Source organism: Xenorhabdus budapestensis (assembly GCF_017743015.1).
Classification (GTDB): domain Bacteria; phylum Pseudomonadota; class Gammaproteobacteria; order Enterobacterales; family Enterobacteriaceae; genus Xenorhabdus; species Xenorhabdus budapestensis.
In genome coordinates, this window is sequence record NZ_CP072455.1 from 1,817,317 (window position 1) to 1,874,987 (window position 57,671).

Annotated in this window: 53 protein-coding genes and 1 riboswitch (1 of these 54 running past the window's edge); of the genes, 34 read left to right on the plus strand and 19 right to left on the minus strand. The window is 40.8% G+C overall.

The window, feature by feature from the left end; all coding sequences use genetic code 11:
• Positions 1-1,084, minus strand: the 5' portion of a protein-coding gene (gene sbcB, locus HGO23_RS08275; protein ID WP_209028531.1) for an exodeoxyribonuclease I. Its footprint begins 344 nt before the window's first position; the window shows 1,084 of its 1,428 coding nt (coding positions 1-1,084); its start codon is at positions 1,082-1,084; its stop codon lies off the left edge, out of view.
• A 259-nt stretch (positions 1,085-1,343) separates the two neighbouring features.
• Between sbcB and tmaR the strand changes: the two genes are divergently transcribed.
• On the plus strand, positions 1,344-1,664 hold the full coding sequence (gene tmaR, locus HGO23_RS08280) for a PTS system regulator TmaR (RefSeq protein ID WP_038260346.1): 321 nt from the start codon (positions 1,344-1,346) through the stop codon (positions 1,662-1,664).
• Between the two features lie 34 nt (positions 1,665-1,698).
• On the opposite strand, the gene HGO23_RS08285 is transcribed toward tmaR, so the two are convergent.
• Both HGO23_RS08285 and HGO23_RS08290 read right to left on the minus strand, forming a co-directional pair.
• Positions 1,699-2,343, minus strand: coding sequence for an SDR family oxidoreductase (locus HGO23_RS08285; RefSeq protein WP_209028532.1), 645 nt, complete (start codon positions 2,341-2,343; stop codon positions 1,699-1,701).
• A 218-nt stretch (positions 2,344-2,561) separates the two neighbouring features.
• Entirely contained in the window at positions 2,562-3,149 is a 588-nt protein-coding gene (locus tag HGO23_RS08290) for a recombinase family protein (protein WP_209028533.1), read from the minus strand.
• A gap of 175 nt (positions 3,150-3,324) precedes the next feature.
• On the opposite strand from HGO23_RS08290, the gene HGO23_RS08295 reads away from it, so the two are divergent.
• Positions 3,325-4,881, plus strand: a complete 1,557-nt coding sequence (locus tag HGO23_RS08295; RefSeq protein WP_209028534.1) for a DUF4158 domain-containing protein — start codon at positions 3,325-3,327, stop codon at positions 4,879-4,881.
• Positions 4,841-6,463 carry a Tn3 family transposase gene (locus HGO23_RS08300; protein ID WP_209028535.1) on the plus strand — a complete coding sequence of 541 codons (1,623 nt, stop codon included), beginning with the start codon at positions 4,841-4,843 and terminating at the stop codon, positions 6,461-6,463. The genes HGO23_RS08295 and HGO23_RS08300 overlap by 41 nt, the downstream gene beginning before the upstream one ends.
• A 158-nt stretch (positions 6,464-6,621) precedes the next feature.
• On the opposite strand, the gene rne is transcribed toward HGO23_RS08300, so the two are convergent.
• Entirely contained in the window at positions 6,622-9,738 is a 3,117-nt protein-coding gene (gene rne / locus HGO23_RS08305; RefSeq protein WP_209028536.1) for a ribonuclease E, read from the minus strand.
• A 568-nt stretch (positions 9,739-10,306) separates the two neighbouring features.
• Between rne and rluC the strand changes: the two genes are divergently transcribed.
• Positions 10,307-11,257 (plus strand): 23S rRNA pseudouridine(955/2504/2580) synthase RluC, encoded by a 951-nt coding sequence (gene rluC, locus HGO23_RS08310; RefSeq protein WP_209028537.1) that lies wholly within the window; start codon positions 10,307-10,309, stop codon positions 11,255-11,257.
• Positions 11,258-11,276: 19 nt separating this feature from the next.
• Here the strand turns inward: rluC and HGO23_RS08315 are convergent, their stop codons facing one another.
• Positions 11,277-11,870 carry a Maf family protein gene (locus tag HGO23_RS08315; RefSeq protein WP_099134782.1) on the minus strand — a complete coding sequence of 198 codons (594 nt, stop codon included), beginning with the start codon at positions 11,868-11,870 and terminating at the stop codon, positions 11,277-11,279.
• 144 nt (positions 11,871-12,014) lie between these two features.
• Here HGO23_RS08315 and yceD point away from each other — a divergent pair, with 144 nt between their 5' ends.
• The 19 genes from yceD (at position 12,015) to umoD (ending at position 28,345) form a co-directional block, all read left to right on the plus strand.
• Complete coding sequence (gene yceD / locus HGO23_RS08320) at positions 12,015-12,539, plus strand: 23S rRNA accumulation protein YceD (protein WP_099134781.1); 525 nt, start codon at positions 12,015-12,017, stop codon at positions 12,537-12,539.
• A gap of 12 nt (positions 12,540-12,551) precedes the next feature.
• Entirely contained in the window at positions 12,552-12,722 is a 171-nt protein-coding gene (rpmF, locus tag HGO23_RS08325) for a 50S ribosomal protein L32 (RefSeq protein WP_038260337.1), read from the plus strand.
• 29 nt (positions 12,723-12,751) lie between these two features.
• Positions 12,752-13,789 (plus strand): phosphate acyltransferase PlsX, encoded by a 1,038-nt coding sequence (gene plsX / locus HGO23_RS08330; RefSeq protein WP_209028538.1) that lies wholly within the window; start codon positions 12,752-12,754, stop codon positions 13,787-13,789.
• 6 nt (positions 13,790-13,795) lie between these two features.
• Entirely contained in the window at positions 13,796-14,749 is a 954-nt protein-coding gene (locus HGO23_RS08335; protein ID WP_209028539.1) for a beta-ketoacyl-ACP synthase III, read from the plus strand.
• Between the two features lie 18 nt (positions 14,750-14,767).
• On the plus strand, positions 14,768-15,697 hold the full coding sequence (fabD, locus tag HGO23_RS08340) for an ACP S-malonyltransferase (RefSeq protein WP_209028540.1): 930 nt from the start codon (positions 14,768-14,770) through the stop codon (positions 15,695-15,697).
• 11 nt (positions 15,698-15,708) lie between these two features.
• Entirely contained in the window at positions 15,709-16,443 is a 735-nt protein-coding gene (gene fabG / locus HGO23_RS08345; protein ID WP_099134777.1) for a 3-oxoacyl-ACP reductase FabG, read from the plus strand.
• Between the two features lie 150 nt (positions 16,444-16,593).
• On the plus strand, positions 16,594-16,830 hold the full coding sequence (gene acpP / locus HGO23_RS08350) for an acyl carrier protein (protein ID WP_012989255.1): 237 nt from the start codon (positions 16,594-16,596) through the stop codon (positions 16,828-16,830).
• A 74-nt stretch (positions 16,831-16,904) separates the two neighbouring features.
• Positions 16,905-18,146, plus strand: coding sequence for a beta-ketoacyl-ACP synthase II (gene fabF, locus HGO23_RS08355; protein WP_209028541.1), 1,242 nt, complete (start codon positions 16,905-16,907; stop codon positions 18,144-18,146).
• Positions 18,147-18,319: 173 nt separating this feature from the next.
• On the plus strand, positions 18,320-19,144 hold the full coding sequence (pabC, locus tag HGO23_RS08360) for an aminodeoxychorismate lyase (protein ID WP_209028742.1): 825 nt from the start codon (positions 18,320-18,322) through the stop codon (positions 19,142-19,144).
• A gap of 79 nt (positions 19,145-19,223) precedes the next feature.
• The gene (gene mltG / locus HGO23_RS08365) at positions 19,224-20,249 is read left to right on the plus strand and encodes an endolytic transglycosylase MltG (protein WP_099134774.1); all 1,026 of its coding nucleotides are present in this window, start codon (positions 19,224-19,226) and stop codon (positions 20,247-20,249) included.
• Positions 20,246-20,887 carry a dTMP kinase gene (tmk, locus tag HGO23_RS08370; RefSeq protein WP_209028542.1) on the plus strand — a complete coding sequence of 214 codons (642 nt, stop codon included), beginning with the start codon at positions 20,246-20,248 and terminating at the stop codon, positions 20,885-20,887. Before mltG ends, tmk begins: the two co-directional genes overlap by 4 nt.
• Positions 20,884-21,873 (plus strand): DNA polymerase III subunit delta', encoded by a 990-nt coding sequence (gene holB / locus HGO23_RS08375; RefSeq protein ID WP_099134772.1) that lies wholly within the window; start codon positions 20,884-20,886, stop codon positions 21,871-21,873. Before tmk ends, holB begins: the two co-directional genes overlap by 4 nt.
• Positions 21,874-21,895: 22 nt before the next feature.
• Complete coding sequence (locus HGO23_RS08380) at positions 21,896-22,672, plus strand: metal-dependent hydrolase (protein WP_099134771.1); 777 nt, start codon at positions 21,896-21,898, stop codon at positions 22,670-22,672.
• Between the two features lie 31 nt (positions 22,673-22,703).
• A complete protein-coding gene (hinT, locus tag HGO23_RS08385) occupies positions 22,704-23,054 on the plus strand; it encodes a purine nucleoside phosphoramidase (protein WP_099134770.1) in 351 nt (116 codons plus the stop codon).
• 130 nt (positions 23,055-23,184) lie between these two features.
• Positions 23,185-23,754: a penicillin-binding protein activator LpoB gene (gene lpoB / locus HGO23_RS08390; protein ID WP_209028543.1), complete on the plus strand. Its 570-nt coding sequence runs from the start codon at positions 23,185-23,187 to the stop codon at positions 23,752-23,754.
• On the plus strand, positions 23,741-24,604 hold the full coding sequence (locus HGO23_RS08395) for a phosphotransferase (protein ID WP_209028544.1): 864 nt from the start codon (positions 23,741-23,743) through the stop codon (positions 24,602-24,604). The genes lpoB and HGO23_RS08395 overlap by 14 nt, the downstream gene beginning before the upstream one ends.
• A gap of 68 nt (positions 24,605-24,672) precedes the next feature.
• Positions 24,673-25,692 carry a beta-N-acetylhexosaminidase gene (gene nagZ / locus HGO23_RS08400; RefSeq protein WP_099134767.1) on the plus strand — a complete coding sequence of 340 codons (1,020 nt, stop codon included), beginning with the start codon at positions 24,673-24,675 and terminating at the stop codon, positions 25,690-25,692.
• Positions 25,693-26,101: 409 nt separating this feature from the next.
• Positions 26,102-27,406 carry an NAD(P)/FAD-dependent oxidoreductase gene (locus tag HGO23_RS08405; protein WP_099134766.1) on the plus strand — a complete coding sequence of 435 codons (1,305 nt, stop codon included), beginning with the start codon at positions 26,102-26,104 and terminating at the stop codon, positions 27,404-27,406.
• 471 nt (positions 27,407-27,877) lie between these two features.
• Entirely contained in the window at positions 27,878-28,345 is a 468-nt protein-coding gene (gene umoD, locus HGO23_RS08410) for a UmoD family flagellar biogenesis regulator (RefSeq protein ID WP_209028545.1), read from the plus strand.
• Between the two features lie 114 nt (positions 28,346-28,459).
• Here umoD and mfd read toward each other — a convergent pair whose 3' ends face one another.
• Complete coding sequence (mfd, locus tag HGO23_RS08415) at positions 28,460-31,900, minus strand: transcription-repair coupling factor (protein ID WP_209028546.1); 3,441 nt, start codon at positions 31,898-31,900, stop codon at positions 28,460-28,462.
• 564 nt (positions 31,901-32,464) lie between these two features.
• Between mfd and lolC the strand changes: the two genes are divergently transcribed.
• The 4 genes from lolC to cobB all read left to right on the plus strand — a co-directional run bounded on the left by lolC (position 32,465) and on the right by cobB (position 36,535).
• Positions 32,465-33,667, plus strand: a complete 1,203-nt coding sequence (lolC, locus tag HGO23_RS08420; RefSeq protein WP_099134762.1) for a lipoprotein-releasing ABC transporter permease subunit LolC — start codon at positions 32,465-32,467, stop codon at positions 33,665-33,667.
• The gene (lolD, locus tag HGO23_RS08425; protein ID WP_099134761.1) at positions 33,660-34,361 is read left to right on the plus strand and encodes a lipoprotein-releasing ABC transporter ATP-binding protein LolD; all 702 of its coding nucleotides are present in this window, start codon (positions 33,660-33,662) and stop codon (positions 34,359-34,361) included. Before lolC ends, lolD begins: the two co-directional genes overlap by 8 nt.
• Entirely contained in the window at positions 34,361-35,608 is a 1,248-nt protein-coding gene (lolE, locus tag HGO23_RS08430; RefSeq protein WP_209028547.1) for a lipoprotein-releasing ABC transporter permease subunit LolE, read from the plus strand. The genes lolD and lolE overlap by 1 nt, the downstream gene beginning before the upstream one ends.
• A gap of 108 nt (positions 35,609-35,716) precedes the next feature.
• Complete coding sequence (cobB, locus tag HGO23_RS08435; RefSeq protein WP_209028548.1) at positions 35,717-36,535, plus strand: Sir2 family NAD+-dependent deacetylase; 819 nt, start codon at positions 35,717-35,719, stop codon at positions 36,533-36,535.
• 136 nt (positions 36,536-36,671) lie between these two features.
• On the opposite strand, the gene HGO23_RS08440 is transcribed toward cobB, so the two are convergent.
• The 8 genes from HGO23_RS08440 to rluE all read right to left on the minus strand — a co-directional run bounded on the left by HGO23_RS08440 (position 36,672) and on the right by rluE (position 44,736).
• A complete protein-coding gene (locus HGO23_RS08440) occupies positions 36,672-37,793 on the minus strand; it encodes a ribosomal protein uL16 3-hydroxylase (protein ID WP_209028549.1) in 1,122 nt (373 codons plus the stop codon).
• 122 nt (positions 37,794-37,915) lie between these two features.
• A complete protein-coding gene (gene phoQ, locus HGO23_RS08445) occupies positions 37,916-39,445 on the minus strand; it encodes a two-component system sensor histidine kinase PhoQ (protein WP_209028550.1) in 1,530 nt (509 codons plus the stop codon).
• Between the two features lie 4 nt (positions 39,446-39,449).
• Complete coding sequence (phoP, locus tag HGO23_RS08450; RefSeq protein ID WP_047679600.1) at positions 39,450-40,121, minus strand: two-component system response regulator PhoP; 672 nt, start codon at positions 40,119-40,121, stop codon at positions 39,450-39,452.
• A 291-nt stretch (positions 40,122-40,412) separates the two neighbouring features.
• Positions 40,413-41,783, minus strand: a complete 1,371-nt coding sequence (gene purB, locus HGO23_RS08455; RefSeq protein WP_099134756.1) for an adenylosuccinate lyase — start codon at positions 41,781-41,783, stop codon at positions 40,413-40,415.
• 35 nt (positions 41,784-41,818) lie between these two features.
• Positions 41,819-42,445, minus strand: a complete 627-nt coding sequence (gene hflD / locus HGO23_RS08460) for a high frequency lysogenization protein HflD (protein WP_099134755.1) — start codon at positions 42,443-42,445, stop codon at positions 41,819-41,821.
• Positions 42,446-42,447: 2 nt separating this feature from the next.
• Positions 42,448-43,551 carry a tRNA 2-thiouridine(34) synthase MnmA gene (gene mnmA, locus HGO23_RS08465; protein ID WP_209028551.1) on the minus strand — a complete coding sequence of 368 codons (1,104 nt, stop codon included), beginning with the start codon at positions 43,549-43,551 and terminating at the stop codon, positions 42,448-42,450.
• 110 nt (positions 43,552-43,661) lie between these two features.
• On the minus strand, positions 43,662-44,114 hold the full coding sequence (locus HGO23_RS08470) for an NUDIX hydrolase (protein ID WP_209028552.1): 453 nt from the start codon (positions 44,112-44,114) through the stop codon (positions 43,662-43,664).
• Complete coding sequence (rluE, locus tag HGO23_RS08475; protein WP_209028553.1) at positions 44,107-44,736, minus strand: 23S rRNA pseudouridine(2457) synthase RluE; 630 nt, start codon at positions 44,734-44,736, stop codon at positions 44,107-44,109. Before rluE ends, HGO23_RS08470 begins: the two co-directional genes overlap by 8 nt.
• 141 nt (positions 44,737-44,877) lie before the next feature.
• Here rluE and icd point away from each other — a divergent pair, with 141 nt between their 5' ends.
• Both icd and HGO23_RS08485 read left to right on the plus strand, forming a co-directional pair.
• The gene (gene icd, locus HGO23_RS08480) at positions 44,878-46,131 is read left to right on the plus strand and encodes an NADP-dependent isocitrate dehydrogenase (RefSeq protein WP_209028554.1); all 1,254 of its coding nucleotides are present in this window, start codon (positions 44,878-44,880) and stop codon (positions 46,129-46,131) included.
• A 308-nt stretch (positions 46,132-46,439) separates the two neighbouring features.
• Positions 46,440-46,838, plus strand: a complete 399-nt coding sequence (locus HGO23_RS08485; protein WP_209028555.1) for a VOC family protein — start codon at positions 46,440-46,442, stop codon at positions 46,836-46,838.
• Between the two features lie 119 nt (positions 46,839-46,957).
• Here the strand turns inward: HGO23_RS08485 and HGO23_RS08490 are convergent, their stop codons facing one another.
• The 3 genes from HGO23_RS08490 to HGO23_RS08500 form a co-directional block, all read right to left on the minus strand.
• A complete protein-coding gene (locus tag HGO23_RS08490) occupies positions 46,958-47,344 on the minus strand; it encodes a hypothetical protein (protein WP_209028556.1) in 387 nt (128 codons plus the stop codon).
• 113 nt (positions 47,345-47,457) lie between these two features.
• The gene (locus HGO23_RS08495) at positions 47,458-47,937 is read right to left on the minus strand and encodes a PliI family lysozyme inhibitor of I-type lysozyme (protein WP_209028557.1); all 480 of its coding nucleotides are present in this window, start codon (positions 47,935-47,937) and stop codon (positions 47,458-47,460) included.
• Positions 47,938-48,345: 408 nt separating this feature from the next.
• Positions 48,346-48,537: a hypothetical protein gene (locus HGO23_RS08500; RefSeq protein ID WP_156115326.1), complete on the minus strand. Its 192-nt coding sequence runs from the start codon at positions 48,535-48,537 to the stop codon at positions 48,346-48,348.
• Between the two features lie 776 nt (positions 48,538-49,313).
• On the opposite strand from HGO23_RS08500, the gene HGO23_RS08505 reads away from it, so the two are divergent.
• On the plus strand, positions 49,314-50,774 hold the full coding sequence (locus HGO23_RS08505; protein WP_099134748.1) for an alanine/glycine:cation symporter family protein: 1,461 nt from the start codon (positions 49,314-49,316) through the stop codon (positions 50,772-50,774).
• Between the two features lie 183 nt (positions 50,775-50,957).
• Positions 50,958-51,788, plus strand: coding sequence for an N-acetylmuramoyl-L-alanine amidase (locus tag HGO23_RS08510; protein ID WP_209028743.1), 831 nt, complete (start codon positions 50,958-50,960; stop codon positions 51,786-51,788).
• Positions 51,789-51,896: 108 nt separating this feature from the next.
• Here the strand turns inward: HGO23_RS08510 and HGO23_RS08515 are convergent, their stop codons facing one another.
• Positions 51,897-52,283, minus strand: a complete 387-nt coding sequence (locus tag HGO23_RS08515) for a helix-turn-helix domain-containing protein (RefSeq protein WP_099134904.1) — start codon at positions 52,281-52,283, stop codon at positions 51,897-51,899.
• A gap of 466 nt (positions 52,284-52,749) precedes the next feature.
• On the opposite strand from HGO23_RS08515, the gene HGO23_RS08520 reads away from it, so the two are divergent.
• From HGO23_RS08520 to thiD, 3 genes are all read left to right on the plus strand, one after another.
• A complete protein-coding gene (locus HGO23_RS08520; protein ID WP_099134746.1) occupies positions 52,750-54,111 on the plus strand; it encodes an amino acid permease in 1,362 nt (453 codons plus the stop codon).
• A 782-nt stretch (positions 54,112-54,893) separates the two neighbouring features.
• The gene (cspE, locus tag HGO23_RS08525; RefSeq protein ID WP_038269841.1) at positions 54,894-55,103 is read left to right on the plus strand and encodes a transcription antiterminator/RNA stability regulator CspE; all 210 of its coding nucleotides are present in this window, start codon (positions 54,894-54,896) and stop codon (positions 55,101-55,103) included.
• 134 nt (positions 55,104-55,237) lie between these two features.
• A riboswitch (TPP riboswitch) is annotated at positions 55,238-55,330 on the plus strand.
• A gap of 40 nt (positions 55,331-55,370) precedes the next feature.
• Entirely contained in the window at positions 55,371-56,171 is an 801-nt protein-coding gene (thiD, locus tag HGO23_RS08530; RefSeq protein WP_209028744.1) for a bifunctional hydroxymethylpyrimidine kinase/phosphomethylpyrimidine kinase, read from the plus strand.
• Positions 56,172-56,284: 113 nt separating this feature from the next.
• Here the strand turns inward: thiD and fbaB are convergent, their stop codons facing one another.
• Positions 56,285-57,334: a class I fructose-bisphosphate aldolase gene (gene fbaB / locus HGO23_RS08535; RefSeq protein WP_099134744.1), complete on the minus strand. Its 1,050-nt coding sequence runs from the start codon at positions 57,332-57,334 to the stop codon at positions 56,285-56,287.
• Positions 57,335-57,671 lie beyond the last annotated feature (337 nt).

Genomic DNA, 57,671 nt, shown 5'->3' on the forward strand with positions numbered 1-57,671 from the left:
CATTATCGGATTCTGGAAATTCCTCTGGATGAGAAAACAATTCGACCACTTTTTCCCTGATTTGTGGATTGCTATGTAAGATAGCCAGATTTTGTGCACATTGGTTGCGATCTAATCCAACCCGTTCTGCATCTTGGGAGCGCAATGTATTTTCAGGCGCAATAATCGGGCATTTATTGATATGCACCAGTTTGATGGGAACAGGCGTTTGCTCTGATTGTAATTCATCTCGTCGGGTATACAGGCGTTCACGTAATTCATCCGCATTAAGCTCCAGCAAAGGTGTGATATCACCTGCCAAATCACACATGATAACGGCATTACGGTTTGTTGGATGCCAGGCCAAAGGTGCAATCAGGCTAATATTACTACGTAAAGTGCCAAACATGCCTGATACATGTACCAGCGGTTTCATTTGTGGAATATCAATTTGATTGCTGATTTTTTGTTTATTTCTTAACTGGAAAAAATAATCGAACAGCTTAGGTTGTGCTTGTTTAATCAGCTTCGCCATAGCAATAGTGGCGTAAACATCTGACATGGCGTCATGGGCTTGAGTATGTTCAACGCCATTGGCTTTTGTCAGATGTTCCAGTTTAAAGCTGGGTAGACCATCATCATTTTCTGGCCAGATGATCCCTTCTGGGCGCAGGGCATAGCAGGCACGTAACACATCAAGCAAGTCCCAACGAGAATTACCTTTTTGCCAACTATAAGCATAAGGATCGTAGAAATTGCGATAAAAGATATTACGGCTGACTTCATCGTCAAAACGGATATTGTTATATCCGAGAATACAGGTATTGGGTTTACTGAATGCAGTATGGATCAGGCGTGCAAATTCTGCTTCATTAACCCCTTTCTTCAGTGCTAATTGGGGAGTAATTCCCGTAATCATGATAGCTTCAGGATCAGGGAGGTAATCATCAGCAGGGGCACAGTACACCACTAACGGCTCTTCAATGATATTAAAATCACTGTCAGTACGAACTCCCGCAAACTGTGCAGGACGATCTAAGGCAGGATGTTTACCGAAGGTCTCATAGTCATGAAAGTAGAAAGTGGGGGTTTTATCGTTATTCAAGGCAATTCTGCATCCATTGGTTGTTGGTTTAATTAATTAGATTTCAATGTATTATTCTTGTCTATCAGTCATGCTCATATAATTTGAGTTGTCTTACCCGTGGTAAGTTAGTTTGTCATGTGGCTAGATTAAAGATATGGTAACCCATAGGCCTATTACGTCAATAAATTATCGAAACTGGCTTGTCTATGTGTTGCCTGAAATTGTATTGTGTAGTCAGCATAAAAATTATCGGTCTAATTAAAGAAAGGTGTAAAAAATGGACAACGCGAATAAGCCGACATTCCATAATGTATTAGAGTTTGTGCGTATCTTTCGTCGCAAAAATAAATTACAACGAGAAATCGTAGACAATGAGAAAAAGATCCGAGACAACCAAAAACGTGTACTGTTACTGGATAATTTGAGTGATTACATTAAACCGGGAATGTCAGTTGAAGATATTCAAGGAATTATCGCCCATATGCGTAGCGATTATGAAGAGCGAGTTGACGAATATATTATCAAAAATGCTGAGTTGTCTAAAGAACGCCGCGAATTATCCAAAAAGCTTAAGGCAATGGATGGCGGAGTGAAATAAGATATTGACCACGCCGAAAGGCGTGGTTACTTTATCAACTCCAGTGAGGTTTTAGTTCAGGATCGACCAAAGCGTAAATCTGGTAATAAGCCTCTTTTTCCTCAGCCATATGTGCCAATTGCAAAGCGACATCCTTACGACTCACTATACCGTGAATTTCTCCCTGATAACGTTGGCAATGCCCTGTACCTGCTTGATTAGTCAGACCACCGGGACGAACAATTGTAAAGTCTAATGTACTGGTTTGCAGATAACTTTCTGCCAGTGATTTGAGTCTGACTGATTGACCGAATAATGATTTGGCACGTGGTGATAAGGTGTGCCAACTATCACCACATCCTATGGATGTAACCAAGAGCATGCGTGAAATTTGAGCCTTTTCCAAAGCATCTATGATAGCAATATTGCCGTAGTGATCTGAGTCACCTCCTCCGATGGTTGAAAAAACAATGGGATTTTCTCCGGCATGTTCAATTGCTTTTTCTATACTTCGGCTGTCACAGGCATCACCTTGTATCACATTCACACCTATTGAGCTTAGTTCAATAGCTTGTTGCTCATTACGGATTAATGCCGTAATCGGGCGATTTTGTTTCAGTGCGATATCGGTCAGATAGTGTCCGATCCCTTTGCCCGCGCCAAAAATCAACCAAGGTCTAGTAGACGAAATTTTATCCATAATAATTCACCGCTTTAAATAATAACTATCTGAGTTTATTGGGGTTTTCTGACCATAGCCCCGATTTGTTCCCTTGCTCCCTCTTAGCCCTTGCTACGTCTGGCTTTCAACGGAAAAATCGATTTTGAATAGCACTTGATAAAACGTGATAACCTGTTGAATATAGGTTTTTTTATTTTTTAAAAAAATTCATGTAATCCGTTTGGCTACCTTTGGCATCATTCCTGTTTATTCTTTCTGTCTTGACCTATACGATTCAATGTGTCAATGAGGGTTGTTCTTTTTACACCAAAATTACGGCAAATGGCAGCTTTAGACATGCCTCCTTCCAATGCAGTAAGAATTGCATCCAACTTTTCACCTGTAATCGCCAGAGGTCTTCCCCCTCGTTTTCCTCGTCGATTTGCTGCTGCTAAACCTGCAATCACTCGTTCTTTCGTCAACGAACGTTCATATTGCGCTAATGCACCAAACACATGAAACAATAATTCACCTGATGGGGTTGTTGTGTCCATCCCTTCAGTAAGCGACCGGAACTGAATATTTTTACTTCGTAGCTGATTTATAATGCTCAGTAAATGAGGCAAAGAACGGCCAAGTCGGTCTAGTTTCCAGACAATCAAGATATCGCCGGGCTGAACAAAATTGATGGCTTCGACTAATCCTGGACGATCATCTTTTGCCCCGGAGGCTCGGTCCCCAAATAAATGTCGAGGGTCAACGCCAGCAGCCAACAGAGCATCACGTTGAAGGTCGGTAGTTTGGCGATCAGAAGAGGAAGAGACTCTCATATAACCGATAAGCATGTACGGAAAACCTATAACTTATAATTTTCGTATGGTATAGCATACCGACAGGGTTTTTCGTATACTTTTTTACCAAATTATTGATGTATTTCCGCTTGATTGTAGAGGCTGTCGAAAAACAACTGTTTTCCGATAGACTTTAGGCTAATTTCCACAGAAAGAAAGGGGGGCTAAGATGACGTCTTCGCGTTTATCCATTCTTACCAATGAAGAAATTCACTCCCTTTATGAACTCCCTGATATTAATGACGAAGAAAGAGAATTCTTGTTTGAGTTAGACGCTGAAGACATAAAATACCTTGACTCAATAAAAAATATATCTCAGAAAATTAATTATATACTTCAATTAGGATACTACAAAGCGACCAATTACTTTTTTCAATTTAGTTTCCAAAAACGAAAGTCTGATGTCCTTTTTATCTTAAAACGTTATTTTCCTGATGAAACTTTCCCTAAAAAGCAAATAGCGAGAAAATACCACTATAATAATCGACGTTTTGTGATAAACAAATATGGCGTAATTGACATAAATAACGTGATTATTAGTCAATTAGAGAAAAAAGCCAAATCACTAGTCAAACGCCACGCTTTACCTAAATTTATCCTTCAAGAACTATTAGATTACTGTTTAAATAACAATCTATTACGTCCAGCTTACTCAACAATGCAGAACATTGTTTCTCGCGCACTTCGCCAAGAACAACAGAGATTAAATAATAAGTTTTATGCCAAAATAGAACCGACGATTCGAAGCCAATTAGATAACCTTTTGAATATGGATGATTTATTTTATAAATTAACGCTGATAAAAAAGGATCAGAAAGATTTCACCACAACGGAGATAATCAATACAGTTAAAAAGCAACAAATGATCTATCCTCTTTTTTATGAATCAAAAAAGCTCATTTCTCGCCTTAATACCTCTGAACAAAATGTGATTTATTACGCTAATTTGGCTGAATTTTATACTATTCAAAAATTAAAGCGATTTAAAAGCCGTAATCAGGCGAGATTATATCTCCTTTGTTATATTCATCGCCGTTTACTCATTTTTAATGATTATTTGATGAACAGTTTTTCCTACAAAATAAACAAATACAAAGATGATGCCGAGCAATATCAGCGCTCGAAAGTTGAAACTGTTGAAGCTGAAGATAAAGAACGTAGAGCACAGGCAAGTAAAATATTAGCAATCAATATCAACAAATCCATTCCCGACCACCAAATCAGGGAAAGAGCGTTTGAGGTTATTCCTCAATCAAATTACAAAAAATTTCTGAAAGATTTCCATAAGCCAAATTTAAACCGTGATTTCTATCGCTGGGAATGGTATGGACAGCAATCTCTTGTTATCAAAAGAAATCTTCGACCAATATTCAAAGTATTAGAATTCACCTGTACAAATATTGAATTACGAAGTGCGGTGACATTTTTTAAACGTTATCTCCTTGAAGGTGGTGTTAATTTCCACTCTATTTCTATGGATGATATTCCTTTTGATTTTTTTCCAAAAGCACAACGTAATCACCTATTTTATAAAATAAAATCAATAGATGGTAAACAAATCAAATCGATTGATTCAGGCCGTTACGAATTTATGCTGTATTTTTACCTGATGAAAGGCATTGAAAATGGTACTGTATTTATTCGAGATAGCAATAATTTTAGGTCACTGGAAGACGAGTTAATTAATGCTGAGGTATGGAAAAGAGATAAAGAAAAAATTCTTTAATTTTAGGTCACTGGAAGACGAGTTAATTAATGCTGAGGTATGGAAAAGAGATAAAGAAAAAATTCTTTCACAGTTAAATATGCCATTGTTAAAACACGATATCTCTAATTTATTGGAGATATTAGAAATATCCTTAGAAAATAAATACCATGTCGTTAATACCCGTATCCTTAAAGGTGAAAATACTGGCTTTAAAGCCAAATACAAAAAGAATGGAGAATTAATTAAGTGGAATATCCCTTATATTAAGACAGATATTGATGTACATAACCGCTTGTTTAAGAAGTTACCCGTATCAAGCATTGGTGATCTTATGCGTTTTGTTGCCGAAGAAACACGTTATATCAAATCTTTTACTCATATTCAGCCTCGTCACGCAAAAACAGAACCAAACCAAGAGGCGCTTCATGCGGTCATAGTTGCAAGTGCTACAGGTATAGAACCGGCTAAAATGCAAGAAATCAGCGATGTTGAAGCTAACAATTTCGAAAATATGCAGAACAATTTTATCCGAAAGCAAACACTCAGCCACGCAAGTGATCTGATTATTAATGAAATGAAAAAACTCCCTATTTTCAGTGAATATAATCTTGCAGACTATGGAGTTCATGCCAGTGTTGATGGACAAAAATTCGGTACAAAATACAGTACAATAAAATCTCGGTATTCAAAAAAGTATTTCGGATTATTGAAAGGAGTCGTTTTATATTCGCTTAATGCAAATCATCTGCCTCTCTGTCTTAAAGTGATTGGAGCTAATGAACATGAATCACATTATCTTTTAGATATCATTGAAAGTAATCAGTCCGACGTTGAAATAGCTTCCATTTCCGGTGATATGCACAGCATTAATCGGGTGAACTTTGCATTACTCCATTTATTTGGATACCGTTTTATGCCGAGATTTAAACAGCTAAACAATAAAGCTAATAATAACTTAGTGGGATTTCAGGAACCCAAAAAATATGCTAGATATGTGATAAAACCGAGTGATAAAGCAGATATTGGGTTGATTATTAATGAATGGGATAATGTTTTAAGGATCTTAGCCTCCTTAGCATTAAAACAAACAACACAAAGCCAAGTTGTTCGTAAGTTATCGGTTTATAAAAAGAATCCTACATTGAAAGCACTGATAGAATTTGATCGGATCATCATGAGTGATTATATATTAGACTACATAGATTCGAAAGAAATACGTGAAATTGTGCAGTCCAGCCTTTGTCGTGGTGAATCTTACCATCAATTAACATCAGCAATAGCAAAGATTAGTGGCGGTAAAGTGTTAAATGGAAAAGATGAAATAGACTTGGGTATCAATGCAGAATCCATTCGCCTTATTGCAACAATAGTTATTTTTTACAATGCACAGTTGCTATGTCGACTCTATGAGTATTTTTTAAAGAAAGATCAACAAAAAGCGAAAGCGATAGCTCAAATGTCCCCCGTTGCTTGGCGGCATTTAAGCTTCTTAGGAAAATATGAATTTTGCAACAAAGACAAAAACATTAATATTCAAAAAGTTATTGAATTACTATTGATGAGTGCAGAAAACGATATTTACCTTGAAAACCTGTCGTAGCAAGGGGAGCGAGGGAACAAATGGGGGCTATGGTCGGAAAACCCCTTATTGGAATCGGAGCTCAAAGGAAATGAAACAGACGGCTTTGTAGCGTAGGTGATAAGAAATGGCTCCTAAAAAAGGAGCCATTTGATTTTATAGGCGATTATGTTATTCGATTATTCGAATGACTGTGGCTTTGACATTACTGATGTTGCGACGCTCGTTGCAGAATGCCCGCCTGCACTTCCTTTTCCTTTAAATGGATAAGCAGGGCGTTGCCATTCAGTAATAATGACTGGTTGCGCCGCCATATCCGGTGCCGGAGCTTTAGTCATTGGGGAATAAGCGTGATGATTTTTTGCCACGATGATCGGTTCTGCCATGTGACGTGCTTCTTCCTCAGATTTATGTAATACCGTGTTATGCACAGTTTCAACCTGATATGCAATATCATTGCTGATAGCTGATCCTACAGGTTCCTGTGTTGGCGTTGCAGTCAGTTCAGAGGCAGGCTCTGTAGCTGATGTCACAGGAGAATGGATCACTGACTCAGTTTTAACATCTTCGTAATTGATTGTGGTTTTCTCTGCCTCTGTTGCTTCAGTAACAGCAAAGATTGAGATTGGTTCAGCAATTTTTGTAATCGCAGGAATTTGTGTGATATCAACGGATTGCTCTGATGCTATTTCTTCAATAGCAAAAATTTCAGTTGAAATCTCTATTTCAGAAATTGTTACTACAGGTGTGACAGGGTAACGAACCCAAACTTTACCTGATGCCAATTCAGGTGAAACTACCGCCATTGCAAGAGGTACAGGTGATTGTGTCAGATTACGTTCATCACGATAACGACGACGACGTTGCCCGCTGACACGCAAATGGCGTGGTGAACGTCGGGAACGACGTGGCATGATGTTATCTTGTTGCTCATTACCTTGCAGAGAACTTTGTACAGATGAGGTTTGCACACTTGTATTTTGCGCAATGGATTCGTCTGAAGCAGAAGGCGGAGTCGTTACTTCCATTTCTGTATTGATAACAGCTGGTACAGAAACTTTTTTCTCTTCTTCTACGATTACTGGAGCAGATTCAGATGTGACTGCTGGTAAGGTAGCAATAACAGCTTTTTCTTTCACGCTATCTGTAATACGGATTTTCTGCTCAAGCTGACGACGTTGGCGTCTCGGCATAACAGGTTGACGTTCTTCGATTTCTTCCTCTGGAACTTCAGTTTTGCTTACTTGTTGCGCTTTGATTTCCAACTGTTGCTGGCGTTTTTCTTCCTGACGGCGGCGTTGACGCTCTGCACGCTGTTCACGGCGCTGTTGCTGCTGAGTTTCACGAGCCTCGTTATCTATTACAGTATCATCCTGCACATTATTTTTAGGCTGAACATTACGTCCTTTACGTTGTTCATCACGCTCACGATTATTACGAGTTTCGTTCTCGCTGCGCTCACGACGTTGGTTTTGGCGGCGTGAATTATGGCGATCTGATGAACGGCGATTATCGTTACCGGAAGATTTTTTGCTCTTTTCCCGTGGTTGTTTCTCTTCCTCGCCACTGAATGTTTTTTTCAGGGCTTTTAAGAGGCGGCTGAACAAACCGGGTTTGTCTGCTTTTTGCTGATTGTTCGCTGCTGTTTTTTTCTCTTTTATTTTTGCCGTTACAGGTACAGGAGTTTCTGTAGGCAAATCGAAAGTTGAAATAGCAGGTTGTTCAGGACGTTTGCGTTCATGCTGTGCATCTTCCTGAACATTTGCCATTTCCGTTTCATGAAGTTGTGGAAGCTGATAACTCAGGGCAGAAATTTCCTCACCTTTACGAACACGTAAAACAGAGAAGTGTGGGGTCTGCATTTGGTCGTTTGGAACGATAACCACTCCGACACCACCCTGACGATGTTCAATCGCACTGACAGCTTTACGTTTCTCATTCAACAGGTAGGAAGCGATCTGAACAGGAACAATAGCATGAACCTGATGAGTATTTTCTTTCAGGGCCTCTTCTTCTATCAGACGAAGAATGGACAGGGAAAGTGATTCATTATCGCGAATGGTTCCTGTACCGCTACATCTTGGGCAGACATGATGACTGGATTCACCCAGTGATGGGCTTAAGCGCTGACGTGACATCTCTAGCAAGCCAAAGCGGGAAATACGGCCTATTTGAATACGGGCACGATCTTGGCGAACTGCATCACGCAGGCGATTTTCAACCTCGCGCTGATGGCGTACTGGTGTCATATCAATGAAATCGATAACGATAAGGCCACCGAGATCTCGCAGGCGTAATTGACGGGCAATCTCATCTGCGGCTTCCAGATTCGTATTAAAAGCGGTTTCTTCAATATCTCCCCCACGGGTTGCGCGGGATGAGTTGATATCAATTGCGGTCAACGCTTCAGTGGTATCAATGACGACTGAACCACCGGAGGGTAGTCTCACTTCACGTTGGAAAGCGGATTCGATCTGGGACTCTATCTGGTAATGGCTGAATAGGGGGACTTCACCACTATACAGTTTGATTTTGCTGGCAAAATCAGGGCGGCCGAGAGCTGTGATATGCTGACGTGCCAAATCGAGGATTTTAGGGTTATCGATCAAGATTTCCCCAATATCCGGACGCAGGTAATCACGGAAAGCTCGTACGATAACGTTACTTTCTTGGTGAATCAAAAAAGGCGCTGGATGATTGTTTGCAGCTTTCTTAATCGCTTCCCAGTGTTTCAGGCGGAAGTTCAGATCTCCTTGTAAGGATTCTGCGGATTTGCCGACACCGGCTGTACGGACGATAAGCCCCATACCTTCAGGGACTTCAAGAGAAGAGAGTGCTTCTTTTAATTCGATGCGGTCATCACCTTCGATACGACGGGAAATACCGCCTGCTCTTGGATTATTTGGCATCAGAACCAGATAGCTGCCAGCCAGACTGATAAAGGTTGTTAAGGCTGCACCTTTATTGCCTCGTTCTTCTTTATCGACCTGAACGATAACTTCCTGGCCTTCTTTAAGTATGTCCTTAATGTTGGGGCGGCCGTGGGCATGATAATTACTTGGAAAATATTCACGAGCAATTTCTTTTATAGGTAGGAAGCCATGTCGTTCTGCACCATAATCAACAAAAGCGGCCTCAAGGCTAGGCTCAATCCGTGTAATTTTACCTTTGTAGATATTTGCCTTTTTTTGCTCGTGCCCAGGACTTTCAATATCCAGATCATATAGACGTTGCCCATCAACAAGGGCGACACGCAACTCTTCCTGTTGGGTTGCGTTGATTAACATTCTTTTCATTCTAACTTACTCATTATTTTTTACATTAGTATAGAGCTGCGAGTAAAAAGAGAAGCACTACTGGTAACCGATGACCTCGTGTCTTTTACAAAACCGCCAGCCTCACGGCTATCGTTTGTATAGAGGTGCCTAATTGTCGGCGAGCCTGAATTTCATTTCTTTCATTGGAAGAAACGCAGCGCTCTTTATTGGGGGATACTGTAATAAATAGTACAGGTTCTACCCAGTCCAGTAAGTTGCAACCCACAGCCCATAAATTGTTTGATTAAACATTACGTCTTACGCCATTGCTGCGTTTTTGTTCAAACAAACAGATAACAAACAATTTCAATCTGCCATTCATAGTTTAGTAAACTGTGGCCGGAAAGCATTATTCCATTGCTGTTGGGGTGATAGCAAGGTGACTTTATCGCTTTAAGAGTTTTTTATCATGAAATAGTGATAAGTTGTTAATCTTTAGCCTTTATTCTAAGACAATTTAATAATAAAGAATGAAGATATGGATATTATTTATACATAATTAAAAAATGAGTAGCACTCTGTTTGCTGGATAATTAAAATTGCGTTCATGAAAACAAATAATCAAATTGTACAGTTTGTCACTATTGATGACGATGAAGCAGGCCAGAGAATTGATAACTATTTGCTGGCTCGCTTAAAAGGTGTACCTAAGAGTATGGTCTATCGGATCTTGCGCAAAGGTGAAGTTAGAGTCAATAAAGGAAGAGTTAAGCCTGAATATAAATTGACAGCCAATGATATTGTCAGAATTCCGCCTGTCAGAGTGGCAGAAAAACAGAATGTTCCTGTTTCTGTGAAGCTGGATAAAGTAGCGGCTTTGGCAGAATGTATTCTTTATGAAGATGATTATATTTTAGTTATCAATAAACCATCAGGAACAGCCGTACATGGTGGCAGCGGGCTAAGCTTTGGTGTGATTGAAGGATTGCGTGCATTACGGCCTGAAGCGCGTTTTCTTGAACTGGTACATCGCCTTGATCGTGATACCTCCGGGGTTTTACTGATTGCGAAGAAACGTTCAGCTTTACGTTCACTACATGAGCAATTACGTTTAAAGCAAATGCAGAAAGATTATTTGGCATTGGTGCGCGGCCAATGGCAATCCCATTGTAAAGTAGTGCAGGCACCTTTATTAAAAAATATTCTACAAAGCGGCGAGAGGGTTGTTAAGGTTAGCAGTGAGGGTAAACCATCTGAGACGCGTTTCAAGGTTGAAGAGCGGTATGCATTTGCCACACTGGTGCGAGCCAGCCCTGTAACGGGACGTACTCACCAGATCCGTGTGCATACCTTATATGCAGGGCATCCAATTGCATTTGATGATCGCTACGGTGACAAAAAATTTGATGAACAGCTTGCAGAAACAGAGATAAATCGGCTATTTCTGCATGCTAGTTCATTAAAGTTTACCCATCCATCAACAGGAGAGACTTTGCGTTTTGAAGCGCCAATGGATGTCGGGTTACGGCAATGTTTAAAAAAATTGCGTCAAATGTAATTAAATAGTCATAGGTTAGTTATGAATATTGTGCCGTCAGAGGGTTTATCCCCTGGCGGATAAACATTTCTGTCAGTGTAATCAATGGCAGCCCAATTAATGTATTGGGATCTTTACCGTCAAGTTTTTCAAATAACGTAATTCCCAAACCTTCACTTTTAAAACTGCCCGCACAATTGAAAGGCTGTTCTTTTTTTAGATAATTGATGATTTCAGCTTCAGTCAGTGTCCTGAAGTGAACATGAAATGGTTCACAGCGCGTATCGGTATTTCCTGTTTTGCTATTGAATAATGTGATGCCAGTGTAAAAAGTGACGCGTTGTCCACTGGCTTTTTTTAGTTGTGAGAGAGCATTCTCAAAATTATGGGGTTTTCCTGTAATTTTACCGTTTAAAACACATACCTGATCGGAACCTATAATAAGGTGACTGGAATAATGTTTTTGTAATGTGGTAGCCTTTGCTTGTGAAAGGCGTATGACTAATTGCTCAGGAGTTTCATTCTCCTGCGAACTTTCATCAATATGTGGTGCTGCACAGGTAAAAGGTAAACCTATTTTTTCTAACAATAAGCGGCGATATATCGAAGTTGACGATAAAACAATCGGAAGCATCATTTTTCCATAAAATACGTAGAGAAATATTTGCAGGCATTTTAAACTATACACCGCTTATTAAGCGAATATTTGGCGAAAAGGTGCAGATGTGTGGCCTTTTTCTTTGACTATGTCTCATTACAAAGATAATATGCGCGCCTTATGCAGAAGGTAAAATTACCCCTGACCATTGATGTACTTCGTACAGCCCAGAAAAGATTAGACTACGAAGGTAGTTATTCTGCTGAACAAGTATCTCGTCTCGTAGAGTCTGTGGTCAGTGTGGATAGTGATGTAGATAGCTCATTATCATTTCAGATTGATAATCAGCGTTTGGCAGTTGTAAAAGGGCATTCAGATGTGGATGTTACGTTTGCCTGTCAGCGCTGTGGCAGTAATTTCAGTCATCATGTTCACACAACGTATTGTTTTAGCCCGGTCGTCAATGATGAGCAGGCTGACGCATTACCGGAAGAGTATGAGCCAATTGACATTAATGAATTTGGTGAAATAGATTTACTGGCTATGATTGAAGATGAAATAATTCTCTCTCTGCCAGTAGTTCCGGTACATGATTCTGAACACTGTGAAGTGTCCGACGCGGACAGGGTGTTTGGTGTTCTGCCTCCTGAAGCAGAAAAGCCAAACCCATTTGCCGCATTAGCCAGTTTAAAGAAAAGTACTTAAGGAGTAAGGTCAATGGCCGTACAACAGAATAAACCAACTCGTTCTAAACGTGGTATGCGTCGTTCTCATGACGCACTGACTACAGCACAAGTTTCTGTAGACAAAACTTCTGGTGAAACTCACCTGCGTCACCATGTGACTGCTGATGGTTACTACCGTGGCCGCAAGGTAATCAACAAGTAATTTCAGCTAATTATTAGCAAGTTGATATCTTGGCTAATCTAACCTTAGCGTTAGATGCTATGGGCGGGGATTTTGGTCCTCGCATCACGGTGCCTGCTGCATTGCAGGCACTGGCATCTAATCCGCGATTAAAACTACTGTTGGTCGGTGATCCCGAAACCATTTCTCCTTTGCTTGCAAATAAAAATGCTGAGCTGCTCGGCCGTTTGCAAATTATTCCTGCGGAACATGTTGTTGCCAATGATGTAAGGCCTTCTCAGGCAATTCGTTCTAGTCACGGCACTTCAATGCGTATTGCACTAAATTTAGTGAAATTAGGTGAAGCGCAAGCATGTGTCAGTGCGGGGAATACCGGAGTGTTAATGGGGCTGGCTAAATTGATGTTGAAATCGATAGAGGGGATTGAACGGCCTGCTTTAGTGACAGTTATACCCAATTTGAAACAACAGAAAACAGTTGTATTAGATTTGGGCGCTAATATTAATTGTAATAGTCGTATGTTAGTGCAATTTGCCATTATGGGCGCTGTGATGGCAGAAGATGTTGCAGGTGCAAACAATCCGCGTGTGGCATTACTTAATATCGGGGAAGAAGAATCCAAGGGGCTAGATAATATCCGCGAAGCCGCCATGATATTACGGAATAGTAATTTAATTAATTACATAGGTTATGTGGAAGGTAATGAGTTATTAACGGGGAAAACAGATGTCCTCGTGTGTGACGGCTTCGCAGGTAATGTTACGCTGAAGACAATGGAAGGCGCAATCAGAGTGATTCTGTCTCTGGTTAAATCATCAGGTGGGCAGAAGAAAAAATCGTCATGGTTGGTGAAAATATTCAGGAAGTTTTTGCTCAAACAAATAGCAAAACGCTTTGGTCATCTAAACCCTGATCAGTATAACGGCGCAACACTATTAGGATTGCGTGGTATTGTCATAAAAAGTCATGGTGCCGCGAATGAATACGCATTCAAAGCTGCTATCGAGCAAGCCGTTAAGGCGGTAGAGAAGCAGGTTCCGGAAAGGATCGCAGCCCGACTAGATGCAGTATTACCCAAGAGTGAATAAGCATAAATGTATACAAAGATCTTAGGCACGGGCAGTTATTTGCCTTCTCAGGTGCGTACTAACGCAGATTTAGAAAAAATGGTGGATACAACTGATGAGTGGATCGTGACTCGTACAGGTATCCGTGAACGCCGTATAGCTGCTGAAGGTGAAACAGTTGCTATCATGGGATTCAGGGCAGCTGAAAAAGCCATTGAAATGGCCGGTATCAATAAAACGCAAATCGATTTGATTGTTGTTGCAACAACAACGGGAAGCCATGCTTTTCCCAGCAGCGCTTGTCAGATCCAGAAGTTGTTAGGTATTAACAGTATTCCGGCTTTTGATATTGCGGCTGCTTGTGCCGGGTTTGCATATGCATTGAGTATTGTTGATCAATTTATTAAAACTGGTGCCGCTAAACATGCACTGGTTATTGGATCTGATATTGTCTCTAAAATTGTAAATCCTGAAGATCGCAGTACAGTTATCCTCTTTGGCGATGCCGCAGGTGCGATGGTTGTCGGCGCTTCTGAAGCTCCGGGTGTTCTGTCAACTCACCTGCATGCAGATGGTCATTATGGTGAATTACTGTCAGTCCCTCATCAAGATCGCCAAAAATTGGGTTCACCAGCATACGTCACAATGGTTGGCAATGAAGTATTTAAGGTTGCTGTGCGAGAATTAGCGAATATCGTTGATGAGACTTTAAAAGCTAACAATTTAGATCATTCGCAGCTTGACTGGCTGGTTCCTCATCAGGCGAACTTACGTATTATTTCTGCGACAGCTAAAAAACTGAATATGACTATGGATAAAGTTGTCGTGACACTGGATCGTCATGGCAATACCTCAGCGGCATCTGTTCCGACTGCATTTGACGAAGCGGTACGTGATGGAAGAATTCAACGTGGCCAACTTGTTTTACTTGAAGCATTTGGCGGTGGCTTTACCTGGGGCTCAGCGCTAGTACGTTTTTAACTTAACAGGAAGATAAACATGTCTGATTTTGCAATGGTATTCCCTGGCCAAGGTTCTCAATCCCTTGGCATGCTAGCTGATTTAGCTACAGAATTTCCGCTTGTAGAACAAACCTTCGCAGAGGCTTCTGAGGTTCTGGGATACGATTTATGGGAATTAGTTCAGCAGGGGCCAGCGGAAGAACTGAATAAAACGTGGAAAACACAGCCTGCATTGCTGGCGGCTTCCTTTGCCATTTGGCGGATATGGCAGGAGCGGGGTGGTCAAGCTCCTTCTATGATGGCTGGTCATAGCCTTGGTGAATATTCTGCACTGGTTTGTGCTGGTGTAATTGAATTCCAACAAGCTATCAAGTTGGTTGAATTACGCGGAAAACTGATGCAGGAGGCAGTATCTGAAGGGCAAGGTGCTATGTATGCCATTATTGGCCTGGATAATGAGTCCATTGCAAAAGCATGCCAAGAATCAGCACAGGGACAGATTGTTTCGCCTGTTAACTTTAACTCTCCTGGACAGGTCGTAATTGCTGGCGAGAAAGAAGCAGTAGAGCGTGCAGGGGCTGCATGTAAAGCGGCTGGGGCTAAGCGAGCTCTGCCTTTGGCAGTCAGTGTTCCTTCACATTGTGCCCTGATGAAATCTGCGGCAGACCAGTTGGCAACGGCACTGCAATCTGTTGTGTTTAATCAACCGCAGTTCCCTGTTGTCAATAATGTGGATGTTAAAGTAGAAGAATCTGCTGATGCAATTCGGGATGCTCTGGTTCGTCAGTTGTATCATCCTGTACGCTGGGCAGAATCTGTTGAATATATTGCAACGCAAAGTATTGATAAAATTTTAGAAATAGGACCAGGTAAGGTATTAACTGGTTTAACAAAACGAATTGTTGATACTTTAAGTGCTGTAGCAGTAAATGATGTATCATCATTCACAATTGCTCTGAATAAATGACTGAGGAAAACATGGGCTTTGATGGAAAAATTGCACTAGTTACTGGTGCTAGCCGTGGCATAGGTCGAGCGATTGCAGAATTATTGGCTGAACGTGGCGCACGTGTAATTGGTACTGCGACCAGTGAAAAGGGAGCCGAGGCAATCAGTGCCTATCTTGGTAATAAAGGCAAAGGTTTTGTACTGAATGTCACAGATTCAGCATCCATTGAACAAGCACTATCGAATATTCGTGCTGAATTTGGTGAAATAGACATTCTAGTGAATAATGCGGGCATCACACGTGATAACTTGTTGATGCGTATGAAAGATGATGAGTGGCAAAATATTGTTAACACTAATCTTTCTTCGATTTTTCGTCTGTCAAAAGCAGTAATGCGTTCTATGATGAAAAAACGTTATGGGCGTATTATTTCCATTGGATCTGTTGTTGGAACAATGGGAAATGCGGGGCAGGCGAATTACGCGGCAGCGAAAGCAGGGGTCATTGGTTTTAGCAAATCACTGGCCCGTGAAGTCGCTTCTCGTGGCATTACCGTCAATGTTATTGCACCTGGCTTTATCGAAACGGATATGACCAGAGCGTTGACAGACGACCAACGGGCAGGCATTTTATCTCAAGTTCCTGCTAATCGTCTCGGTGATGCAAAGGAAATTGCCAGTGCTGTAGCGTTTCTTGCTTCTGATGAGGCCGCTTACATTACGGGTGAAACATTGCATGTCAATGGTGGCATGTACATGATTTAAAAATGAGCGAACCCACTATTTTTGATGTATTTTTTGTACAAAAAAAGCAGTTGGTGGTTCGACCAGCCGGGATTTGGTTGCATCTTTTCCTGTATTTTATAAACTACGAAAACCATCGCGAAAGCGAGTTTTGATAGGAAATTTAATAGTATGAGCACTATCGACGAACGCGTTAAGAAAATCATCGTTGAACAACTGGGTGTTAAAGAGGAAGAAGTTGTAAACACAGCTTCATTTGTTGATGACTTGGGCGCTGATTCTCTTGACACAGTTGAACTGGTAATGGCTCTGGAAGAAGAGTTCGATATTGAGATCCCAGACGAAGAAGCTGAAAAAATCACTACAGTTCAGGCTGCTATTGACTACGTTGAAAACGCAGGTAAATAAGCACATATACCTAGGCGGTCGTTCGACCGCCTATGTTTTTTGTCTTACATTTTTTCCCTCCCTGGAGGATAACCGTGTCTAAGCGTCGAGTAGTCGTGACCGGACTAGGCATGGTATCTCCTGTCGGCAATACAGTAGAGTCTTCTTGGAACGCTGTTTGTATCGGACAGAGTGGTATCGGCCTTATCGAACATTTTGACACCGCTAACCATGCAACTAAGTTTGCTGGTGTGGTGAAGAATTTTAATCATGAAGATTTCAATCTTTCGCGTAAAGATGCACGAAAGATGGATTTGTTCATTCAGTATGGTATTGCTGCTGGCATTCAAGCCATTGAGGATGCAGGAATCGAAGTAACAGAAGCCAATGCTGGCCGCTTTGGTGCTGCGATTGGTTCTGGTATTGGTGGTTTGGGCTTGATTGAAGAAAACCACAGTACATTGCTTTCGGCCGGGCCTCGTAAGGTCAGCCCATTCTTTGTACCTTCAACCATTATTAATATGGTAGCAGGCCATTTGAGCATTCTATATGGTCTTCGTGGTCCTAGTATTTCTATTGCAACTGCTTGTACTTCTGGCGTACACAACATCGGCCATGCGGCGCGTATCATTGCATATAATGATGCCGATATCATGTTGGCGGGTGGTGCTGAGAAGGCAAGTACAGAATTTGGTGTTGCAGGGTTTGGCGCTGCCCGTGCATTATCGACCCGTAATGATGATCCTCAAGGTGCGAGCCGCCCCTGGGATAAAGATCGTGATGGATTTGTTCTGGGTGATGGTGCTGGTGTTATTGTTCTTGAAGAATACGAACACGCCAAAAAAAGGGGCGCGAAAATTTATGCTGAAGTAGTTGGCTTCGGTATGAGTAGTGATGCGTATCACATGACATCTCCACCGGAAAATGGAGCAGGTGCAGCACTTGCTATGGAAAATGCTTTGAGAGATGCAGATATTTCTCCGGATCAGGTGGGCTACATTAATGCTCATGGTACTTCAACGCCAGCAGGTGATCTTGCTGAAGCTGTGGCAGTGGAGTCTGTATTTGGTAAAGGCACTAAAGTATTAGTGAGTTCAACTAAATCTATGACAGGTCACTTGCTGGGCGCGGCAGGAGCGGTGGAATCTATTTTTACCATTCTTTCCCTGCGTGATCAGATTGTTCCTCCAACCATTAACCTGGTTAATCAGGATGAAAATTGCCGTTTGGATTTTGTCCCTAGTCAGGCGCGCAACGTTGGAAGAATGGAATATGCGTTGTGTAACTCTTTCGGCTTCGGTGGAACTAACGGTTCACTGATTTTCCGTAAGATGTAAGACACTCAATTTCCTAGAAAAAGCCTCAACTCTTATGTTGGGGTTTTTTTATGTTTTATTTCTGTGCTTTTCAGATGCACATTTTTGCACTGCCACGACTCATATACTATTATAACGCCCCTTATAAGCTGAGGTTTCCACACCTTTTTATTTAAGAATCAAAAAATAAGATGATGTATTGGATTAACGGCAAATTATACGATCAACTTTCTGCTAATGATCGTTCGGTACAATTTGGGGATGGCTGCTTTACCACAATAAGAGTTGAGCAAGGTCAGGCGGCTTTGTTGCCTTTGCATATAAAACGGTTACAAAAAGGCGTTGAAAAACTGTTTATGCCTGTGCTGGATTGGATGCAATTGGAAAGCCATATTAAACAAGTTGCTGCGGAGTGTGAATCAGGTGTTTTGAAAGTGATCCTCTCCAGAGGGAATGGTGGCCGTGGGTACAGCTTTGATAGCATTAGTGAGCCAAATCAAATTCTTTCATTAAGTTCATATCCAGAACAATACCATACCTTACGTGAAAGAGGTGTTTCGTTGGGCCTCAGTCCTGTTGCAATGGGGATTAATCCTCATTTGGCAGGCATCAAGCATCTGAACCGTTTGGAGCAGGTTTTGATAAAACGGTTTATTGAACAAGCAAAAATTGATGAAGCGTTGGTACTTGATAGCGATGGGTTATTGGTTGAATGTTGTACCGCAAATATTTTTTGGCGTAGAGGTAAAAACGTTTATACACCGGATTTAAGCCAGTGTGGTGTAGAAGGAGTAATGCGACAGAAGATTATCCAGGTATTGGAAGACAGTGACTATAACTTGTCGTGTGTCATGCGTTATCCTGAAGCATTGGCACATGCCGATGAGGTGATTATTTGTAATTCCCTGATGCCTGTGATGGCTGTCAATCAGATCCTGGCACATAAAAATCAACCTGCGTGGAAATATCAAACCAGAGAATTACATGAATATTTATTACCTGAGTGTTTAAGACTGTAGTTGTAATTCGAGGGTATGAAACAGCGGTTATTCCGTATTCCGTCTCTATCATTGAAGAACAGATAAAAATGGTAATCGAATGAAACTTAAAAAGAACATTCTTGTTTTACCTGGATTGATTATTATTGTTGCAGCAATAGCATTTTTCTTTTTTGTAAAAAAAATAGAAAATTTTTCTGCTCAAAAGGTTAACCTGGCTCAAGATCTTATATTCACAGTACCTGCCGGCACAGGACGTTCCGGGCTGGAAACACTATTAATTCAGCATAAACTCATCGAAGATAACCAATTATTGCCGTGGTTGTTTCGTTTAGAACCAGAATTGGCCAAGTTTAAGGCAGGTACTTTTTGTCTACAAAAAAATATGACGTTAAAAGAAATACTGCAATTATTCTCTAGTGGTAAAGAAATTCAATTTTCTATCCGCTTTATTGAAGGTAGTCGTCTCTCTGACTGGTCAAAGATATTGCAGAATGCGCCATACTTGAAGCATGAGACAGAAGGTAAAACGTCACAAGATCTAACAAAATTGTTGGATATGAAAGCAGGTGAATCACTGGAAGGGTGGTTTTACCCTGATACTTACCTCTATACAGCAGGTACACGTGATATAGAATTACTCAGGCGTGCTTACCAAAAAATGGTCATGGTAATAGAGCAGGAATGGAAAAATCGTGCAGAGAATTTACCGTATAAGAGTGCTTATGAGATGTTAATTATGGCATCTATTATCGAAAAAGAGACTGCGGTAGATTCTGAACGCGCTAAAATCGCATCAGTATTTGTTAATCGTCTGCGGTTAAAGATGCGATTACAAACAGATCCGACAGTCATATATGGGTTGGGCGATAAGTATACCGGAACCATTTTTCGTAGCAGCTTGACCACATTTACACCATACAATACTTATATGATCGAGGGGCTGCCACCGACGCCTATTGCCATGCCAAGTCTTGCATCGATCAAGGCAGCGGCGCATCCGGCCGTGACTGATTATCTATATTTCGTTGCAGATGGTAATGGCGGTCATATATTTACTACGAATTTGGTAGCACATAATAAAGCGGTAAATCTTTATCGTCAGAGATTAAAGCAGGATAAATGAACAGTAAATTTATTGTTATTGAAGGGCTTGAAGGCGCAGGAAAAACTACGGCAATCCAAACTGTGGCTGATACACTGAAACAGCATGGTATTTCTGATCTTGTTTTTACCCGTGAACCGGGTGGAACTCCCTTAGCGGAAAAATTACGTCAATTGATCAAAGAAGGAATTGAAGGAGAGATATTGACGGATAAAGCAGAAGTATTAATGCTTTACGCTGCCAGAGTTCAGTTAGTGGAGAATGTGATCAAGCCTGCTCTGGCAAAAGGCAGTTGGGTTGTCGGAGATCGCCATGATCTGTCTTCTCAGGCATATCAGGGCGGTGGTCGTGGTATTGACCGGAGCTTATTGTCTTCATTGCGTGAAGCAGCGCTCGGTGATTTTTACCCTGATTTGACCATTTATCTTGATTTACCGCCAGAGGTTGGTTTACAGCGTGCCCGCGAGCGTGGTGAATTGGATCGTATTGAAAAAGAATCGCTGGATTTTTTCTATCGTACCCGTACAAGGTATCTCGAACTCGTAGAACAAGATAAGGCCACCAAAAAAATAGATGCAACACAGCCATTGGAAAAAGTACAGGATGATATTCGTCAGATTTTGTTCCATTGGCTGAAACAACGGGAAATGCAGGAATGAATTGGTATCCGTGGCTTAACCATGCGTATCGCCAGTTGATTGAATCTCATCAACAAGGTCGTGGACATCATGCTCTTTTGCTTCATGCGCATGAAGGAACAGGAGCAGATGCATTACTTTATGGGTTAAGCCGCTGGTTGATGTGTCAGAATAAACAAGGCACAAAAAGTTGTGGTAAGTGTCACGGCTGTCATTTGATGCTGGCAGAAACCCATTCTGACTGGCATGTTCTTGCTCCAGAAAAGGGGAAAAGTGTCATTGGTGTGGATGCAATACGCCAGCTTAGTGAAAAACTTTACGAATATTCTCAACAGGGCGGCGCTAAAATTGTGTGGTTATCATCAACAGAAGCGCTCACTGATGCAGCTTCCAACGCCTTGTTGAAAACGTTAGAAGAACCGCCCGGAAATACCTATTTCTTATTGAGGTGCCAACGTCCGGCGAGCTTGCTGGCAACATTGCGAAGCCGCTGTTTCTATTATTTTCTGCCTGTCCCTGAAAATCAAACAGGGTTGTACTGGCTACAAAATCAACTTCCGGCAATATCATTGCAGGATATCCAGACGGCATTAAAATTGTCACAGGGAGCGCCACTGGCTGCAAAACAGTTACTCCAAACTGAAAAATGGCAGCAGAGAACGGCATTTTGTCAGGCTATTACACAGGCATTATATGACTATGATACCTTATCACTTTTGCCATTATTGAATCGTGATGATGCACAACAATCGTTATATTGGCTGATTTGCTTGCTATCTGATGCAGTGAAATGGCAGCAAAAGGCGCAAAATTACTGTATTAATCAAGATCAGCAGGCGTTGATCCACCATTTGGCTTCCAGCCAAGGTGTGGAAAAATTATTAAATATGGTTGATGATTGGACGCGTTGTCGTCATCAATTAATATCCGTAGTGGGCATCAATCGGGAATTGTTACTGACTGAACAATTACTCAATTGGGAAAGGCAACTTTGCTCCACTCGCTAACACATTTAGATACGGGCATATTATGTTTTTAGTGGATTCACATTGTCATCTCGACTGTTTAGATTATGAAACACTGCACAAAAGTGTAGATGATGTAGTTGCTAAAGCCGCAGAAAGGGATGTGAAGTATATGCTGGCGGTAGCAACTACGTTGCCCGGTTTCCAGCAAATGAAAAATATGATTGGTAAACGTGAAAATGTCGCGTATTCCTGTGGTATTCATCCATTGAATCTGGATGAGGGTTACGATTTTGATGAACTTGCCCGATTAGCTGTGGACAATGATGTAATCGCACTGGGGGAAACAGGGCTGGATTATTATTATCAGAAAGAAAATGCAGAATTACAGAGAACTTCATTTCGCCAGCATATCCGTATCGGTCGTGAATTAAATAAGCCCGTGATTGTTCATACCCGTGAAGCAAGAGATGATACCCTGATGGTTTTGCGAGAAGAAAACGTACAGGATTGTGGTGGGGTGCTGCACTGTTTTACAGAAGATAAAGATACAGCACGGGATTTACTGGATCTCGGTTTTTATATTTCTTTCTCAGGTATTGTTACATTTCGTAATGCAGAACAAATTCGTGAAGCTGCAAGGTTTGTCCCTCTCGACCGTATTTTGGTAGAAACTGATTCACCTTATCTGGCCCCGGTTCCTTATCGTGGCAAGCAGAATCAGCCTGCTTATGTACGTGATGTTGCTGAGTATATGGCAGTACTGAAAGGGGTCAGTATTGAGAAGTTGGCAGAAGTAACGACCAGAAACTTTTGTGACTTGTTCCATATTAATATTTAAGAAAATTACATGATAAGAAAGGAGAAGTGAGATGGCAGAAGAAACTATTTTCAGCAAAATCATTCGTCGTGAAATTCCATCTGATATCGTATATCAAGATGATTTGGTGACGGCATTTCGGGATATTTCACCTCAAGCCTCAACTCATATTCTGATTGTCCCTAATGTACTTATTCCAACAGTTAATGATGTTACTCCAGAGCATGAACCTGCATTGGGGCGTTTGTTCACTGTTGCAGCGAAAATCGCCAAACAAGAAGGAATTGCAGAAGATGGTTATCGCCTTATCATGAATTGTAACCGTCATTCGGGACAGGAAGTGTTTCATATCCATATGCATTTGGTAGGTGGACATCCATTAGGCCCACTATTGGTAAGGTAATATTATCCATCACTATTTTTGCTAATAAGTTTTCGTTAATGGATTTACGTTAATGAAACTATGTATAACAGATTCGTATGATAGTTGTGCATGATTCTGTACACGATAGTGTTGTAACTGGAGTAGATTAATGAAAAGAGTTCTTTTAGTTATATTATCAGCAATATTGCTGGCGAGTTGTTCATTAATACCGCCACAGCCGCCTGCTCCTGTTACTCCTGCTGAACCAGAGCAAAAAACAGAACCTCCGGCAAAGCCACTGGAGAAAGTTCCTCAACCTCCAAGGATCCAGTCGATTAGCTGGAATAGCATCGTTCAGCCATTAATTGAACAGCTGGTCAAAGCTCAGGGCGTAGAGGCAGGAAAAGTATTGCTTGTTGATACAGTTAAAAACAACACAAATGGCTCACTGAGAACATTTCAGGCAACTGATGCGATTACAGATGTGGTCAGTAAAAAACAGATTTTTCAGATAGTACCGAAAAAACAGGTGTATTACGCTAGGCAGGCGTTAGGGTTGTCATCAGAAGATAGCCTGGCATTACGCAGTAAATCTATCGGTTTAGCGCGCTATCTAAATGCTGATTATGTGCTCTATTCTGTCGTATCTGGTAATAATGAACAGCGTAAGATAGAGATGCAGCTTATGCTGGTCAAAACGGGTGAGATACTTTGGTCAGGTAGTGGTGATATTGACTAATAATAAAGCCTTACTTGAGGTATTGCGTCAGAAATGGCCTGACATTCCTGCAAGAAATTGGGAAATCAGGCCATTAGCAGGATTGACCCAGGGAAGCCACTATATTACGGATGGCGTACATCAGATGGTGGGACGCAGGCAAATGTGGCATGGTGGAGCTTTGGGGATAAGTCGCCAACGGGAAAATCGGATCTTACGCAGGCTCTCTTTTGTCGGTATTGCGCCTAAAGTCATTGCCATGCATAGTGATTGGCTGTTATTGGAATGGCTGAGCGGAACAAAAGTTACGGCTGAAGCATTTGGTTTACCGTCATTTCAACAGTCGTTGGCGCAAATAGTTGCTAACCTCCATCACCATTCGCCATTGGGTTATTCTCTCCAGCTTAAACAACAAATCGCATCCCAGTGGCAGCAGATTGATAATCAACGGCTTTCACCGGATTGGTTGCGGCTACATAAATTATTTATGACAGCAAAGATGCCTGTTCCTTTGAAAATAGCACCTGCTCACATGGATATTCATCCTGATAACCTGCTTATGACTTCAGAAGGCCTAAAGTTGATTGATTGGGAATATGCAACGGATGTCGATATTGGTTTCTCATTGGCAACCTTATTTAAAGGTAATCAATGGGATGAAATACAGCAGAAGACTTTTTTGAATTATTATTGTACCTACGCATCAGGCTACATTGATATCGTCTTATTGGAGCAAAAAATTAAGCAGTGGGAGCCGTGGGTGAGATACATGATGCTGATGTGGTATGAAGTACGTTGGCAGCAGACAAAAGAGCTGCAATTTTCAGCATTGGCTCATTCCTTGCGCCTAAGCTTTAATCTGGCGTTTTAGTCCGCTGGATGGCGATTAATAAGATGATATTTAATAGATAACCAATACAAATAGAAGTGAGGAATGTTATGGGTCCAGTAATGTTAGATGTTGTTGGTTATGAGCTGGATAGTGAAGAACGTGAAATTCTGCAACATCCATTAGTGGGCGGTTTGATCCTGTTTACCCGCAATTTTCACGATACTCAGCAGTTACATGATTTAGTTTGTCAAATCCGCGAAGCCTCCCGTCATCGTTTAGTTATCGCTGTTGATCAGGAAGGGGGACGTGTACAGCGTTTTCATGAAGGTTTTACTCGCTTACCTGCCGCACAGTCTTTTGCCTGTTTGAATGATGAACTGATGGGGGGACATTTGGCAGAAGAGTCCGGTTGGCTGATGGCATCAGAAATGATTTCAATGGATATTGATATCAGTTTTGCTCCTGTACTGGACTTGGGACATAAGTGCACTGCGATTGGTGAACGTTCGTTTCATGAAGAGCCTGAACAGGCGATGGTAATGGCTGAACGATTTATCAGAGGTATGTATTCGGCAGGAATGAAATCAACGGGTAAACATTTTCCCGGACACGGAGCAGTAACAGCAGATTCTCATAAAGAAACTCCACTGGATGATCGTTCAATGGATATGATTAGCTGTCACGATATGTTGATCTTCCGTGATTTCATTCAACGAAATTTGCTTGATGCAATTATGCCGGCTCATGTGATCTACTCTCAGGTAGATCATCGTCCGGCAAGTGCTTCTCCTTACTGGCTTAAAAACGTTTTACGCCAGCAACTAGGCTTTGATGGCGTTATTTTTTCTGATGATCTGTCAATGGAAGGTGCGGCAGTTATGGGCGGGTATGCTGAACGTGCGAAAGCCTCACTAGAAGCGGGATGCGACATGATTTTGGTGTGCAATAACCGTCAAGGGGCAACGGATGTTTTGGATAACTTACCAATGATTAATTCGAATAAAGTAACACGGTTATATCATCAGGGAGGTCAGTTCAGTCTGGAAGAGCTGAAAAAATCAGAACGTTGGCAGCAGGCAAACACAAAATTGAATAATTTGTGTGAACAGTGGCTAAGCTGCGGCTGATCATTGAATTTGTCTGATTGGTTGCTATCAAATCTGGGATAAAGTTACTGCCTGATGATCCTATCTCTTTTGCCGCTTTTAATTTATTTCTCCCTGAAATTGGTTTCAGAATATCGTTTTGTCAAAAAATCCCATAAATCACATAATGTTAACATTGTAAATTACAAATTTTCATAAACCAGATTTAAGTCGGGTTAATTAAAACTAAGTACACAAATTTTGTGATTGGCGTCTAATTAATCAAAAGAATTTGATAGGGGCTATTTTTGGTATGACCTACTGACTAGCCATGATATTCTGAAGATATTTTCAGTGAGAAATTTATTATGCCTGATATTATTTAAGAACGTTATCCAAAAATTGTTTTAGCGCTTTACATAACATTAGTTGTATTTTCAGTGGGGTAGTCATGACAACGCCAAAGACAAGAATTGTCATCATTGGTGGGGGTGCTGGTGGTTTAGAGCTGGCAACACGTTTGGGGCATAAATTAGGGCGTAAGCAAAAAGCCGAAATTACTTTGGTGGATCGCAATAATAGCCACTTATGGAAGCCATTATTGCATGAAGTCGCAACAGGCTCTCTTGATGATGGTGTTGATGCATTGAGTTATCTGGCCCATGCCAGCAACCATTACTTTAACTTCCAATTAGGTACACTTACAAATATCGATCGTGAAGGAAGAAAAGTCACACTAGCTGAGATCCGCGATGAAGGTAATGATTTACTGGTAGCAGAGCGTGAGTTGGCTTACGACATTCTTGTCATGGCATTGGGTAGCCAATCGAATGATTTCGGTACGGCAGGTGTAAGAGAAAACTGTATTTTCCTTGATAACCCACAACAAGCACATCGTTTCCACAATGAGATGTTAAACCTGTTTCTGAAATATTCTGCAAATCAATGTGCGGAAGAGAAAGTTAACATTGCGATTGTTGGTGGTGGCGCAACAGGTGTTGAGCTTTCAGCAGAGCTGTATAACGCAGTTAAACAGTTGAACAGTTACGGATTCGAAAGCCTGAATTCAGACGCATTGAACGTTACTCTGGTTGAGGCCGGTGAGCGAATTCTGCCGGCATTGCCGCCACGTATTTCCAGTGCTGCGCATCAGGAATTAACCAAACTTGGTGTTAAAGTCTTAACCAAAACTATGGTAACCAGTGCAGATGGACATGGACTGAATACCAAAGATGGTGAACAAATCAAGGCTTCTTTGATGGTTTGGGCTGCGGGAATTAAGGCGCCTGATTTTATGAAAGAGATTGGGGGACTGGAAACAAACCGCATAAATCAGTTGGTTGTGAAACCTACTTTGCAGTCAACATTGGATAATAATATTTTTGCTATCGGTGATTGTGCATCATGCCCGAAAAAAGAGGGGGGGTTTGTTCCTCCGCGCGCTCAGTCTGCTCACCAAATGGCAAACCGTTGTTATAACAATATTTTGGCTCTATTGAATGAGAAACCACTGAAGGAATATGTGTACAAAGATCACGGTTCACTGGTATCTTTATCTAAATTTAGTACAGTGGGTAGTCTGATGGGTAACTTGATGCGTGGCTCTATGATGGTAGAAGGCCGTATTGCACGTATGGTTTATATCTCTTTATACCGCATGCATCAGGTCGCATTACATGGATATATTAAAACAGGCTTAATGATGCTGGTTGGTGGAATTAACCGTGTTATTCGCCCACGCTTGAAATTGCACTAATTGAGTTAAAGTGGTTCATCTGGATTTAAGATATCCAAAATATTTCAGATGAACCATTAAACATTTTTTTATTTTTTCTTGATTATTTATCATATTTTTTGTTATACCTTTCATAATTATTTCTCTATTATTTTTTAGACCTGTTTAATCCTTGTAATAAGGCTAATTTTAATTAGGTAACTATGTCATAACAATGTATGTCAATATGTTAAAATTGAAAATATTTAGTAAAAACATTCAATTTAATGATGTATAAAGAATAGGGAATATAAATTGAATGAAAAAACTCTATTCAATAGATTTTAAATCCTAATAAAAATCAAAAGACTGAAAGATGGATAACATTTATTTTAGTAGCTTCATAGGATTTTTCTTAATAATGAATTGAACGCATTTTTGGTTTCTACAAATAGTTAATGAACATGTTTAAATCCAGGAGTATATCAAATTATTAATATAACAAGGTGCTATGTGAGTAAACTAAAGGCAAGGCAGTGTGGGATTTACTCTCTGATTGTTATGATTGCCGTTGGTATTGCTGCAATATTTTATTTTAAAAACCCGCAGCCTAAAGTTGCACAGGTGCTCTCTTCAGAGCCTATCAAAACAATGGCTTCTGCTCCTCAATATTATTGTAATGGGGCTCTGCTACCATTTCGAATCGGATTGGGAAATATTGAGAATAACCATCTGTCTGTATATAAAAATAGTATGTTTACTCTTATTGAAATGTTAAATATAAAAAGAGAATATCACGTATTGAACTATTCTCAATTAAAAAATTGTGTCATGGTTCATGTCAAGGAAAAACGTATTATTGGGTATGATGTTATTTATATGATCGGTGATAAACCTGGTAAGGTGAGAGTGACACATAAACCAGAACAAACCATTCCTCTGGATGAAAAAGGAAGATTAATTCTCACACCATATTTGTAGAGCCGGGCTGTTTTAAAAAGGGATTGTACCCCAGTCACATAGTTATCTATGCTCCTGGGGATTGGCTTCCTTGCCTCCGCGACAAAACTGGAAATTTATTGGGTATAGTCGCTGTTATATCTGATGTTGTTCGAATGTTTCCAATAATGTTTGGATGAACGATGAACGTGTTGCCCTTTCGGTTAAATCAGTCATGAATTTTAATTTAGAAGGCCCATCCAGCCGGTAAATGTTGGGCTGAGTTTGTAATAAGCCGATGAGGTAATTGGGGTCCACTTTGTTGTTTTGGCTAAATTCAATAAAGCCACCTTTTTCATGGGATTCTATACGCCTAATTCCCAATTCTTGGGCTGTCAGGCGGATAGAAGCAGATTGCAATAACTGTCGGCCCGGATCAGGTAATGTACCGAATCGGTCAATTAATTCAACCTTCAATTCTGCCAGCTCATCGTCATTTTGAGCACTTGCAATACGTTTATAGAAAGAAAGGCGCATATTCACATCAGGAATATAATCATCGGGCAAAAGTACCGGCATGCGCAGTTCTACTTCGGTTTGGTTCGTGGTGAGATCTTCAAGTGATGGCTCTCGTCCATTTTTGAGTGCATCAACTGCACTTTCCAGTAACTCCATATAGAGAGTGAAACCGATACTCGCCATTTGACCACTTTGGTCTTCGCCCAGAAGTTCACCGGCTCCCCTGATTTCCAGATCATGAGTTGCCAGCGCAAATCCAGCCCCCAGATCTTCAAGAGAGGCAATTGCTTCCAGTCGTTTTTGGGCGTCTGTGGTCATCGCTTTTGGATGAGGAGTCAATAAATAAGCATAAGCCTGGTGGTGAGAGCGGCCAACACGTCCCCGCAATTGATGTAATTGCGCCAGACCAAAATGGTCTGCCCGTTCAATAATAATGGTATTGGCGGTAGGAATATCAATACCTGTTTCAATAATCGTAGTGCATATCAGCACATTAAAACGCTGATGATGAAAATCTGCCATGACTCGTTCCAGATCACGTTCGCGCATTTGCCCATGGCCGACAACGACTCTGGCTTCAGGAACTAACTCTTCCAATCGATTTTTTGCTTTCTCAATATTCTCAACGTCGTTATAAAGATAGTAAACCTGACCACCACGTAAAATTTCACGCAGGATAGATTCTCGGACCACTAAGCTATCATATTCACGCACAAAAGTTTTCACTGCCAGACGACGCGCTGGTGGTGTGGCAATAATTGATAAATCGCGCATACCACTCATTGCCATATTGAGCGTTCGGGGAATGGGGGTTGCTGTCATGGTCAGAACATCAACATTTGCACGGATAGCTTTAATGCGCTCTTTGTGACGAACACCAAACCGATGCTCTTCATCAACAACCAATAATCCCAGATCTTTCCAACGGAGATCATTCTGTAACAGTTTATGAGTGCCGATGATAATATCGACTTTTCCCTCTGCCGCCATATCTATAACTTGTTGCTGTTCTTTAGCACTGCGGAATCGGGACATAACTTCAATATGTACAGGCCAATTCGCAAAACGATCGCGGAAATTGTCATAATGCTGTTGAGCCAGTAGGGTAGTCGGAACTAAAACAGCGACTTGTTTATTATTATTGATAGCGGTAAAAGCAGCGCGCATTGCCACTTCTGTCTTACCGAAACCAACGTCACCACATACCAGCCTGTCCATGGCGATGGGCTGACACATATCACTCAATACGGCATTGATGGTTTGTTCTTGATCCGGTGTTGTATCGAACGGGAAACTCTGACAGAACAGTTGATACTGCTCCCGATCGTGCTTAAACGCAAAACCAGGTTTAATGGCACGCCGTGCATATACATCCAGTAATTTAGCCGCGACATCACGGACTTTTTCTGCTGCTTTCTGGCGCGCTTTATTCCAGGCATCACCACCAAGTTTGTGCAGAGGCGCATTTTCCTCTGCGCCTCCAGCGTAACGACTGATTAAGTGTAGGGAGGAGACGGGGACATACAATTTGTCCTCTCCGGCGTAGGTCAGGATCAGGTATTCAGCCTTAATTCCGCCTGCTTCCAGTGTCGTTAGCCCTTGGTAGCGTCCAACACCATGTTCAAGGTGTACAACGGGTTGACCATGACGCAATTCTGCGAGGTTACGGATCAAGGTATCAGTGTTGATTGTGCGTCGGTTATCCTGACGGCGACGACTCACACGCTCACCAAGCATGTCGCTTTCACAGATCAGGGCTAGTTTTTTCTCTTCATCAATGAAGCCTTGTTCTGCTGCACCGATCATTAAAAAACAGTCCGGCTCCTTAGCATCCGTCAACTGTTGTATTTTGATTGGATGAATTTTGATCCGCGATAGTAATTCGGTTACAGACTCCCGGCGTCCTTCACTTTCCACTGAAAAAATGATCTTACCGCTAAACTGTTCTATAAAACGGCGTACTTTATCCAAAGGGGCTTTTTGATGCGCAGCAACGGATACATCGGGTAAAGGCTGGTAAGTGAGATTGATACTCCCGGCCTTTTGTGGCAGTTCTTCGTTTCTGATTTGGAGGCGGGGCCAGTTTTTCAATTCAGCGAATAGTTTATCGACAGGAAGCCAAATGCGTTCAGGTGGCAGTAATGGCCGCATTGGGTCAACTTTACGGCTCTCAAAACGTTGTTCTGTGTCCTGCCAAAAACGTTCGGCTGTTGCTATTAGGTCTTGTGTAATAAGCAAGGTGTTTTCTGGCAAGTAATCAAAGAGTGTGGATAAAGGCTGCTCAAAGAACAATGGTTGCCAGTATTCAATACCTGCCGGTAGCGTTTTTTTACTAACTTGCTGATAAATATGTTCAGCATCACGGCGAACTTCAAACTGCTCACGCCATTGGCTGCGAAATAATTCGATAGCTTCTTTATCTGTTGGGAATTCATGGGCAGGCAGTAAACTGATTTTTTCCACTTCCGCGAGTGTACGTTGGCTGTCCACGTCAAAAGTACGCAGGCTATCGATTTCATCATCAAAAAAATCGATACGGTAAGGGTGTTCACTCCCCATAGGGAAGAGGTCAAACAGAGCGCCGCGTGTAGCAAATTCACCATGCTCAAGCACTTGATCCACACTGCGATAACCGGCTTGCTCCAGATCGGCACGTAATTTGTCACGGGAAAGTCGTTGCCCTTTACTCATGATCAAAGCATGCCCTCTGAGGTATTCATGCGGGCAAACCCGTTGCATCAATGTATTAACAGGCAAGATAAGAACGCCTTTCATCATGAAAGGTAATTGATACAGCGTAGATAAACGGGTTGAAATGATTTCTTGATGGGGCGAAAAACTATCGTAAGGCAATGTTTCCCAATCTGACAGCATGTTTATTGGAGCGTGGGTGAATTGTGGAATTTCATCACGCAACCGTAAGGCATTCTGCATATCTTTTGTTACTAGCAGAACAGGCCCTGGGTGACGTTCAATGATCTCGGCGCATTCGATGGCGCAAGCAGCGCCGATCAGGTGGCCTAATTGGCGGATATCACCGCGACGTTCAGGAAGTTGATAACGATATTTTGCGGACATAAGCGTTTAATGTGTTCTCTAAGATTCAGTCCATTCCCAACACATTTTAACCCAGTAGCCTTTACAATAAATACGCTGGCAGGTTGAGAGGCAGGTTGAGAGAAAGTGAAAAACACAGAACCGAAGTATGAATGGCTCCATGAAGGTACAACTACTCTTTATTATCACCGAACACTTTGCTTTGGCAACAGGGGAATAACAGATTTAATGTTTGTATTGAGGCGATATATTAATTCACTGAATGTGGGAATTTTGTTACCAAAGGTAATATTTTTTCAGAAAATTAAAATAATTAAGGTGATCGATGGTTGATAATTAACTGATAAGAAATTTGAGCCGGAAAGGAAAGCCACGATTTTTATCTTCAACCTGGAAGGGTGATAAGCAAATCTCAGTTAAACGATGATAATATGTAATCAGTAAACTATGTGGATTGAGTTTTGTACAGAATATGTGTGTAAAAAATACATATGTAAAAATAAATACGCAAAATATAGAGATAAGATATGATTTTTCCTATTAATCTATTGTTTTTAAATAACTCCCTTTGATACGGCGGATTCCATGTTTCAGTCTGTCTCATTATTTATCGGATTGCGCTATATGCGCGGACGAGCGGTCGATAAGTTTGGCCGCTTTGTTTCTTGGTTATCAGCCATTGGCATCACATTGGGAGTGGCTGCATTGATTATTGTGTTATCAGTGATGAACGGTTTTGAACGTTCATTGGAAGCCAGTATTCTGGGTTTTATGCCTCAGGTGATCATTACTTCAGAAAAAGGTTCGATTAATCCTGTTGAACATCCTGATAGCCAGCTTTCAGGGTTAATAGGTGTTACCCGTATCGAGCCGATTGTTCAGGGGGATGTTGTACTGCAAAGTGCCAGTAATGTAGGTGTCGGAGTCATGTTGGGCATTACGCCAGGTGAATATACCCCATTAGCAGAATATATGGTCAATGTTGATCCGAGCCAATTACAGCCAGGTCGCTATTTCGTGATCTTAGGGGAAAAATTGGCGGCAAGATTGGGAGTCAAACGGGGTGATCAAATTCGTGTTATTGTGCCGAGTGCCAGTCAACTTACCCCAATGGGGAGGATCCCCAGTCAACGTTTATTTACGGTAGCCGGAACATTCTTTGCTAACAGCGAAGTTGATGACACGGAAATGTTGGTTAATCAGCAAGATGCAGCACGTCTTTTACGTTATCCCATTAATAATATTACAGGCTGGCGTTTGTTCCTCAATGAGCCATTGAAAGTGGATGAATTGAGTCAACAGCCACTGCCAAAAGATTTAATCTGGAAAGATTGGCGTGAACGCAAAGGGGAGTTTTTTCAGGCTGTGCGAATGGAAAAAAATATGATGGGATTATTGCTTAGCCTGATCATTGCGGTAGCTGCTTTCAATATTATTACTTCCCTCTCTTTGTTGGTGATGGAAAAGCAGGGAGAGATTGCTATTTTGCAGACACAAGGGCTGAACCGTCGTCAGATAATGACTATTTTTATGATCCAGGGAGCAGGGGCGGGCATCATTGGTGCTTTATTGGGAACGGGATTGGGAATACTGCTTTCCAGTCAGTTAAATAATTTAATGCCGATTATAGGCCTGCTGACTGAAGGTATGCAGTTACCTGTCGCTATTGAACCTGTTCAAGTGGTGATAATCGCCATTATTGCCATGCTGATCTCATTGTTATCAACTTTATACCCTTCCTGGCGCGCGGCTGCCATTCAACCTGCTGAGGCTTTACGTTATGAGTAACCAACCTTTATTGTTATGTCATCATTTGTGCAAAAAATATCAGGAAGGGCAGGTTTCTACAGAGGTATTAAAAAATGTCACTTTCTCTATGCAACAAGGAGAAATGATGGCGATTGTCGGAAGCTCTGGCTCTGGCAAAAGTACTCTGTTGCACTTACTTGGCGGATTGGATTCACCGACTGCTGGTGAAGTTCTTTTCAAAGGAAAATCTCTTAATAAGATGTCTGCTTCCGGACGAGCGGAATTACGTAACAGTGAAATCGGTTTTATTTATCAGTTTCACCATTTGCTACCTGATTTCAATGCACTAGAAAATGTCGCTATGCCATTACTTATCGGAGGTAAAAAACGTCAGGCTCAACAAAAGGCTCTGGATATGCTGGCGGCAGTTGGATTGGAAAATCGGGCACACCATCGACCTTCTGAATTATCAGGAGGAGAGCGTCAAAGAGTTGCCATTGCCCGTGCGTTAGTCAATGAGCCGTCATTAGTACTGGCAGATGAACCGACAGGCAACCTTGATCAACGTAATGCTGATAGTATCTTTGAGCTTTTGAAAGAACTGAATCAACGGCAAGGTACGGCATTTTTGGTAGTAACTCATGATCTGAAATTGGCTGATCGATTGGCTCGTCAGGTAGAAATGCGCGATGGATATTTACAGGATGAATTAACCCTAATGGGGGAAATGTAATGGCAAATCTGCCTTTTGCATTGTTTACTGCATTACGTTTTAGCCGAGGTCGTCGTCGTGCGGGAGTGGTTTCTCTCATCTCAATCATTTCGACAATGGGGATTATGCTTGGTGTTGCGGTATTGATTATCGGTTTGAGCGCCATGAATGGTTTTGAACATGAATTGAAAAACCGGGTACTTTCTGTTGTACCACATGGGCAAATTTTTGCAGTGGAACAACCTTTTCAGCATTGGGAACACGCACTTGAACAAGTAAAACGAACGCCGGGTATTGTAGGAGCGTCACCTTATATCGAATTGACCGGGTTGATGGAGCGAGGTGATAAACTCCATGCTGTTCAAGTACGTGGTGTAGATCCTGCCACTGAGTCCGATGTCAGTGCTCTACCTCAGTTTATTCGCCATGGGTCATGGAAGACATTTCAGGCGGGGAAACATCAGGTGATCTTAGGACAAGGAGTGGCAAATTCACTAAATGTGAAGAAAGGTGATTGGCTGACAGTCATGATACCTAATAGCGATCCGAGTCTGAAATTATTACAACCTAAACGGATCCGTTTACAGGTTGCTGAAATTTTTCAGTTGAGTGGTTTGCTGGATCACCGTTTGGCTTTGGTTCCATTATCTGATGCACAACAATATTTGGATTATGGTGATGCTGTTACTGGCATTGCCATCAAAGCTGACAATGTTTTTGCCGCAGATCAGCGAGTTTTGGACGCAGGTAAAGCAACAGGAAGATATGTCTATATCAGTACATGGATTAAAGATTACGGTTATATGTACAACGATATCCAGATGATACGTGGCATCATGTATCTGGTTATGATTCTGGTGATTGGGGTGGCTTGTTTTAATATCGTTTCAACGCTGATTATGGCTGTCAAAGATAAAAGCAGTGATATCGCTATCCTGCGTACATTGGGTGCCAAAGATGGGCATATCAGGGCGATCTTTTTGTGGTATGGATTACTGACTGGCATGGTTGGTAGTATCATTGGCGCTATTGCCGGAATTTTCACATCGCTTAATTTGACGGCTATCATTAAATGGGTGGAGAAACTGTTCGGGCATCAATTCCTTTCCGGGGATATCTATTTTATTGATTTTCTGCCGTCAGAGTTACATATCATGGATGTTTTCTATGTGCTGTTAACAGCTCTGATATTGAGCTTATTGGCCAGTTGGTATCCAGCTCGTCGGGCCAGTAAACTTGATCCAGCGCGGATTTTGAGTGGTCAATAATATTCCATAGTATTAACTATTACCTAAGCGCGCTATCTTACGGAGTTAACTGGGCAGAAAAGACAACTTAAACATGTCCCGATAGGAATAGTTTAAGGAAATGGTCATATGCGTGTCATTCATCGGCTCAGTAAATTCTGCAAGATTAGACGACTGAGGCGTCAGCGATTTCATAGGCAAATTTTTTACAGGGATATTCGCTTGGCAAATAAAATAAAAAATCCCCATGTGGTGATACTGACCGGGGCGGGCATTTCCGCTGAGTCAGGGATCAGAACTTTTCGCTCTTCCGATGGCTTATGGGAAGAGCACCGTGTTGAAGATATTGCTACACCTGAAGGGTTTAAGCGTGATCCTGGGTTAGTTCAGGAATTTTACAATGCACGTCGGGAGCAGCTACAACAGCCGGAAATCCAGCCCAATGCTGCGCATTACGCTTTGGCAAGGCTCGAACAAGAACTCGGTGATAACTTTCTGTTAGTGACACAAAATATCGACAACCTGCACGAACAAGCGGGAAGTCAGCGTATTATTCATATGCATGGTGAACTTCTGAAAGTCCGTTGTTGTCAATCTGGGCAGGTTATTGAGTGGACACCGAAACTGTCTATGGAAGATCGCTGTCATTGTTGTCAATTTCCCTCGTTACTGCGTCCCCATGTTGTGTGGTTCGGGGAAATGCCACTAGGGATGGAACAAATTTATTCTGCTTTGGCTAAGGCAGATATTTTTATTGCTATCGGTACTTCTGGTCACGTTTATCCCGCGGCGGGTTTTGTGCATGAAGCGAAGTTATCTGGCGCTCATACTGTTGAGCTGAATTTGGAGCCTAGTCAGGTTGAAAGTATGTTTGATGAAAAACATTATGGTAATGCCAGCCAAATAGTCACTCAATATATTCAATCACTACTCCAGCAGATGGCTTGATATTTTCTCAGTTACACATCTTAGCTACATTCACCAGCTATATTCCCCCAGCCACATTGTTAGCTATGTGACTGGGACTACTTTTTCACCGGTACTGCTTTAATAGAACTTAAAATTCAATTTGGTCATTGTTCAGTTAATCATCAAAGTACCAGTACCCGCTATTAACTAAGGTGGTGAGCAAGCTGATAAAGCATACATCATCGATGGCATCGCCCAGAATATCAGCATTGACGCTATCATATTGGCAAAGCGCATCAGCTGCTTGCAAATGAGGTGTATCCATCAGTTCGCCATTAACGAAACACTTATCACCGACACGCAGAGCACGTAATCCGCTCAGACGAGTCAGTCTTTCACCCTGTTTGAGTAATTCATAGATTTCGTCACTTTCATAGGGTGGCTCTGGCGGAGCAATATCCAATTCATGACGTGACTGAGAGATAAACTCCCCAAACCAGTTTTGGAATGTTTCAGGTTGCTCCAGTAGATCCCGCATCATGGCACGCAAGGTGGTTAGTTCATTTTCCTGAATTAGTGCAGGATTATCACGGAATGTCAGTTCGGGATCACTATAACGATGGCTTCCTAACTCATTCGCCAGAATATAGTCGGCAAAACCACTAAATAATTCACGGGCATTCGGTGCGCGGAAGCCTACAGAATAATTTAGTGAATCTTCAATTGAATAACCTTCGTGTGGATAACCAGGTGGAATATAAAGGATATCTCCCGGCAGCATTTCTTCATCAATAATGGCTTCAAACGGTTCAACTTGTAATAAGTCGGGATGAGGACAATGCTGTTTCATCGGGATCTTGTCACCAACACGCCAGCGTCTGCGACCTTGCCCTTGGATGATAAATACATCATATTGATCAAGATGAGGGCCGACACCACCGCCCGGAACGGAGAAAGAAACCATCAAGTCATCCCTCCGCCAGTCAGAAAGTACACGGAATGGTTTCATCAGTGCAGAGGAGGGGTGATGCCAATGATTAACGGCTTGTACGAGTAGTGACCAATTTTTATCGCCCAGATGGTCATAGCTTTCAAATGGCCCATGAGAAACTTCCCAGCGACTGTTCTTCTGGCTGACTAAACGGCTATCGATTTCGTTCTCCATTGCCAATCCAGCCAATTCATCGGGAGAAAGTGGGTCAGTAAATTGCTGGAAACCCTGTTTGATCAGCAGTGGTCGTTTTTGCCAATGGTTCTGCAAAAACGCCTGCCAGTCCAGATTCAGCTGATAATTCATGGTGATATCCTGAGTGACAAGAAAATTTCTGGCTATTATAACGGATAGTCAATGGAGTTATCAGATTTGGATGAAATATTTCGAGCCTGCTCCCATTAAACATTAGTTGTTAATGAGCGCTGTCAAGGTGTGTTGGTCGTTATCCGTTGGTTTCGGAAGGTTACACTCACTCTGGCACCTCCCAGATGGCTATTGCCAATGCTAATATCACCATCATATTGTTCCACAATTTCTGAGGCGATCGATAACCCCAATCCTTGTCCCGGACGTAATGTATCTGCTCTTAGTCCACGTTCGAAAACGATACTGCGTTTATCGGGAGGAACACCTGGCCCATCATCATCAATAATAATGGTAATGAAATTTTCACCTGTCAGAGCAGTCACTTCAACAAACTCCAGACAATATTTACAGGCATTCTCCAAAATATTTCCAATGACTTCCAAAAAATCATTTTTTTCACCTAACCAAGTCAGTTCAGGGGAAATATCTAAAGTGATGTTGACCCCTTTGTGTTGATAGACTTTTGTCAATGCATTGATAAGGCTATCGAGTAAAGTTGGAACTGAAAAAACTTTTTTTAGAATGAGATTGTGATCGTTGTATATATTGGCCCGATGTAAATAATAACCAATTTGTTGGGAAATTCGGTCAATTTGTTCAAGCATGACTGGCTCAGCTTGTTCAATGGTCATCTGTTCACTTGAGCGAAGGGAACGGAGTGTGGATTGCAGCACCGCCAGAGGTGTTTTCAGGCTATGTGTCAAATCAGATAAGGTTGTTCGATACTTTATATAACGCTGGCGCTCATTGTCCAATAATGCATTCAAGTTTTTAATCAAACCTTTTAATTCGGATGGAGGGTTTTCGTCTAATTCTTCACGTTCACCTTTTTCCAAAGAACTTATTTGAACAATTAACGACTTAATCGGACGTAAGCTCCAGTCAGCCGCAAGCCAGATCAATGGGGCAACTAAAATCAGATTGGCAATCAATACATAACCGAACCATTCCCAGATTTTTTCTGACGGCAGTAGACTCTGCGGAATGGTATTGATAACAGCAATGGTCATTGCAGGAAGAGTATCAGTTGCCGGATAAATATTGATGGCAACAGAAAAAGTTAACAGCTCTTGCTCACCTGTGTTATCACTATTGGTAATAACCTTGTTGTTAGTGCCGCTCTTGTTGTTGATATCGGTCTTCTTATTGGCATCAGTATGGTTATTTGTTGTGTGTTTATTATCTGATTCAGAATATAGCTTAGAATTTATATCTGTATAATAAGCCTCTAATTCATATAGGCCATTTTTTTTCAGCCAGCTAGAGGGGATTTTTTTTTCAAGTTCTGGTGCGTAATGCTGACGCCAGAGGATTTTATTTTTATCGTCATAAATCAGGGTTAATGAGCGATTACCTGTGTGGAAATTTTCTGGGAAAATAATATCCAACTTATTTTCTTTCCATCTGGCAAGGGAGTAAAATAGATTACTCTGGTTATTGAGTATAGCGTAAGTATCGTTATCAAAACGCATTAAATACCCGACAATGGCGACAATCCCATATGGCAAAGTCAATGCGAGAATAATAACTGTTGTCACCATGAGAAATCGTGTTCTCAGAGAGGCATGCTTGCTCGGTAATTTAAACATTACGCTATTTCACATCAAAGCGGTAACCTTGGCCACGGACAGTAACAATAACTTCATCCGGCCATTCGTTCAGTATTTTTTTTCTTAAGCGCCCCATTAATACATCAATTGTATGGCTTTCACGCAATTCAGCGTCAGGATACAACTGCCTCATCAATAATTCCTTACTGACAACTTTACCATTATTACGCATCAAGGTTTCAATAATTGTATATTCGAAGGCGGTCAATTTTATCTTTTTACCATTAACAGAAAACTCCTTACGTGAGAGATCGATTAGAAACGGTGGTAATTCGGCAACTTGAGATGCTAATCCGCTATTACGACGCATCAGGGCTTGTATACGTGCATTAATTTCCTCTAGTTGGAAAGGCTTGGTAACGTAATCATCTGCCCCGGCATTCAGCACAGTCACTTTTTCTTGCCAGCTTTCACGGGCAGTGAGAATGAGAATAGGGATATTAATATGATCGCTACGCCAGCGCTTAATTAAACTCAAACCATCTTCTCCTGGTAAACCTAGATCAATGATTGCGACATCAGGATGATTTTCTTTCAGGTAATAATCTGCCTCCTTTGTATCTTCGGCAGCATCAACCTGATGACCAATATCCCGGAGCTGTACTTTTAGGTGATGGCGAAGTAACGCATTATCTTCAACTATTAATATTCGCATAATGATTCCTTATGCTAACCAGTAAAATTTATCAAATAAATCTTAAATAGCCAGATAGTCAAATTAATCAGTGGATTTAAATAGATTATAGATATACTGTTATGATTAAACCAAGTATAGTAACTATTCAGTCTATTGTTGGTATGTTAATGAATGAATTGTCAAAAACAATAAGTTGATTCAATAATAGCTTATAACTTTACAACTTATTTATATTTCATATAAGATTTGACTATTTTGCAATACGTGAACGGGAATTTTCCCGTTCACGATTATATAAATAAAAGAGCTTTATTTTAATTTATTGACCAGTAATTCAGCATAGCCGATATAATTTGCAGGGGTCATAGATTTAAGACGAATTTTTTCTTCTTCAGGAAGTTCAAGGTTATCAATAAAACTTTTCATTCCCTCAGCATCAACACGTTTACCACGTGTTAGTTCTTTTAATTTTTCATAAGGCTTCTCAATACCATAACGACGCATGACAGTCTGAATCGGCTCTGCCAGGACTTCCCAGTTCTGATCCAGTTCATCCAATAGACGCTGCTCGTTGACTTCCAACTTATTCAGACCCTTCATGGTAGATTGATATGCGATTAATGTATATCCCAAACCAACTCCCAGATTACGTAACACCGTGGAATCAGTTAGATCACGTTGCCAACGGGAAACTGGGAGCTTGCTGGCAAGATGACCAAATACGGCATTTGCTAACCCCAGATTTCCTTCCGAATTTTCAAAATCGATTGGATTGACTTTGTGTGGCATGGTGGAGGAGCCAATTTCGCCAGCAACTGTTTTTTGCTTGAAATGGTTAAGGGCAATATAGCCCCAGATATCGCGATCAAAATCAATCAGGATGGTATTGAAACGCGCGATACAATCAAACAGTTCGGCAATGTAATCATGTGGTTCGATCTGAGTAGTATATGGATTCCATTGAATACCCAGAGAAGTTACGAATGATTCACTAAACTGGAGCCAATTAACCTCAGGATAGGCTGACAGATGGGCATTATAGTTGCCAACAGCGCCGTTGATTTTACCCAGAATTTCAATTTGACTGAGTTGGCGGAACTGACGTTCCATGCGGTAAGCTACATTCGCAAATTCTTTACCAACAGTGGAAGGTGTCGCAGGTTGCCCGTGTGTACGTGACAACAAAGGTAATTCACGGTAATCATGAGCCATGTGCTTAATAGTATCGATCAACTGACGCCATTGTGGCAGCAATACTTCCTCACGGGCAGTTTTGAGCATCAATGCATATGACAAGTTATTGATATCTTCTGAGGTGCAGGCAAAGTGAATAAATTCAGCAACCTGATGTAAAGCAGGAATGTGAGCTACTTTTTCTTTCAGAAAGTATTCAACGGCTTTAACATCATGGTTAGTGGTACGTTCAATTTCCTTGATGCGTAATGCGTCCTGTTCATTAAAATTGACAATGATTTCATCAAGGTAAGCGTTTGCGTTTGCATCAAAAGCAGGGACTTCTGCGATTTCTGTTGTGGCAGCTAGTTTTTGTAGCCAACGTACTTCAACCTGCACGCGGAATTTCAGTAAGCCGAACTCACTAAAAATAGCGCGCAGTGCGCTAACTTTATCGCCGTAACGGCCATCAATAGGAGAAACAGCGGTCAGTGAGGATAATTCCATTAGTAGAAACTCCCGGATCTTATTTAACGATTTATTTAACAACGAGCAAGAATGTCTTTTGCCTGTCGGATCAGGCGCTGACGTGAAAACATAAATTGCAGACGGCTTCCGCCTACTTGTTGCCATAATACGGCGCTACGAATACCAGCCAGTAATGCAGCACGGACTTTTGCCTGAACTAACGTATTGCGCAAGACATCAGGAGAACCCATCACCTGAATACGTGGCCCCAATGGGCTGATAACATCAATATAAATGCCCGCGAGAGCATTGAGCATTCCTTCGGACATAGGCTCAAAGTATGCCTGTTGGCGTTCCAGCTGAGAGATACGCTTAGCCAGTTCATTGGTTGCTGATGAATTTTTGCTTAGGCGACGTTCCAGTGCCATTATGCTCAAAACGTAGCGGGTAAGTTCAGCTGAAACTCCGCTGTTTGTGCCATTGAGCATTCCCATAACAGCATCAAGGCCAACGCTCAGATTGCGCATTTCATTGCCAAAGACATCCAATGTGGAGGTCGGACTCATGTTCAGGATACTGTTGAGTGTTATTTCAAAGGCACTGGCATCACATTGCCCTTCGTGAGCCAGTTGCTGTACCAGACGAGCTGACTGGCAGATACCTGCCAGAGCTAATGTAATGTCGTAATAATTTTTGGCCACGATTACTCCTGTATACGTTGTTCGATCACACCACCACCGAGACAAATGTCTCCCTGGTAAAACACTGCTGATTGGCCGGGGGTGACTGCGGCAACGGGGCTATCAAAATGAACCTCAATTTTATCTTCACTCAAAGGAATGACGGTACAAGGGATATCCTGCTGACGATAGCGTGTTTTTACCACACAGCGGATTTCTGTTTTTAATGGCTGGCGATCAACCCAATGAAGTTGTTGTGCAATTAAGCCGACAGACATCAGGCGGGGATGCTCATGCCCCTGAGCGATAATCAGCGTATTATTTTCAACATTTTTATCAACAACGTACCAGGGGTCTTCATTGCCATCTTTAGTTCCTCCGATACCTAACCCTTTGCGCTGACCAAGTGTATGGTACATCAGGCCGGTATGTTGCCCGATAGTTTGTCCATCAACGGTAACAATCGGACCAGGTTGGGCTGGCAGATAACGCCCTAGAAAATCACGGAACTTACGTTCACCAATAAAACAGATACCTGTGGAATCTTTTTTCTTCGCTGTGATTAGCCCGATTTCTTCGGCAATGCGGCGAACTTCAGGTTTTTCAAGTTCCCCGACTGGAAATAAACTTTTTGCAACCTGCTGGTGACTCAGGGTATATAAGAAATAGCTTTGATCTTTATTGCCATCAAGGCCACGAAGTAATTGGCTGACACCAGCCACATCCCGACGGCGGACGTAATGACCAGTTGCAATGTAATCAGCACCTAAGTCTTCTGCGGCAAATTCTAAAAATGCCTTGAACTTAATCTCTTTGTTGCAGAGAATATCTGGGTTTGGAGTTCTGCCTGCTTTGTATTCGGCAAGAAAATGTTCAAATACATTATCCCAATACTCGGCTGCAAAATTGATGGTGTGTAGTTCAATGCCCAATTTATCACACACTGCCTGAGCATCGTTAAGGTCAGCGGCGGCTGAGCAATATTCTTCATCGTCATCTTCTTCCCAGTTTTTCATAAACAGGCCAGCTACCTGATAACCCTGCTGTTGCAGTAGGTAAGCGGAAACGGATGAATCAACACCACCGGACATCCCGACGATGACTTTTTTCTGGCTGTTATCTGACATGGATATATCTCACTGCGGAAAAAAATAAACGTAATACTGTAGCACGTTGGCAGGTAAGGTGCACCAAACGTCTTTATGCTCTTGTGATTTGCTTTCCATTTAATAAGAAACTATTTGGCAAAAGGTGGCCCATAGCTACCCAATATTGTTAATGGATAAGCCTTATTTTCTAAATAACTCCGCACACTTTCAGCAACCAGCGGTGAACGTAGTTGTGAACTATTGATGATTTCTTCTGCGCTGAGCCAATGACAGCAATGAATATCACTATCTAGGGGAGCCGTATTCACGGTTTTTTCCAGTTCAACCAGAAACAGAAAACGGATAAAAGGTGTTCCATCAGGAGCGACCCATTGATGTAATTTCAGTAATGCCTGTGGCTTGGCACGAATACCGGTTTCTTCCCATAATTCGCGTTCAGCAGCTTCCAGTAATGTTTCATCAGCTTCAAGATGACCGGCGGGCTGATTCCAGAGAGGTTTGCCATTGATAAGCTCTTCAACAACTAAGAATTGATTTTTTGCATGTACTAAGCAGGCAACAGTGATATGTGGACTAAACAAAATCAATTTTCCTCCATTCTCCAGGGGACAGATCCCCTAACTGTAGTGAACCCATACTGAAACGAATAAGACGTAATGTTGGAAAACCTATATGAGCTGTCATTCTACGTACCTGGCGATTACGACCTTCAAAAAGCGTAATTTTCAGCCAGCTCACTGGAATGCTTTTCCTTTCCCGAATTGGCGGTGTTCGTTCCCAAAGCCAGACGGGTTCCTCTATTAATTCCGCTCCGGCAGGGAGTGTTGAACCATCTTTCAGAATAATACCGTTGCGCAGCTTGTTAAGTGCGGCTTCATCGGGTATTCCTTCTACTTGAACATAATAAACTTTGGCAGTTTTTCTCTTGGGCTGCGTTAAATTAGCCTGTAATTTTCCATCATTAGTTAAAACCAACAACCCTTCACTATCACGATCCAGACGACCTGCTGCATAAACGTCATTAAAAGGAATAAAATTTTTTAACGTTGTTCTTCCCGTCTCGTCTGTGAATTGGGGGAGAACATCATAAGGTTTATTAAATATCAACACTTGGCGGGGACCAGTAATATTTTTTGAGGGAGCGCTATTTTTTCTTTGACTGAATCGATTAAGTTTGCGTTTTTTAATAGAGAAATTTGTCATGATAATTTATTGCTCAAAATGAGGGGGAAATATTATACCTGAAATCTGTGCCCATTGGCGTTTGCAGAATATTCAAGTAATATTGACACGTCCCTTACAAAAAATTAACAAGGCATTGCGCTTACTTGAAAGGAGAGGTTAATGGAAAGCAAAGTAGTTGTTCCGGCGGAAGGTGAAAAAATTACTATTGATACCAAAGGTAAATTAAATGTTCCGAATAACCCGGTAATCCCTTATATCGAAGGGGATGGTATTGGTGTTGATGTAACGCCGGTTATGCTGAAAGTTGTTGATGCTGCGGTTCAGAAAGCGTATAGCGGTGAGCGCAAAATTTCTTGGATGGAAATCTATACAGGAGAAAAATCTACATATGTTTACGGTAAAGATGTTTGGTTACCGGATGAAACACTGGATCTGATCCGTGAATATCGTGTTGCAATCAAAGGCCCTCTGACAACTCCGGTTGGTGGCGGCATCCGTTCTCTGAATGTTGCATTGCGTCAACAGTTAGATTTGTACGTCTGCCTGCGCCCGGTTCGTTACTATCAAGGTACGCCAAGCCCTGTTAAGCAACCTGAATTAACTGACATGGTTATTTTCCGTGAGAATGCGGAAGATATTTATGCTGGTATTGAATGGAAAGCGGGATCTGCGGAAGCTGATAAAGTCATCAAATTCTTGCAGAATGAAATGGGTGTTTCCAAAATCCGCTTCCCTCAGCAGTGTGGTATTGGTGTGAAACCATGCTCAGAAGAAGGCACTAAACGTTTGGTGCGTTCTGCGATCGAATATGCGATTGATAATGACCGTGAATCAGTGACTTTGGTTCATAAAGGCAACATCATGAAATTTACTGAAGGTGCCTTTAAGGATTGGGGTTATGAATTAGCGCGTACTGAATTTGGTGGTGAACTGCTGGATGGTGGCCCGTGGGTGAAGATCAAGAACCCTAAAACCGGTAAAGATATTATTATCAAGGACGTAATTGCAGATGCATTCCTGCAACAGATCCTGCTGCGTCCTGCTGAGTATGACGTTATTGCTTGTATGAACCTGAATGGTGACTACATTTCTGATGCGCTGGCGGCACAAGTAGGCGGTATAGGTATTGCTCCTGGTGCAAACATTGGTGATGAGTGTGCTCTGTTCGAAGCAACACACGGCACAGCACCTAAATATGCAGGTCAGGATAAAGTAAACCCAGGCTCAGTCATCCTTTCTGCTGAGATGATGCTGCGTCATATGGGATGGTTCGAAGCTGCTGATTTAATCGTTAAAGGAATGGAGGGTGCGATTGCCGCCAAGACTGTGACTTACGACTTCGAACGCCTGATGGAAGATGCTAAGCTGCTGAAATGTAGCGAATTCGGTGATGCTATTATTTCTCATATGTAATTGATTACTTAATAAAATAGATAACGGGGGCTTAATAGTTCCCGTTTTTTATTACTACCTGAACTCCCCGCCTACAGGACGTGGTTTTCAGGTAGTAATAAATTAATTATGAAATGTATGGAAATATGACTTGACCTCAAGCTAACTTGAGGTTTTAGAATGTGCACATTCGTTAACGAAAATAAGTAGAGAATATATTTTAATTTATTGGTGAGTTATTTATTTATATATAATTTCAAAATAAAAATGATCATCAGGTTGAAAATAAAATATATAAATATTTTAAGTCAAGTCATAAGGAGAATGTAATGATCCCAGAATTAGCGGTATTAAGAGTTGCCAGGCCTACTGATAATCTTAAAGTTATTACTGATATGTATGTTAATGGTTTAGGCTTTAAATTATTAGGTGAATTTCAGGGACATAATGATTTTGATGGTTCAATAATTGGACACGAAAAACATAACTATCATTTAGAGTTTACTCATCATCATGGAACTACTGTTGGGTGCGCACCAACAAAAGATAATCTGCTGGTTTTTTATTTAAGTGAAAATAGTGTTTGGGAGCAATGTTGTCAACGCATGATAGACGCAGGTTTTAAGGAAGTACCATCGTACAATAATTATTGGGATGTAGTTGGAAAAACTTTTGAAGATATAGATGGCTATAGGGTTGTTCTTCAAAACAGTGAATGGACTGCCTAAGAATTTTCTTTCACTAATGTAATTATTATTAAATTCACCGTTTAATTTACTTCATCCCCGATTGATATTCCAAAAGTAAATACTCAAAGAGCGACGAATTCTCGTCGCTCCAGAACTAATTACCTGGAATACCTGGAATATTGAGATAAGGCATGTTTTGTTTGGATCTTACAGTTTTCGACGGATTTAACGAGTGATTCGTCAAAGTGGCGGCTACTTGGAAATGTTTGCTTATTCTTTCTGACGCCAATAACTGTTTGTTTGATTGATGCAACGAATTCATCTTTACTGGAATGAATTTCTTTAAGGTTTAATCCCTTTTTGTGTAGTAGATTAAGGCTTTTCTGGGCTATCACATCTGGTGAATCATTAGTTTTGAATGCCTCGACAGAAGCTTTGCCAAATAAATCACAATAAGTTTCTGCGATCTTATCTACATTTACCTGTGTGGCATAAGAGAAGAATGAGAATGGGATCAAAAAAAGTGGTAATAAAAAATGTTTCATAAATTCCCCTTTATCAACTATACCGTGATAGTAGTGATAACATTAACAATAGTACATTATCTATCGTTTGCCTTACATCTTTATGGTGAAAGTGCGTATTGATTCGAACATGATCAGCGTTTCTGCTTTGTACATTGTTCTTTCTTACAATGGGTGCGAAGTAATTTGATGAGATCATTTTTGCTATCAGTATTGATGCGAGTGAGTAATTTGACATTTTTATCAGTAACCTTGAGTGCATCAACTTCAAGATAGTTTCCTGAACCTGCGGTGAGCTTGGAGACGATTAGCTCTTTGGCTCCATCATCATCAATGTCTGCAAACATCACTCTTGGTTTACCATTATCTTCGAATAGCGAACCATCACGGGAAAAAATTGCGCCAGTACTAAAATCTGTCAGCTTCTGATCTTTGAAAACGGCAATGGAATAACTACCAATTGATGCACTTTCTAAGTCACCGACTGAAATAACCGCAAATTTTTTATCAGGTAAATTAATCAACGTCCCATCTTTCGCAAAGGTAGTATGTGATAAAAATAGAGTGAGCAGAGTTGAGAGCACGGAAAATTTTATTCTCTTATCTATAAGCATAGACAATACCTCATTGATTCGTGTTTTGCTTCAACGTTTAGATAGCAGAAGTTGAGAGTAGAAATTTATATCGTAGCATGGATTTCAAAAGCCGATAGTGTTGATGAAGAAAAGAGAAATCATGCTGAAGAAATAGAGGCAGGGGGATAGATTCTTAATATTAATTATTATTTTTACTTATGTTTTATTGGGTTTTAAAAGATGTGTTTATTAGCATAAACTGGCGAAAAATATTTCATAATATAGGTGGATTTTACTATAATTAATAAAATTTATTCTAGTGAAGATAGACTGTTATTTTATAAATGATTACCTGAATATTATACTTTGATTATTTTAAATTTGAAAATAGACTGAGTTAACGGGAGTAGAAACTCCCGTCTTATTAATTTCGACATATATCAAACTCTATGTGCTATTTTTTTCAATTTTTTCTACAATTTTGTTGTATTCTTTCCAGATAACGGATAATGGTGAATTTAGGCAGCAAATAGATATAGAACCGCCTGTTGCTGGATGATACTCATATTTCGATTTCCCTCTATATACCCGTTTTGGAAGTATGTTGTCCGCTGGATTTTTTCTTTTTCTTTCTAACATCAATCATAACCTCACTAGCAGATTATCTGATGGCCAGATAGTGGAATATTAATATCTTACTAACCTGTTGTTTTTGTTTCCAATGTAAAAATAACAATTGAAAATCTTAATATGTAATGGTGGCTTTTTCCAATTATCACAGCATTAAAATTTAATAATCTCATTTGAAGAAAAATATTGCTATATGTTTTCGTAAATTCAAGAGATTTCAACATTAAATTTTGTAATTATTTTATTTTTTTTAATGAATGTTGTTATAAATACGCAGGTAGAATGGAAGTATAGAATGAGTGAGGAATAAACAGCTAACTTTGCGGTGGGATGGGAGTAACAAGCATCAACAAGAATGTATTATTACGGGAGTCTTGTATTGCATTACGTTTTAAAAGTTTTGCCTTTGTTTGTAATTTGTTGTCTTTTTGTGTACAGGATGTTTCTTATTATGTGGTTATTAAATGTATTTGAGAGTAATGTAATAGGTAGTTTATCAATCGGGAATTGTGATTAAGAGGCTTAAAATTGGGCTCCGGGAACTAATGTAACTTAATGTAAATATTCATAAATGCTGAAGTAAATGTAAAAAATTCATTAAAAGTTACCCATTGAAATAGATATTGTGTTACATTCTTTCCGTTTTACTGGCTAGTATCTCTGTGTTTCATGCACAGAATTGTGTTACTTGTTAATTATAAAGAATATTACGCACAATAAATTCTCTATGGATACTACATTATGGTCAGCTAATGTTTGCTAACGACTAAGGGGAAAATATCTTGATGGATCTGATTAACAGCATTCTTTGGGACTACGTATTAATATACCTGCTTTTGGGGGTTGGTCTTTACTTCACACTACGCTCTGGCTTCATACAGCTTCGTCATTTTGGTCACATGTTTTCAGTTCTGAAACATAGTAATAAATCAGATAGTTCAGGCATCTCATCTTTTCAGGCTTTGTGTACCAGCCTTGCGGCACGTGTAGGAACAGGTAATCTTGCTGGGGTTGCAATTGCAATAACTGCTGGTGGCCCGGGGGCTATTTTTTGGATGTGGGTTGTTGCATTTATTGGTATGGCAACTTCTTTTGTGGAAAGCACGCTTGCCCAGTTGTACAAGACGAAAGACGATCAAGGAAATTATCGTGGTGGCCCGGCCTATTATATGGAGAAAGGGTTGAAACAGCGATGGATGGGAATATTGTTTTCTATTTTCCTTATTATCGCGTTTGGTCTTGTATTCAATGCTGTTCAGGCAAATTCAATTGCGGAAGCGGCTTCCTTTGCCTTCGATATCAAACCATTGTATGTCGGTATTGTCTTAGTCATCATTAGTGGCATGATTATTTTCGGCGGATTGCGTTCAATCGCACGAGTTGCTGAATTAGTTGTGCCATTTATGGCGGGGGCTTATTTAATATTGGCATTTTGGGTTGTTGGTCACAATATTGAACGTATTCCTGATGTATTTGCATTAATTATTAAGAGTGCCTTTGGTCTTCAGGAAGCGATAGCAGGAACATTGGGGTATGGTGTTTCCCAAGCTATGCTTCAAGGGGTTCAAAGGGGGCTGTTCTCGAATGAAGCGGGAATGGGTTCTGCACCAAATGCAGCGGCTTCTGCTTCTCCATATCCGCCACATCCTGCTTCTCAGGGATATGTGCAGATGTTGGGGGTATTTATGGATACGATTGTTATCTGTAGTGCTACAGCAATCATTATCCTTTCTTCAGGTATCCTTAATGAAAATGTCACGTCTATCAGTGGAATTGAATTGACTCAACGCGCATTATCATCTGCAGTTGGGCATTGGGGAACAACATTCGTTGCCATTGCTATTTTCTTCTTTGCCTTTACATCTATTATTGCTAACTACGCTTATGCTGAAAGTAACATGATATTCCTGGAGCGTAACCACACTGCAGGTTTGTTCATTTTACGTCTGGCTGCATTAGGTATGGTGATGTTTGGTACAATGGCAGATGTGCCATTGGTTTGGAATATGGCGAACATATCCATGGCTTGTATGGCTATTGTGAACCTGGTTGCTATTCTCTTGTTATCAGGCATTGCGATGAAATTGGCGAAGGATTATAACCAGCAAAGGAGAGCGGGTCAGTTGCCAACCTTCGATATCAATATGTATCCGGAAATTCAAAAGCAAGTTGAAGAAGGTATCTGGAATAACGACTCAGTTCAGAATAACCAGAAGCAAGTTGAGATTAAGGCAGATATTCATTAGTCAGTGTTGCTTACAATAACGAAGATAGTGGATATCGTAAAAGCAGTAATTTATAAAATTAAGAAATAAATGTATTAGCCGGATATTCTGTATTCAATCGATATCCGGCTTTTATTTTTATTGTAACTTCATCTACTATGTAGCACATCCTCCAATTTTTTCGGTTATTATTGTTTTAATATGATGAGAAAAGTCTTAATAGGTGTATTCCTTACACTATTGATTGGTTGCAGTTATCAAACTCCATTAGAAGAAAGAAATAATTATCTTATTGATCATTCTTATTCGTATTCAACCAGGCAGAACCTTGAAGCGGTCAAATTTCTTGTGTTGCACTATACAGCACTGAATGATCGAAACTCTCTACGAGTTTTGACAAATGGTAATGTTAGTGTTCAATATCTGATCCCATCTCAGCCTAAATATAAGAATAATGAACCGATTATCTTTCAATTATCCTCTGAGAAAGAAAAAGCCTGGCATGCAGGTAGAAGTGAGTGGAGAGGATATAAGAATTTAAATAGTTATTCTATTGGCATAGAAATTGTTAATTGTGGCTTTAAGCAATATTTTATTAAAAAAGAGTGGTGCGTCTATCACTCATCACAAATTGATGCCTTGATCCGGTTGGCAAAAGATATCATTCGCAGGCATAAAATCGAGGCAGTGAATGTGGTTGGTCATTCTGATATCGCACCACTTCGGAAAGAAGATCCCGGTCTTGTTTTTCCGTGGCGAGAGCTTTATGAGCAAGGTATTGGTGCCTGGCCTGATCTTACTACAGTAAATAGATATTTAGCCAACAGGCTGCCAGATACTCTGGTTCCTGTTATTGGAATACAAAAGGCCTTGGCTGCTTACGGCTATTCCATTCCCCAGACAGGCTTTCTGGATGATGATACTCGAAAGACAATTCAGGTGTTTCAGATGCATTTTCGTCCTTCAGATATTCGGGGTAATCCTGATGCAGAAACTGAAGCAATAGCTTTGGCATTAGTCGAAAAGTACAAATGAAAAGATAATGAATGTAGTAAGCAGTACCGTGCTGTCTTACGACTAAGAGAGATTAGGGCAGGTGAGGTTGCGGCCTGATGTCAATATCTGGCCGCGGAATAGGATGCTTTATGATTGGCAATTGTAAGTCAGATGTAGAGGCAGTTTAACTTCGAGTTCTATATCTGCACTTTGACGAAAATCGTAAGGTGTAATGCCATATTCTTTACGGAACATATAAGTAAAGTGAGATTGAGAGCCGAAGCCAAAATCCAGGGCGATATCAAAAATGGGTAGGGAACTGTTCTTTAGAAGGTGCACAGCACCCGCTAATCGACGTTGGCGTATATATTTACCAAGCGAGATCCCGGTAACTTCCTTGAATATTTTCTGCATGTGCCAAAGCGAATAGCCAGAATAAGCAGCAAGTTCTTCAAGATGGATGACTCTCCCAAGGTGATTTTCTATCCATTTACTTAGTGCGCATACAAGTGCTAAGTGATTATCCTGTGGCATTACAATTATAAATTGGTTGAAGGTGAGAGGAAGTATACACAACTTCTTTTCAAGATTTTAGTTTTATGCTTAATAGATAATAGTACGCCTAATTTTATGCTTATTGGATCTGGATATGCATTACAAGCACTGTGATAGAAGATTTGAATTGGGAAGCTGCACTATTATCCAATATTTGCTTTTTTGATATACATCTCAATAATTCTCTTGCAAGTATGTGTATGTTAACATTCATTTCTGGTATTCATTCTTCGTGGATGATGCTTTAATATTCACTTGATTTGAATTAGCAAATTAAATATCGGACTAAAATCAGAATCTGTCTTGATAGCAACCACACCAGGGTAGTTTGGCAACGACAGATCACGCAATGATAGAGGAAATATAAGGTTTCTTCGGCCTGTTCAGGTCCACAACGACAAATAAAACAGTTTAAACCGGTTCCAAGCATCGTAAAGAGGACTAGATGATAGAACAAATAGAACAATCTACGCTTAAGCGTGGTTTAAAGAACAGGCATATCCAGCTTATTGCTCTCGGTGGCTCAGTAGGAACAGGGTTATTTTTGGGCATTGCTCAAACGATAAAAATGGCTGGGCCTTCGGTTCTTCTTGGGTATGGCATTAGTGGATTTATTGCATTTTTGATAATGCGTCAATTAGGTGAAATGGTTGTTGAAGAGCCTGTAGCGGGTTCGTTTAGCCACTTTGCTTATAAATATTGGGGTAATTTTGCGGGTTTTCTATCCGGTTGGAATTATTGGGCAATGTTTATACTTGTCGGGATGGCGGAACTCACTGCGGTCGGTATGTATATCCAATATTGGTGGCCTGAAATTCCAACATGGGTTTCTGCTGCAATATTCTTTGTGCTGATTAATACCGTAAATTTGATTAATGTCAGGTTATATGGGGAAGCTGAGTTCTGGTTCTCTATGATCAAAGTTGCAGCTATCATTGGGATGATCCTTTTTGGCTCTTATCTGCTCATTTCTGGCACGGGAGGGCCACAGGCCAGTGTAACTAATTTATGGCAGCAGGGCGGTTTTATGCCTAATGGCGCTGTCGGCCTGATTATGGCAATGGCCGTTATTATGTTTTCATTTGGTGGCTTGGAAACTGTCGGGATCACTGCGGCAGAAGCTGAAAACCCGGAAGTTAATATTCCAAAGGCAACTAATCAGGTTGTTTATCGTATTCTGCTGTTTTATATCGGTTCGTTGTTCATTTTGCTTTCTCTCTATCCGTGGAAAGATGTTGTGGAGGGAGGCAGTCCATTTGTTTTAATTTTCCATAATTTGAATAGTTTTTGGGTCGCAAATGTCCTGAATATCGTTGTATTGACTGCGGCGTTATCTGTTTATAACAGTGGCGTTTATTGTAATAGTCGAATGCTGTATGGCCTGGCGAAACAAGGTAATGCACCGCGTATTTTGACTAAAGTGAACAAGCGTAGTGTTCCTGTTTTATCAATTGGATTGTCGGCGTTGGCTACATCAATAGGTGTATTGATTAACTATATTATGCCGGGTAAAGCATTTGAGCTTTTGATGGCATTGGTAGTTACAACGCTGGTGATTAATTGGATTATGATCTGTATGTCACACTTGAAATTTCGCGCTGCAAAAAATGCAGAAGGTGTTAAGACAAAATTCCAGGCATTTTGGTATCCATTTGGTAATTTTCTCTGTTTGATTTTCTTGGCTTTCATTCTTGTTATTATTCTGATGATGCCTGATATACGTATATCAGTTATTCTGATGCCGTTTTGGATCGGAATATTATGGGTAGGTTACTTATCTTCTAAATCAAATAAGGTCAGAGTATAAATTGTCTTGCTGAAAATGCGTACACTTTTCCAGCCGGGCATAATGCCCGGCTGATTTTTATAATGAATCCAATTTTATTAGATCGTTATGGCAGAGTGCTATTTCGGTAAAAGAAAATTGGTTAAAAAACCTACCTACAAAAATTGCATATAAAATAAATGTTATCCTGAAATGATATTTATTGTAGGTTGATATCTGGACAATTTGTTATTTAAAGCCCAGTCACTTTAGTGCTATAAAAATTATGTCATCATCTGACATATTGCCAGAATAGCAAGAGCTCAAAAGTTAAAGCATGAGTGTTTTGATTGAACAATATTTAATAAAGGTTAAACAAAACGTAAACTAATCAAATTTGGAGTAATCATATTTTACTTTCAAACATTAACATAAAATTAGCTATTATTTTGTTGCTTATTCAATTTATTTTGAAAGTTATAACTCTCTAGAATACCTCTTAATAGGTGTGAAAAACAGAATTATATATTAAATAAGTAAAAATGATTTCATTAAGTTAATGTTTTATTTTTCTGTTAATTCATGTGGTTATGTAATATAAATGCTTCCGATCAATATCAAATCGGAATAGATATTAAGAATTTAAAATATGTGCGTTAGCTCGTGCACCTGAAAAAAATGGCTTGCGATTATATAAAGAGTATGTGATAAAAACACCTGGGTAAACGAAGTACTGTTTCTGTTAATGAATAGCAGCAACGAATACTGGTTTGTTTCTTTTTATGCCAATCGGCGAATAAAGTGATTCAAAGGAAATTTTTGAAATGGCAAAAATCACTGGTACTGTGAAGTGGTTCAATGAGTCTAAAGGTTTTGGTTTTATTACTCCAGCTGATGGCAGCAAAGATGTATTTGTACATTTTTCTGCAATTATGAAAGATGGATTTAAAACATTGTCTGAAGGCCAACAAGTTGAGTTTGAAATTCAGGATGGCCCTAAAGGTCCAGCCGCTGCAAATGTCACTACTTTATAGTAAGAAGCAGTAATAAATTTATTTTAGCTGGTATGTTGGTGGCTGGCTGAATATATTTATCGTTAATATTTTCCATTAATTAATGATAACGCATTGCAAATATCACTCTATTGGGATACTAATAGAGTGATTTTTACTTTGGCTCGGGGCGTTCTTAAATGAACTGAGAAGTACCCGTATTACCTGATCTGGATAATGCCAGCGTAGGGAAGTCTTGGTATCTCTTGTTTGATACCCGCTTTTCTTGGGCTGGTGGTAGGAACTACCATCATGAGAATTAATTCATTGACTATTGCAGGAACCGATCCTAGCGGTGGTGCCGGCATTCAAGCCGATCTAAAAACATTTTCTGCCCTTGGCGTATATGGAACAACTGTAATAACAGCTCTCGTTGCGCAAAATACAACAGGAGTGCAGACAGTTTACAATATTGAACCCAGTTTTATTTCTGCTCAACTTGAATCGGTACTTTCAGATGTCAGAATAGATAGTGTTAAGATTGGAATGTTATCTAATTCTGCTAACGTTCATGTCGTTTCAGAAGCTTTCCACCGTTATCCGGTTCCTTATATCGTGTTAGATACCGTTATGCTGGCAAAGAGTGGTGATCCTTTATTATCGCAGGAAGCGGTAAAAGCTATGACGGAATTATTATTGCCAATCGTTTCTTTGATTACACCAAATTTACCCGAAGCCGCAACGCTATTGAAATGCTCTCTTGCGGAAACGGAAGATGAAATGTTGCGACAAGGACGTGAACTGTTATTGATGGGGTGTCAGGCCGTTTTATTGAAAGGAGGGCATTTGAAGCATGGAGAAAGCCCAGATTGGCTGTTTACGTCTGAAGGGGAATGGCGTTTTACAGCCCCCAGAATTAATACACGCCATACACATGGAACAGGTTGCACTTTATCGTCTGCCCTTGCAGCGCTGCGGCCGCGTTATTCCGATTGGAAGAGTACAATACCCGTGGCAAAGGCCTATTTGCAGAATGCTCTAATGCAGGCAGATACGCTAGATGTAGGGAAAGGAATAGGGCCGGTACATCATTTTCATCAGTGGTGGTAGGAAATAGTAGTAGGAATTATCACCATAATGTCGTGGTATTGTGATTCGAAAATGGGGATATAATATCCCCATTTCTAATACAGTGAATAACACAACAAATGAAGTAGGTTTTATCAGGCAATAGTGACGCTTTTGTCGAGATACACATCCTGAACAGAATGGATCAGTGCAACGCCTTCTTTCATTGATTTCTTAAATGCCTTGCGTCCCAGGATCAGTCCCATACCTCCGGCACGTTTGTTAATGACTGCGGTACGGACAGAATCACTCAGATCATTCACTCCGGAAGCTCCGCCAGAATTGATCAGGCCTGCACGTCCCATATAGCAGTTGGCGAGTTGATAGCGAACCAAGTCGATAGGGTGATTTGTTGTCAAATCAGTGTAGACACGTTTATCTGTGTGTCCGAAACTGATTGCAGTATATCCGCCATTGGTTTCTGCCATTTTTTGTTTAACGATATCTGCGCCGATAGTAGCTGCCAGATGGTTTGCCTGACCAGTTAAGTCGGCACTTGTATGGTAATCAACGCCATCTTTTTTGAAAGCTGAATTGCGTAAATAAGCCCACAATACAGTTACCATACCTAATTCATGCGCTCGTTCGAAAGCGGCAGAAATTTCTTCTATTTGACGGCGCGATTCGGGAGAGCCGTAATAAATCGTGGCACCAACTGCAACTGCCCCCATATTAAACGCTTGCTCAACGCTGGCATACAAGGTTTGGTCATATTGAACTGGATAGGTCAATGTTTCGTTGTGATTAAGTTTCACCAGAAACGGAATTTTATGAGCATAGCGGCGAGAGACGGATGCCAGAACACCATAAGTTGAGGCAACACAGTTACATCCTGCTTCGATTGCTAATTCAACAATATTTTTAGGATCAAAATAGAGTGGGTTGGTTGCAAAAGAAGCACTTGCCGAGTGTTCAACACCTTGATCGACCGGCAAAATTGAAAGATAGCCAGTTCCAGCCAGGCGCCCGTGATTAAACAAAGTTTGCATTGAGCGCAACACAGAGTTTGGCCGATTATTTTCAATCATTACACGATCGACAAAATCTGTGCCTGGGAGGTAAATATTTTTACGTGAAATGGTATTGCATTGATGTTGCAATAAACTTTCTGCGTCTTTTCCTAACAACTTCACGATATCAGTCATGTTTAACTCCAGTTTGCAAAAGGCGCTACTGATTGTTGTTTATATTTGTACTGAATACAAGATAAGCAGAGAGGGAAGCTGTAGTGGATCGCTTCAGTCGAAGCTATTTTTTATAGTTAATGCTATGTTTATTAAAATTTCATTGTTCCATACCTGTTATGTAGTTATGTGCAATGAAATAGTGTTGCTGGAATGTGTTGTGAATAAGTATTTCAGAGCGTTTTTTGATCTGCCAATCGAAAATATATTTCTCTAAAAATTCCTTCAGTAATCTGAATAATATTTATTCGAAATGGCTTTTTTATTTACAATTAATTTTGCTATTAAATTGTGAGTC

Excerpts from the sequence above, each read along its gene's own strand:
- acpP (WP_012989255.1), top strand. The coding sequence starts at position 16,594 with ATGAGCACTATCGACGAACGCGTTAAGAAAATCATCGTTGAACAACTG.
- HGO23_RS08515 (WP_099134904.1), bottom strand. The coding sequence starts at position 52,283 with ATGCCACAGGATAATCACTTAGCACTTGTATGCGCACTAAGTAAATGG.
- holB (WP_099134772.1), top strand. The coding sequence starts at position 20,884 with ATGAATTGGTATCCGTGGCTTAACCATGCGTATCGCCAGTTGATTGAA.
- HGO23_RS08405 (WP_099134766.1), top strand. The coding sequence starts at position 26,102 with ATGACAACGCCAAAGACAAGAATTGTCATCATTGGTGGGGGTGCTGGT.
- mfd (WP_209028546.1), bottom strand. The coding sequence starts at position 31,900 with ATGTCCGCAAAATATCGTTATCAACTTCCTGAACGTCGCGGTGATATC.
- HGO23_RS08510 (WP_209028743.1), top strand. The coding sequence starts at position 50,958 with ATGAGAAAAGTCTTAATAGGTGTATTCCTTACACTATTGATTGGTTGC.
- rpmF (WP_038260337.1), top strand. The coding sequence starts at position 12,552 with ATGGCCGTACAACAGAATAAACCAACTCGTTCTAAACGTGGTATGCGT.
- tmaR (WP_038260346.1), top strand. The coding sequence starts at position 1,344 with ATGGACAACGCGAATAAGCCGACATTCCATAATGTATTAGAGTTTGTG.
- tmk (WP_209028542.1), top strand. The coding sequence starts at position 20,246 with ATGAACAGTAAATTTATTGTTATTGAAGGGCTTGAAGGCGCAGGAAAA.
- lolD (WP_099134761.1), top strand. The coding sequence starts at position 33,660 with ATGAGTAACCAACCTTTATTGTTATGTCATCATTTGTGCAAAAAATAT.
- lolE (WP_209028547.1), top strand. The coding sequence starts at position 34,361 with ATGGCAAATCTGCCTTTTGCATTGTTTACTGCATTACGTTTTAGCCGA.
- lpoB (WP_209028543.1), top strand. The coding sequence starts at position 23,185 with ATGAAAAGAGTTCTTTTAGTTATATTATCAGCAATATTGCTGGCGAGT.
- HGO23_RS08500 (WP_156115326.1), bottom strand. The coding sequence starts at position 48,537 with ATGTTAGAAAGAAAAAGAAAAAATCCAGCGGACAACATACTTCCAAAA.
- nagZ (WP_099134767.1), top strand. The coding sequence starts at position 24,673 with ATGGGTCCAGTAATGTTAGATGTTGTTGGTTATGAGCTGGATAGTGAA.
- HGO23_RS08285 (WP_209028532.1), bottom strand. The coding sequence starts at position 2,343 with ATGGATAAAATTTCGTCTACTAGACCTTGGTTGATTTTTGGCGCGGGC.
- pabC (WP_209028742.1), top strand. The coding sequence starts at position 18,320 with ATGTATTGGATTAACGGCAAATTATACGATCAACTTTCTGCTAATGAT.
- HGO23_RS08380 (WP_099134771.1), top strand. The coding sequence starts at position 21,896 with ATGTTTTTAGTGGATTCACATTGTCATCTCGACTGTTTAGATTATGAA.
- rluC (WP_209028537.1), top strand. The coding sequence starts at position 10,307 with ATGAAAACAAATAATCAAATTGTACAGTTTGTCACTATTGATGACGAT.
- HGO23_RS08300 (WP_209028535.1), top strand. The coding sequence starts at position 4,841 with ATGCTGAGGTATGGAAAAGAGATAAAGAAAAAATTCTTTAATTTTAGG.
- rne (WP_209028536.1), bottom strand. The coding sequence starts at position 9,738 with ATGAAAAGAATGTTAATCAACGCAACCCAACAGGAAGAGTTGCGTGTC.
- HGO23_RS08490 (WP_209028556.1), bottom strand. The coding sequence starts at position 47,344 with ATGAAACATTTTTTATTACCACTTTTTTTGATCCCATTCTCATTCTTC.
- mltG (WP_099134774.1), top strand. The coding sequence starts at position 19,224 with ATGAAACTTAAAAAGAACATTCTTGTTTTACCTGGATTGATTATTATT.
- purB (WP_099134756.1), bottom strand. The coding sequence starts at position 41,783 with ATGGAATTATCCTCACTGACCGCTGTTTCTCCTATTGATGGCCGTTAC.
- HGO23_RS08505 (WP_099134748.1), top strand. The coding sequence starts at position 49,314 with ATGGATCTGATTAACAGCATTCTTTGGGACTACGTATTAATATACCTG.
- phoQ (WP_209028550.1), bottom strand. The coding sequence starts at position 39,445 with ATGTTTAAATTACCGAGCAAGCATGCCTCTCTGAGAACACGATTTCTC.
- HGO23_RS08440 (WP_209028549.1), bottom strand. The coding sequence starts at position 37,793 with ATGAATTATCAGCTGAATCTGGACTGGCAGGCGTTTTTGCAGAACCAT.
- lolC (WP_099134762.1), top strand. The coding sequence starts at position 32,465 with ATGTTTCAGTCTGTCTCATTATTTATCGGATTGCGCTATATGCGCGGA.
- icd (WP_209028554.1), top strand. The coding sequence starts at position 44,878 with ATGGAAAGCAAAGTAGTTGTTCCGGCGGAAGGTGAAAAAATTACTATT.
- fabD (WP_209028540.1), top strand. The coding sequence starts at position 14,768 with ATGTCTGATTTTGCAATGGTATTCCCTGGCCAAGGTTCTCAATCCCTT.
- HGO23_RS08315 (WP_099134782.1), bottom strand. The coding sequence starts at position 11,870 with ATGCTTCCGATTGTTTTATCGTCAACTTCGATATATCGCCGCTTATTG.
- rluE (WP_209028553.1), bottom strand. The coding sequence starts at position 44,736 with ATGACAAATTTCTCTATTAAAAAACGCAAACTTAATCGATTCAGTCAA.
- yceD (WP_099134781.1), top strand. The coding sequence starts at position 12,015 with ATGCAGAAGGTAAAATTACCCCTGACCATTGATGTACTTCGTACAGCC.
- HGO23_RS08295 (WP_209028534.1), top strand. The coding sequence starts at position 3,325 with ATGACGTCTTCGCGTTTATCCATTCTTACCAATGAAGAAATTCACTCC.
- fabG (WP_099134777.1), top strand. The coding sequence starts at position 15,709 with ATGGGCTTTGATGGAAAAATTGCACTAGTTACTGGTGCTAGCCGTGGC.
- HGO23_RS08495 (WP_209028557.1), bottom strand. The coding sequence starts at position 47,937 with ATGCTTATAGATAAGAGAATAAAATTTTCCGTGCTCTCAACTCTGCTC.
- HGO23_RS08290 (WP_209028533.1), bottom strand. The coding sequence starts at position 3,149 with ATGCTTATCGGTTATATGAGAGTCTCTTCCTCTTCTGATCGCCAAACT.
- HGO23_RS08335 (WP_209028539.1), top strand. The coding sequence starts at position 13,796 with ATGTATACAAAGATCTTAGGCACGGGCAGTTATTTGCCTTCTCAGGTG.
- HGO23_RS08485 (WP_209028555.1), top strand. The coding sequence starts at position 46,440 with ATGATCCCAGAATTAGCGGTATTAAGAGTTGCCAGGCCTACTGATAAT.
- HGO23_RS08520 (WP_099134746.1), top strand. The coding sequence starts at position 52,750 with ATGATAGAACAAATAGAACAATCTACGCTTAAGCGTGGTTTAAAGAAC.
- hinT (WP_099134770.1), top strand. The coding sequence starts at position 22,704 with ATGGCAGAAGAAACTATTTTCAGCAAAATCATTCGTCGTGAAATTCCA.
- phoP (WP_047679600.1), bottom strand. The coding sequence starts at position 40,121 with ATGCGAATATTAATAGTTGAAGATAATGCGTTACTTCGCCATCACCTA.
- cspE (WP_038269841.1), top strand. The coding sequence starts at position 54,894 with ATGGCAAAAATCACTGGTACTGTGAAGTGGTTCAATGAGTCTAAAGGT.
- fbaB (WP_099134744.1), bottom strand. The coding sequence starts at position 57,334 with ATGACTGATATCGTGAAGTTGTTAGGAAAAGACGCAGAAAGTTTATTG.
- mnmA (WP_209028551.1), bottom strand. The coding sequence starts at position 43,551 with ATGTCAGATAACAGCCAGAAAAAAGTCATCGTCGGGATGTCCGGTGGT.
- cobB (WP_209028548.1), top strand. The coding sequence starts at position 35,717 with ATGCGTGTCATTCATCGGCTCAGTAAATTCTGCAAGATTAGACGACTG.